Raw genomic sequence first — 57671 nt, 5'->3', positions numbered from 1 at the left:
CGTTTAAATGAAAATCATTATCTTCAAAAGAAAAGAATAGATCTGTAGTAGTGGTTTTGTTAATTCCAAAGTTTGATAAAGCGCACGCCAAAACGAAAAGGCTATTGTTTCTGTTGCCTTTAGCAAAAGGAAATTTCTTCACCCACCAACTAACGATTCTGTCTATGGTTTTACCTTCAGTTAGATTAGAATCAACTTTTATTGAACTAGCCTTACTAACTTTTAGCTTTAATTTTTTTCTAAATACTTTTGACTCTTCATTAATGTGTAAATTAGGGTCGTAGCTCTCGAAACATAGCCTATTAATATCTTTTGTCGCCTTATCGGGTTTTAGGTCTTTAAAAAGCTTTAAAATCGCTCTGTAATATTCCTGATACTCATTTTTATCTTTAACAATTGGAATTTTAACCAATGCTTTTAAACCATTACCAGAAGGGGAAATCCAATGAGAATAAATGTAATCGGAATTTATTAAATCCTCCTTTAATTTGTTGAGGTTAATGACCTTATCAAAGTCTAAGCAAGCAAATCCAGATCCAGAATTTAAAGTGCTTCTATCATTAAATAATCCTCCAAAAGTAACTCCTGGTAATTTCTGTTTTAACAGGTCTTTTGCCTGTTGGTCTTTAGATTGCCTAACCTTTTCAATAATATCTTTAGAAGAACCTGACTTGATGAGGTGCAAAGCTGATTCTACAGTTGCGGTAAGTGGAGTTTTAGCTCTACAATTTCTAAAATAAGAGATTTTACAGTTATCCATAGCCTAAAACATTTTGAGTTGATTAGACTTTGGAAACAACTCAGGATTGCCTGTATATTCATTTACATAAGGATATCCTGTAACGGTACATTTTCGCTTTCTGATAATCGCAATTCGCCCCTGTTCTATAAGATCATCAACATATCTACAAATGTTTTCTCTCATTACACCAGTATAAACATCAACTTCCTTCATAGTCATAGGTTTATCAATAAAAGCTTGATACACCTTTGCTAATTGTACTTTAAATTGCCTATCTTTATTTCTGTGAAAAGTTATTAGGCTTTGGGTATTGGTAGTACTCATAGCCTTATTTTTTTAGGATTAATGATTCAAAAAGCTCACTTCTCTTATAATATCTTCGCGAGGATATTCCGTAAGCTTTAACTTTACCTTTCTTAGTCCAATTCCATAATGTTGAACTATCAATTTTAAGAAATTCACATGTTTCTTCCCTAGTGAGAAGTTCATCATTTGCTTTCTTACTATTAATTAAGGTTATAACCTCTTTAAACTGGGATTCAAGTCCAGATTTAATTAATTCTACAATTTGCTCCGGTGTGGGTTGAATAATTGTCATTACTATAAGTTTTTAGATTACTTACAGCTAAAGTATTGGAGAAGTTTTGGTACTCTTAGGGAGTACCGTACTGTTTAAGTACTGTTTTTGAAAGAGGTTTTGTTAGGTTGAAAAACTGTCTATAACTTTGATATTGTTTTTTTGACAATATTCCTTAATCTTGGTTATTTTATTTTTGTTGGCAAAGATGTTTTTATCATTAGCGTATTCATTGAATGTTCCTAATATGTATTTTACTCCCTCTGGCAGATTAAATTCTTTGGCAATCTTTGGAGCACTATAAGATTCATTCATACCATTATGAGAGGTGTTATAATATTTTTCCATTTCCCCAGTTGCAAATAAAAGTCCTACTTTAAACCATATTTTTTCTATATCCTTATTCTCTATCTCTGGCGTCAAATCGTTCTCTTTTGGTATATTTATTAAAACCTTTTCCTGACATTCTTTAATTTTGTATTCAATGTTCAATACATGTCCATAAAATAAATGCCCTGTATACCTATATTTTGTTGCCCAATATAAGTTTATTGAATAATTGGTTCTTTTATTATCATCCATTGAACTAATGAACTCTTCATCTGAAAGTGGCGGATTTAATGTTCGCATTAAATAAATATCACCTTTTCTTTTATTATACTGCCCCTCAATATCTTCTTTAAATCTCTCAATTACTGCAATACATTTGCTAAAAAACTCCTCAGCATCATAATGATTAGCTTCAGCTTTTTTCTGCTCTCTTAAAAGATATTTATTGAAATGTTCATATTCATTTACATAACCATTTACTATTATATCTAAATAATCCATATTAAACTATTTCTTTGCTTTGATTAATTAATTAATTAAAAATATTTAGATATTTCCATTGCTAGATCCTTATTGCTTTTGCCTATGTACTGTAAAAATTGAGTTTCTGTAGAATGTCCGGTAATGTAGATTAAATAAGTAGTAGGTATTTTACCGTAGAAGTTAGTAGCAAAGGATCTTCTACCAATATGAGAGGATACTAATTCCCATTTCTCATAATCTTTAAACTCCTTTCTAAACTTACCGCTATCCTCCCCTACTTCTACAAGCTTGCTGCCATGAACTTTATTAAAGAGTTCAGCATCTTTACATAGATCCTTTATGTAATCATTATATTTTTGATCTGAAATAGCCCTTGGAAATTCTCCATTCCTTTTATTGAGTATCTCAATTACTTTCTCATGTAGTGGAACTGTCATAAGTTTACCTGTTTTCTTTTGTGTAAACTCTATTAAATGCTTTCCCTCTTCTACCCTTATCATTTCTTTAGTAAATCGCATAAAATCTGAAACCCGTTGCCCGACGTAACATGATATTAATAGCCAATCTCTCGCATTATCTAAATGATCTGGTAAGCTATTAGCTTTCTCAATTAAAGCTAGCTCATTGAAGCTTAAATAGGTCTTAGGAACTTTCTGTTTATCAACCTTTAATGTATCTAATTGTGGGTGTGTTTCAAGTCCTAAAAATCTGGCATGTTTACAAAAGGTCTTAATAAATACCACATCTCTCTGAATAGTATTTTGTGCGTAGTTTTCAGACTTTAGATAATCAACGAAATCATTTTTAAATTTATCATTTACCTCTTTAATTAAGATTAATTTGTTTCTGTATTCTTGAAACCTCATCAACTTATTTTTAATTACGTTGCATCTTTTAATAGAATTATCTTTTAATTCATGCTTTCTGTAGGTAATATAAAAATCTATGTACTCAACTAATGATTTAGGGATTGCCTTGTCTTTTGCCTTAGGATTGTAATAAAGATCCATTTGAAGATTTAACCATTCCTTAGATACATTTAAGGCATCTTCAGAATTAAAAGCACTTAGTATGTGATTTTCAATTTTAAGTAATTCCTGGTTTATCTCTAACTGTTTATTTGCGATAGAAATCTCTTTAGGCCTTTTTTGGTTGTGCTGTTTACTCCAATATTCTTTTGAAACTTCTAACTTAGTTTTAGATCCAAGAACAAAATCTTTATCACTTAGCCTGAATAATAATCTTAGGTTTAAATCTGCTTTATCTTTTGTGGATCTGTAAAGAAAGTTAATTGTTGCCATTGCAGTAAGTTAGATACAATACAAATATAATATTATTGTACGGTATCTGTACGGTAAATGACAAATTATAACAAACTAAATAAAACTAGATAAAACATTATATTTACTTTAATAATCTAATATATTTGCATTTAGGTATAACTTTGTACTAAAACAAAGGTCTTGTTAAAAGTGTTGTTTTGCGCCGTTGTGTTCCTGGCGCGATCACTTTTTATGATTTTTTAGAAATTAAAACCCTGTTAATCATTTGATTTTCAGGGTTTTAATTTTTTATGGTGTTTATTGATATCATTTGATATCAAACAAATCGGTTCACAAATCGGTCAACAACTAATTCAAGTTTAATTTGTTAACCGAGTTGTTAATGTTTATTTTTATTAAGGTTTGATTTTCGTCTTGAACAATAGTGTTTAATTAAAAAACATAAATTATGAAAGCGAAATTCACATTTTCAATTCTATTTTGGATCAATAGCTCTCGAGCTAAAGAAAATCTTGCTGATTTATTTGTAAGAATTACAGTAAATGGTAAAAGAGTAAACCTAAGTCTCAAAGAGAAAGTGCTTTGTGATCAATGGGATAGCCAAAAATCAAAAGTTAGAGGCAGTAACTCACAGGCACAACGAATCAATCATTATTTGGAAACTACTAGAAACGAAATTTTCCAAAGTTATGTAGAACTAAAGTCCTCAAGCAACATTATTACTGCCCAAGCAATAAAAGAGAGGTATTTAGGTGAAGATGTTGATTATCCTACCTTAAAGGAACTTATAGATTACCATAATGAACAAACTAAACATATATTGCATTATGATACTCAAAGGCATTATAAGACCAGCCAAAAGTATATTTTAGAGTATGTAAAAAAACAATACAAGTCTGATGATTATATTTTAAGAGATCTCAATTACGGATTTATAATTGGATTTGAAAATTTCCTTAGATCATATAAGCCTAGACATCCACAGTCTTCCATAGGTAACAATACCATAATGAAACATATTCAAAGGCTAAGAAAAATGGTTACCATGGCATTTCATATAGAATGGTTAGATAGGGATCCATTTGTAAAATTCAAAACTAAACTGATTAAAACAGATAGAGACTTTTTGTCCAAAGAAGAACTTAAAAAGATTGAGGAATTTTCTAGTCCTTTAGAAAGACTTAATCTCACTAAGGATCTTTTTATTTTTATCAGCTATACTGGAATTTCTTATGGAGATATTATGCAATTATCTAAACGGAATATCGTAAAAGGACAGGATCAAAACCTATGGATCTATACTAAAAGAAAAAAAACTTCTACTCATATAAAAATTCCTTTGCTTCAAAAAGCTTTAGAGATAGTAAAAAAATATGAAAATTTAGAATTCGAGCTTAATGGCAAACTACTTCCAAAATTATCTAATCAAAAAATGAATACCTACCTAAAGGAAATAAGTCAGTTGTGCGAAATAGATAAAAACCTCACATCTCATGTTGCAAGGCATACTTTTGCCACTACTATTACTCTTTCTAATGGTGTTCCAATAGAAACTGTATCTAAACTCCTTGGGCATACTAAAATGGCTACCACTCAAATTTATGCCAGAGTCATAGAAAAAAAAGTGAGTGATGACATGAATACATTAAGAGCTAAATTCCAAGAAGAAATAAATTAATCTCAATAAGGAATTTTCTTAAGTATATATTTTTAATTACGCATGTTAATCCAATTAAAAGTAAAGAATTAATTCTTTAAATTATATTAAATGAAAATCTAAGTGTAACAATTTTGGTTCGTAAGGCAACTAGCTTGGCGAAGGAACGAGAATTTTTCGGCTTTGTTGTTTGCTTATTGGTCTCTGAAATATAATTTCCATTCCACTAAGCCCTTCTATTCCCGCAAAAAGTCGGGAAGTGGCCAAACCCCTTTCTTATATTCAATTTGAAGTCTAGTCCGCTAAATCCTACTTCAAGGGGATAATCCGTTTCATAAGCCGTTCAGCACATTCCCCTACTTTCCGCGTAAAGCTCCATTCTGGGAAAAGAGCTTCACTACAAAAAGTCTTGGACATAATCCAAAAATCACACATTTCCATTTCGCTTCCCCGATAAAAAATCGAGACACTTCATTACAACTAGTAATTTTTAGATTAAGTGCGCCAGTACGGAATTCCATTTAATATTCTTTTTTCCTCTTCAAATTCCTTTAATACTTCCCATGTTTATTTAAACCCACTCCCCGACCTCCACTGTCTTTACCTTTTTTGTAATGCAAAATACCAAGATTTAGAAGTTAGTCCAGACTGCATAAAGCCGATCCCTGCGTTCCCTTTTTATAAGTCCTCCCTAATTCTAAATCCTGAAAATGTATAAGCATCAAAAAAGGTAACAGTGAAAAGTATAGAAATAATCTGAAATGAATCTTATTCAGATTATTGCAGTTCCTGTTTCTTTTTGAATTTTATCAATCCAATTAAATAATGAAATATATACTTTATCAGCTTTACTGCTTCTTAGCCTGAGTGGAATTTCTAAATCTGAATCAACGGGGGAAATTAAAAATGAATTAAATGAACCTCGTGCTTCAGCCAATATTAATCTACAGGAATTGTAAAAAAAAACACAACAGATTTGGACGGATAATATACTTTGAAAAATATTCCCAAAGGAACTTATACAGTAACAGTTAGATTGTTAGGTTATCAAACCAAAAAAGAAAAAATAGAATTTACTAACGACAGTATAGAAAATTATAGTACAACATTGAGGGAAGATTACGGTAGTCTGGTAGAGGTGGTATTCTCTGTAAGCTAGCTTTCTTCTTAATTCATCTATACTATCTGCAACTAAATAATCAGATTTAACATTATGCATTATAGCTGCATCCCTAAACCCCATAGCTCTAAGCTTTCAATGATGCAAACTATCAATTAAGTAGATCATTATAACGTTCTTGCAATTCTTTTGCTTTACGAGTAACTCCGTATTCTTAAATGAGGTTTCATAATCATCAATTATCACTTTATCACATTCTTTTCCTTCACATATTCTATCAAAAACAACAACAGGAGTACCTTTTTTTAATAACGACTCTATATGAGTATATTCATTTTTAAGTTCCGCTGCTTTAGATGGGCAAATTATAAGACCATCAATATAACCTAAACCCATTTTTTTAAGACTTTTTGTGTATTTATCTATAGATTCATTAGATAAAGAAGTAATCAATTTATAGCCCTTTTCATCTAAATGGTTTTCAATACTGGACATGACATTAGCTTAAAAGGGATTCATAATATTTGGAATGACAAGTCCTATAGTACTGGGTTAGCCTCCTTAAAACCTGCAGCAATACTATTTGGCATATAATTACATGCTTTAGCAAACTTCTGACCTCGTTTTTTGTAAGACAAGTTATTTCTAAACTATCAGAAAGCGATTTTGACACTGTCGAAATTGATAAATTCAATACCTTGGACATTTCAGATTATGTAGTTGTTGATTGTATTATAATCCATTTTTAGATTCATTTCTTAAATTTTGTTCCCATTTCCAAGAGGATCTAATCATATCATTAAGTTCTCTTTCTGCTGTCCATCCTAATTTTTCTTTAGCAAGATCTAGAAGCATATAATTGTGGAACATCACCATCTCTCCTATCTGTAATCTCATGATTGAGTTTCGAGTTTGTTACTTATTCAAAAGAATTGAATACATCTAGCACCGAGTTTCCAACAATAAGTACCCAAATTGAAAAACTCTAGTGGTTTTTCTTGTTCTTTTTAGGTAATCGTTTAACTGCAATTACATGTACTTTGGCCAAATCAACAAAATGAATAAAATCTCTTATTGCGGTGCCATCTTTTGTTGGATAATCATTACCATATACCATCAATTTCTCTCTGACTCCTGCAGCCGTTAGTGTAATATAAGGCATAAGATTATTAGGAATACCTTTTAGTAATTCCTCTGATGGATGAGCATTAATAGGATTAAAATATCTAAGAGAAATTGAAGAAAAGAAATTATTCGATTTTGTGAAATTATCCAAAATCTCCTCGGCAATTTTTTTAGTATTACCGTAAGGAGAAAATGGATGTTGAGGTTCATTATTTTCAGTAATAGGCAATACTTCTGGAGTTTAGTAAACTGTTGCTTAGAAGAGAAAATAAAATTATTTATCTCGTTATTACTTTGTTCTTTCAAAGAATTTAAAAGAGAATAAATATTGTTTTTGTAATATTTGTGTGGCTCTAGAGTCGACTCCCCTACTGCTTTATATGCTGCAAAATGATTAACGCCTTTTGGCAGCTTTGTGCAATGCAAAAACCTTATTAGTTTCTATCTCACATTTTAAATCAATATTTACAAAGGCAGGCGTCACGACTGTAATCTTATGAATTAATTCTATGCTTCTCTGTAGAATTTGATAAATCGTCCAAAATGATAACATCAAAATCATTCTCTATTAGTTCAATAACGGTATGAGATCCTATTTATCCACATCCGCCTTTAACTGTTATTTTAATTTTCATATATGTTCATTTTGTATTATTCACTAACCAAAGTGCAAAATTATAAGTCAGCAAACATATACTACTAGTACCTACCAGTTGTTTTTAATGAATTTTATTATACATTTGTTTTATGGGAATTGTAACGATTAAAGAATCATCCGGTACTCCTAAGTACAAACAAATTATAGCTTCCGTTGAAGAATCTATACTAAGTGGTGATTTAAAAAAGGGAGATAAATTACCTTCCCTTAATAGCATAAAAAACAAGCATTCGCTCTCAAGAGACACTGTGCTTATGGCTTTTAATGAATTAAAGGCAAGAGGAATAATCCATTCTATCGTAGGAAAAGGATATTATGTAATGAGTGAAGATATAGATATAATCCAAAAAGTATTTCTACTTTTTGATGAATTAAATTCCTTTAAAGAAGATCTATACAACTCCTTTGCAACTGGTATGGGAGTAAATGTACAGGTAGAAATCTTTTTTCATCATTTTAATTATGATGTGTTTAGTAAATTGATTCATGATAATGCTGGAGATTACAGTCATTATGTTATTATGCCAGCAAATATTAAAGGAACCGAAAAACTTCTTAGTAGGTTGCCAAAGGATAAAGTTTACATCCTAGACCAAACGCACCCAGAATTACTCAAATATCCTTCAGTTTATCAGAATTTTAGAAAAGATATTCACCAAGGACTTGAAGACGGGTTATCTCTTATAAAAAATTATCAAAAAATCATCCTATTATTTTCTGAAAAAAATCAGCCCAAAGGAATTCTTGAAGGTTTCAAATTGTTTTGCACTGCTAACCATATTCAAAATGAAGTGATAGATGCAATAGAGAATAGAGAATTAGTCAAAGGGGAAATCTATCTTATTCTAGATGATAAAAATTTAATCAAGGTTATTAAAAAAACAAAAGAGGGTAATTTAACTATAGCAAAAGATATTGGTATCATTTCTTATAATGATACGTTGCTGAAAGAAATCGTAGCTGATGGTATTACTACAATTTCCACTGATTTTAATCTTATGGGAAATCGATTAGCTAAGATGATCTTAAATAATGAATTTACGCAAGTTGAAAATCCTAGTAGTTTAATAATAAGAACCTCATTATAAAATATGTACAAATTAGTAAACGTACATGTAGAAGATTTAGAATACATTGTGTTAGAAAGTGCTGATAGTAATTCGAAAGCAAGGCTATGCCTTAACCAAGGCGGTCGATTAGATAAACTAGAGCTTAATGGTTATAGCATTCTCGCTAACATGCATCCATCCACCTATAAAGATAACTATGCTTCAGCAATACTCTTCCCTTTTGCAAATAGGATTAAAAATGGCGAATATGAATTTAATAATTTAAATTATAAACTAGACTGTAATGAGAAGGGAAAAGACAATGCTCTGCATGGACTTGTTTATAATAAAATGTTTGAATGTGTGGATCATTCTTTAAATGAAGGTTTCGGTTCTGTGACACTAAGTTATAAAGACGAAGGAAAGTCTTCAGGATTTCCTTTTAAATATAGGATGGAACTCACTTATAAATTAAGTATAAATAGAATTTGCCTTGCTATAAAAATTATAAACAAAGATGAAAATCCGTTTCCTTTTACTTTAGGTTGGCACCCTTATTTTGGAACTAAAGATTTAAACAATAGCAGTCTTTATTTTATTAGTAATACAGTGTTTCGCGTAGATAATCAGCAAATTCCAATCTATAAAACTGCTTTTAATGAGACTATGCCATTTAATCTTAAAGGAAAGACGCTTGATACTGGATATCAGCTTGAAGATAATCAAGTTGAATTGTTTACTCCAGAATATCAATTAAAAATAGAATCAACATCTAATGAAAATTATTTACAACTCTTTGTTCCGAGTTTATCTAATACTATAGCCATAGAGCCTATGACAGGTGCTGCAGATAGTTTTAATAATAAAACAGGGCTTCTAACCTTGAATCCGAATGCGACCTATAAAGTAGCATGGACTATTTCCATTGAAGATTCATCAATAACTAACAACTAAACATTAAACTATGCAATTCTTAATATTCATTGGGTTTACAGCTTTAGTAGCTATAATATCCTATTTAAAAACGAGAAGTACTGAGGAGTCATCTTCAGATGGTTACTTTCTGGGTGGTCGCAGTTTAACTGCTGGTGTAATTGCAGGTTCTATACTGCTTACAAACTTATCTACTGAACAGATTGTGGGGTTAAATGGCTCTGCATATACAAGTGGACTATCTGTAATGGTTTGGGAAACATTAGCTGCTCTTGCCATGGTAGTTACTGCAATGTTTCTATTACCACGATATTTAAAAGGCGGTCTAACAACAATTCCGGGTTTTTTAGCTAAACGTTTTGATATTACAACAAAAACATTGACATCTGTTTTGTTCCTCTCTGGTTATGTCGTTGTCTTACTTCCAGTGATTTTATACTCTGGATCTATAGCCATTAGTGGCATGTTCGATGTGCCTGAACTTTTAGGTGTTACTCATACCCAGTCCATCTGGATTTGTGTTTGGGGAATTGGAATTATTGGTTCAATATATGCGATTTTCGGAGGATTAAAAGCAGTAGCAGTATCAGATTCTATTAATGCTATAGGCTTATTGGTTGGTGGTATTTTAATACCAATTTTTGGACTAATGATGATTGGAGACGGAAATATTCTAGACGGTCTCAATACTTTAACCACCACAAATCCCGACAAGTTTAAATCTATGGGTGGGCCAACCGACCCTGTGCCTTTTTATACCATTTTTACAGGAATGATGTTAGTCCAGTTATTTTATTGGGGAACTAACCAGCAAATTATTCAAAGAGCGCTTGGAGCAAAAGATTTAAAGGAAGGGCAAAAAGGCTTATTATTAGCATCATTTATTAAGATATTAGGCCCAATAATTGTTGTTTTACCCGGTATTATCGCCTATCATATATTTGAGGGAAACTTAGAAAGCGCAGATAGCGCTTATCCTATGCTAGTAAAAAAAGTTTTACCGAGTGCTTGGATTGGTTTTTTTGCTGCCGTGTTATTTGGTGCTATTTTAAGTTCTTTTAATAGTGTCCTGAACAGCTCCGTTACACTGTTCGGTATGGATGTGTATAAACAGCATATCAACAAAGATGCAAGTGAAAAAAAGGTTGTAAAATATGGTAAAACTTTTGGTGTTATATTGGCTATTGCCGCTATGTTTATTGCGCCATTAATTGCCAATGCAGGAAGTTTATATGCATATCTACAAGAAATTAATGGTATTTACAGTATTCCTATATTAACAATTATAGTAATAGGATACACTACAAAACGTGTTCCTGCAATTGCAGCTAAAATAGGATTGATTTCTGGATGTTTATTATATATTCTTAGTCAATTTATACTTCAACCTTTTTTCATAAATAAAGCACTCGAAGAAGCTCAGGCCGCAGGGATTACTGACCAAGCTACATTGGCCCTTACAAAAGCACAAGCCTATCCTCATTTCTTAGATATTATGGCAATTCTATTTTTACTTAACATAGCGATAATGCTAATTATTGGAAAATTTAAACCAAGAGAAGAACCTTACATTCTAGAATATACTAAACAGGTAGATATTACTCCTTGGAAATATACTAAACAAGTTGGTATTGCTATCTGTGTTACTGTAATTGGTGTATATATATATTTTGCGTAATTATTATGAATAAAAAATTAATTAAAGAAGTAAAGAAAAGTTTTAAAGAACAATTTAAAACCAAACCTCTTATCGTATTTTCACCAGGTAGAATCAACCTCATTGGGGAGCATACCGATTATAATTATGGTTTTGCATTTCCTGCTGCCATTAATAAAGGTATTGTACTTGCTATAAGTAAGAATGGCTCACAAACAAGCAGCGTTTATGCCTTAAATAAGGAAGAACTATACAAGTTTGACACAGTAAAAATCGAGCCAATAGAAAATGGTGGATGGAGAAATTATATTCTGGGAGTTGTGGCCGAATTAAAATTGCTAGGCAAACCTGTTGGTGGCTTCAACAGTGTTTTTGCTGGTAATATCCCTGGTGGTGCTGGCTTGTCGTCTTCTGCTGCATTAGAAAACAGCTTCGTATTTGGTTTAAATGAATTGTTCGATCTAGAACTCTCCAAATATGAAATGATCAAAATTTCACAAAATGCGGAACACAATTATGCCGGAGTTAAATGTGGAATCATGGATCAATACGCTAGTATGTTTGGTGTTAAAAATAGTGCACTTCTTTTAGATTGCAGGACCATCGAATCCACACCATATAAAATAGATTTCAAGAAATATAAATTGATGCTAATCAACACCAATGTAAAGCACGATTTATCGGAAAGTGCTTATAATGACAGGCGCAAAGTATGTGAAAAAGTGTCTAACCTCTTACAAATAGATGCATTGAGAGATGCTACTAAAGATGATTTAGAGGCTATCAAAAATGACATTTGTGAAGAAGACTTTCAAAAAGCCTTATATATAATAAATGAAAACAATCGAGTCAAGTTATTTTCCAAAGCGATTAAAAAAAATGATCTCATGGTATTAGGGGATTTGTTATACCAATCTCATGAAGGCTTAAGTAACAACTACCAAGTTAGTTGTGCCGAATTGGACTTTCTGGTAGAAAGAGCTAAGGAAAATCCACATTTACTTGGCGCGAGAATGATGGGTGGAGGTTTTGGTGGTTGCACAATTAATTTAATACTTAAAGATGAGTTTAAAAACTTCAAAAAGGATGTTTTAAAAAAATTTAGAGCAGTGTTTGAAAAAGATTGTTCTTTCTATAGTGTAAAGTTATCTGATGGAACACAATTAATTGATTAATAAAAATCAATAAAACATAAGAAATGAATACAAATTTACAAGACTATTCACATAAGCGATTAAACATACTGACGGGAGAATGGGTTTTGGTTTCTCCTCATAGAGCAAAAAGACCATGGCAAGGACAGAATGAAGCTATTTCTAATGATCAACAACCAAAACACGATCCGAGTTGCTTCTTATGTGCCGGCAATATTAGAGTAAATGGTGAGCAAAATTCTGAATACGAAGATATTTTTGTATTTACTAACGATTTTGCTGCTTTACAAACCACTTCGCCAAAATTTAATATATCTGAAGGCTTATTTAAAGCTGAAAGTGAACAAGGGATTTGTAAAGTGATATGTTTTAGTCCAGATCACTCAAAGAGTCTAGCTGATATGGATGTGGAAGACATTGACAAAGTAGTGAAAACTTGGCAAAAAGAATATATAGATTTAGGATCTAATGAAATGATTAACTACGTCCAGATTTTTGAGAATAAAGGAGCTGTAATGGGCTGTAGCAATCCACACCCACATGGGCAGATATGGAGTCAATCCACACTTCCCAATGAGGTAGATAAAAAAGACCAACATCAACTAATCTATTATAGCAAAAACCATAGCAGTTTATTAGGAGATTATCTTAAACAAGAATTAGAAGCAGATGAACGTATTATCTATCAGAATGATAATTTTGTTGTGCTAACCCCATTTTGGGCGGTGTGGCCTTTTGAAACTATGATAGTTCCCAAGACAAAGTACACCAACATTACTGAAATTTCGAGGGAAGAGAGTCTGGCCTTTGCAGATGCTATTTCTAAGATCACCAAAGCTTACGATCTCTTGTTTGAGTGTTCATTCCCCTATTCCAGTGGAATTCATCAAGCCCCAACCAATAATATGCCTAATGAACATTGGCATTGGCACATGAGTTTTTATCCTCCATTACTAAGAAGTGCCACTGTAAAGAAATTTATGGTAGGTTATGAAATGTTTGGTTCACCGCAACGCGATATTACTGCTGAACAAGCTGCAAGCAAGTTAAAGGAATTGATATAAATATTATTTTTTTAAGGAGTATAGCACTGAACTGGAAAATCTTTTTGATACATTAAAAAAGCAATTTGGATCTATAGTGGGAAGGGCTCAACTTTTTTATATTTTTAAATTGCCGATTGAAATTAGACATGTTTTGGAAACCCACGTCATAGCCTATTTTTTCAATAGTTAATTCTTCTTTTATCAATAAGGAACAGGCATTTTCAATTCTCACTTCATTTAAAAACTGCACATAGGTCTTGCCAGTTCTTTCCTTAAAATAACGGCTAAATTGCGATTTACTTAAACTTGCCTTTTCTGCAATATTCTCAATGGTAATGGGTAAAGCGTAATTTATAAGAGTATAATTAATAACCTTATTCAGACGTTCGAAACCCTTTTCATTTAAAACCGGAGAAATTTCTGTGGAGTTTAGAAATACATACTTTTCATTAATTAGCTGACTCAATATTTTCAACAATTGAATCACCCTTAATTCATTTTTTGCAGACCGCATTTCTAACATCAGCTGTTTAACGTTAGATTTTAAATTTGCATTCACTTTAATTACCCGGTTTGCATCTAGCAATAAGTTTCTAATCTCTGTTAATTCCGGTATCTCAAAAAAAGATTTCCCAAAGCTGTTATAACTAAAAAAGATTGACAGCCCTTTAACTCCGGGAGAATCAACTCCATAGTATTTTTCTGAACTTTTAATTAAATGGGGAATATCCTGCCCGATAAAATATAAATCTCCTTCTTCAAATTGTACAGCATTTGTCCCTCCATAAAACAAACCGGAACCTCTTTCTATAAGGGTGATTTGAAATTCCGGATGGTAATGCAGTTTTCCATAAAAATGCCTCCCCGTTTCTTCCTGGACACGTATGGCCTTATTTTCAGTCTTAGGTATTTTAAAGAAGATAGGCTTCATTCTAAATAGTATTATTTGCTATATCCAAAAGGATCTTCAATATCCATTGCCGGCTCTGTAAACCAAACTGGTCCATCTTCTCCAAGATAAACGTGGTCCTCTAGGCGAACGCCAAATTCATCTTTAACACATATCATTGGCTCGATACTAAAACACATTCCCGCTTTAAGCTTAATAGGATTATCTTTTACTATAAATGGATGCTCATGAATCTCTATGCCAATCCCATGCCCCACTCTATGCGGCAGACCGGGTAATTGGTAGCCAGGTCCAAGATCGTTTTTCTCTAACAATTTCCGGGTTTCATCATCGATCATCCCACAAGCTTTATTTTCTTGTATTGCTGAAAATGCTGCAAATTGAGCATCTCGTTCTATCTCCCAGATATTTTGCTGTTTTTTAGTTGGTGTCCCTAGGAAATAGCAGCGTGTAATATCTGAAATGTACCCGTTAAATTCACAACCGGTATCCACCAAAATGATATCTCCATCTTCCAGATTTTTTGGATTTTTCACTCCATGGGGAAAGCTGGTATCCTTGCCAAAAAGAACAATACAAAAATAAGAACCTTTGTCCGCGCCCATTATTCGATGAGCTTTATCTATAAAAGTTACTACTTCTGCGGAAGAAATACCAACTCTCATAATACGGGCCGTAGCTTTTTGAACCTCCATGGTTATATTCATTGCATATTGAATATTCTCGATCTCGACTGAAGATTTATACATTCTGCATTGCATGAATAGATGCTCAGCTGAAACTTGTTTGGCGTTTTTTAGGAATTGAGTAAAACCAGAACTTATTCTAAAAGCGGCTGTATCATCTATCGCCAGCTTAAAATCTTTCTTAATTGCTATTTTATCTGAAATAACCTGGAATACATTTTCATGTTCCTTCCATGGAAGAATTTCCCCCTGTATCCCCATATATTCCAGAACAGTTCCTATCTCAAATTCCGGAACCACATAAATTAAAGTTTCGTCAGGAAAGAGAATGGCACCTACCAAACGTTCTGATGGTGACCACTTAGTTCCTGTAAAATAATAAAGATTTGGGCCTGCATTGATGTAAATCATTTCTACAGATTCCTGCTTCATAAGCCCACATAGCTTCTGTAACCTGCCTTTAAATTCATTTTCTACAATAGGTTCAGGAGCACCGTGCAAAGGTTTTAATTTCTGTAATTCCTTCTCTACAGAGCTTCCGCCAATTCCATTTTTATTCATAGTGTTATTTTAAAATTTTCGATCCGGACTAAAAGGATTAATATCCAATGATAATTTTGTTTCTGAAATTATTTCAGAAACAAGCTTGCCTGTTGCAGGTCCCAAACTCCAGCCCATCATTGCATGACCTGTGGCAAAAACCAGATTTTTCACAGTATTACTTCGTCCAATATATGGCAGGCCATCGGGGGAGCATGGACGTAATCCAGATTTCGCATTATTAATTACTTCAATATCGATCTTAAGATCTTTATAATAACTTTCGGCAGCATTAACTATGGCTTCTACACGTTTTTTGGATATACATTCATTAATGCCCGATAATTCCATGGTGCCGGCAAAGCGGGTAAATCCATTCATAGGAGTTACGGCTACTCTGGCTTCCACTAAAACAGCAGGAATACTAATTCCGGTTTCCTTTTTCACATTAAAGCTATAACCTTTACCTGCTTCCAATGGTATAGGGATCGCTAATTTTTTGGCAAGTTTCGATGTCCAGGTTCCCGCTGCAAGAATAACTTCTTCTACCAGGATTTCTCTTGTTTTTGTTTTAACTACCTCTATTCTACCATTGATTATTTTGAAATCTTCAACCTCTTCACTCACAATAAATTTCACTCCTTTCTTTTTCAAAAAAGCTATCATGTCCCTCATAAAATCATCTGGGGTCATATGCGCATCGGTGTCATAAAAGTAAGCGCCCATAACGTCAAAATCTACATTTGGCTCGATTGATTTAAGTTCTTCCCTACTTAGGTGTTTAACATTAAGCCCTTCCTTTAATGCGATCTCAGCCACCTTTCCTTCCTCATGCCCAGTTTCTTCCAACTTATAACACATTAAAATTCCCTTCCTGTCGAATTCAAAATCAAAATCGGCAGATCCTTGCATAGATTGATATAAATCTCTGCTAAAGAGGTTAATATTCTTAATGGCGGGAATCGCCTTATCAACCTTAGTTTGGTTCGCCGATTTTTTAAAATTCCAAGCCCAGTTTAAAAAATCTGAATTTAGCCTAGGTTTTACATAAAACGGACTGTTACTATTTAACATCCATTTCAAACCTTTGGTGATGATACCAGGTGAACTAAGCGGAATAAAATGACTAGGTGTAATATAACCCGCATTAATATAACTCGCTCCGGAAGTAAGGTCACCCTTATCTATTACTGTCACTTCATGACCCTCCTTTAAGAGATAATAGGCGATATTAAGTCCGATTATTCCCCCTCCAATGATAAGGCATTTTTTACCCATAATCTTTATTCATTTTTTAAATTACCTGAAACCCAAATGCATATGGGTCATCTTCATCTATTGTGATGGTATTACGTCCAAAAACTTTGGCCCATCCCTGAATACTTGGAATAATAGCAGGATACATTCCAATGGTCGTTTCATTCTCGATCCTTCCAATAAATTTAGAACCTATAAAACTTTCATGGATAAAATCTTCCCCCAGCTTTAGTTTTCCACGACTGTAAAGCTGTGCCATTCTCGCAGAAGTTCCGGTTCCGCATGGAGAACGATCTATAGCTTTATCGCCATAAAACACCGCATTTCTTCCACTGGATTTAGGATCTATAGGTTCTCCGGTCCAAAGCATATGACTAATATTCCTAATTGTTTCATCTTCCGGATGGATAAACTGATCTGGATATTTTTCAATTATTTTCTGTCTTAGGTATTGGCTAAAATGTACAATTTCTGAAGCTGTAAAATCCTGCAAACCTTTATAATTTTCCTGGGGATCTACTATAGCGTAATAATTTCCACCATATGCCACGTCAAATTTTAATTCACCAAGCCCTGGACAATCGATGCTTAGATCTTTCGCAGCTAAATAACTCTTTACATTTGTGAGCTTTACCCACTCTACTTTATTATCCTTTTGTTGGTATTCAATCTTCACCAATCCCGCCGGAGCTTCCATTCTAATCTTTCCCGGAGTTTTTGGTTTTATTAAGTCTTCTTCAATAGCAATGGTTATGGTTCCTATAGTACCATGACCACACATAGGAAGGCAGCCACTGGTTTCAATAAAAAGAATGGCAAAATCATTTTCAGGGTCATGAGGTGGATAGATCATACTACCACTCATCATATCATGTCCTTTAGGCTCAAACATCAAACCTTTTCGAATCCAGTCGTATTCTTTAATAAAATGCTGGCGCTTTTCACTCATATTAGCTCCTTTCAATGCAGGGAGCCCGGTTTTGATCAACCTAACCGGATTGCCACAGGTATGAGCATCAATACATTCAAAATTTTGATCGATCATTCGCATTCATTTATAAGTAACATTATGGAAGTAATTCTTGTGGAAAATCCTGAAAACTTACCGGTCTTAGCCATCTTTTGATCGCCGGAATACCTACAGATGTAAACCTGCTATCTGTGGATGCAGGATAAGGTCCACCGTGCGTCATTGCTGCTGAAACCTCAACTCCCGTTGGCATAGCATTGAAAATTATTCTTCCTGCTTTATGCTGAAGTAACTGAATTGTAGTTTTTAAATCCTTAAATTCTTCCTTCTCTGCAATAAGGCTAGCCGTAAGTTGTCCTTTTAAGTTATCTATGGTTTTATTTAATTCTTTAATATTATCACAAGTAACAAGCATTGTAAATGGTCCAAAGACTTCTTCCTGAAGCTTATCATTTTCAATGAAATTTTTAGAACTCACTTTTACGATAGAACCGGTAACACGATTTCCTTCCTCCTCATTAGATTCGCTAAGAACGGTGATATAAGGGCTACAACTAACAGTTTTTTTACCTTTTTCAAAAGCTTGCTTAATTCCTTTATTGAGCATGCATTGAGCATTAATTTGGGAACTTGAACCAACCAGTTCTTTTTCAAACTCTGAAAGTCCTTCGCTTCCTACAGTGAAAATAATTCCCGGACTCGTGCAAAATTGTCCTGCCCCAAGGTTAAAAGATCCGGCAAGTTGATGTGCAACCTCCTTACCTCTTTTTTGAAGTGTCGACGAACTAACAACCACAGGATTCACACTACCCATTTCAGCAAATACGGGGATAGGTTCTTCTCTTTTTGCTGCCAGGTCATATAATGCACGGCCTGCTTTTAAACTTCCGGTAAAACCAACACCCTTAATTCCGGGATGAGTTACCAGTAAAGTTCCAACTTCGTTGGTATTGCCATTTAAGTGTGAAAACACTCCTTCGGGCATTCCTGTCTTTTTTGCTGCATTAATTATAGCAGAAGCAACTAATTCTCCGGTCCCGGGATGAGAAGGATGAGCCTTCACCACCACCGGACTACCCGCTGCCAATGCACTTGCTGTATCACCTCCTGCCGTAGAAAATGCCAAAGGGAAATTACTAGCCCCAAAAACCGCTACCGGACCAATTGGAATGCTGGTACGGAGTATTCCAGGTTTGGGCAATGGAGACCTGTTAGGATCTGCCTTATCTTCAAAACTGTCTTTCCAATTCTCTGTTCTAATATACGTAGCAAAAGCTTTCAGTTGTCCTACGGTTCTTCCTCTTTCTCCATTTGCCCTTCCTTCCGGATAACCACTTTCCTGGCAGTATGTAGAAATCAATTCTTCCCCTAAGCCCAAAATTTCTTCAGCGATCGTATCCAGAAATCCCGCTCTTTCTTCTGCAGTTTTTGCCGAATATTCCAGAAAAGCATTTTTCGCCTTTTCCACAGCCTTGTTTATTTCACCTTCTGTAGCATTATGAAATTTATTGTTTTTCTTTTCGGTTTCTGGATTGATAGATTCAAATATGGAATTGCTTTCCGCAGATAGATCATATCCAACATAATTTTTCCCTGTCAACATATATCGATCGAATTTTAATTATACAGTTAAATGTGCTTCTACGTTTGGTCTTGTTGCCATGGCAGTATCAATGATTTTCTGAACTTTAGCCCGCTCGTCACCTATTAACGACAGTCTGGGAGCACGTACATTTTCGGTTCCAATTCCTGTTGCAACTTCAGCCAGTTTAATATTCTGAACCAATTTTGAGTTAATGTCTAGTTCTAAAACCGGAAGAAACCATCTATAAATCTTCAATGCTTCTTCAATTTGACCAGATTTTACCAGATTATAGATCGCCACAGTTTCCTTTGGAAATGCGCAAACCAGTCCGGCAACCCAACCATCGGCACCCATCAAAAGACTTTCCATGGCAAGAGTATCAACACCACTTAGAACCTTAAGCCTATTTCCAAATCGATTAATTATTCTGGTAACATTCGAAAGATCACGGGTAGATTCTTTTACCGCTTGAATGTTATCCTGTTTTAACAATTCTTCGAACATATCTAGACTGATCTGGATTTTATAATCTACAGGATTATTATAGACCATAATTGGAAGCGAAGTACTTTTGGCGGTTTCTTTGTAATATTCAACTGTTTCCCTATCATCTGCCAGATATCGCATTGGAGGGAGCATCATAAGTCCTGAAGCGCCATCCTCTTCTGCAATTTCTGCCGCTTTAATGGCTCCTTTAGTAGTTTGTTCTGCGATGTTCATTATCACGGGAACCCGATCCCCAACTAAATCTTTGGTGAATCTTGTAAGCTCACGCTTTTCCTCCTGGAGCAGAGTACTTGCCTCCCCTAATGTCCCTCCTAGAATAATCCCGTTAACACCGGCATCCAATTGGGCATCAATATTCTTTTTAAACATATCAAGGTCAAGTTTATCGTCTTGCGTAAACTTTGTGGTAACGGCTGGCATCACCCCTTCCCAAATAACTTTCATAAAACTAATTTTAAGATTATATGCAAATATTCAATCAAATAATGGCATATAATTCCTAAAATTACTTATATAATGATACTATTGTGCTGTTTATGAACTCTGTTTATTTTGTTGTGATTTATACGTTGATTCAAATATTTTATCTGCATTCGCAGCTTCAAAACCATCCCTACGGTGTTGTCTTTTAATTTCAGATTTAGGTAAAGCTGAAAATTGTGGCAATACCAAACGTTCGGCAAACTCCACATAACTCCCGGGTATTTCAAGCGCCTCTAAACCTTTAAATTCAGCCAAAACTTTCCCTGCTACAGAGCTGCTTTGTTTTAATAAACCATCGTGACTAACCTTAATTTCCCCGCCGGAATTATTCAATTTCATATCAATAGATTTTAAAAATAAATTGAAATCTTCCAGCTTATTATAAGCTTCAGGCAGGTCGTGAATACTAATCGTGAAATGATTTAAATAATACCTGTTATAAATTACCCATGCTGCATATTCGCTTTCTTCCTGTAAGCTTTCATAATCTGTCAAGCTTGGTAATTCCCATAAAGGAGAGGTGAAAAAGGAAGCTACCTCATCTGTATTATCAAAATTCAAATGCTCAACCGGATCTGATTTTATTTCTTCCGTATATTTTGAAATTATGGTCTGCGCAGTCTGGCTTAGATCTGTAACTCTTAACTCGCTAATAAAAATACGTGGATATTTTAGTTCTGGATGGGAATACCAATAGGCATTTAATTTTTTCTCAGGAAAAGAATAAAAATCGCGTTTTTCATAGCCAAAATGTAAAAATATCTTTTCCAAGGAAGCAATTCCAAGATTAGGAACTCCTAAGGTACGGAAGGCAATATGATCATTTTTGATGTCCTCTTCCTTAGAGATCATCCCTTTCTCAAGCATTCCCTGAATTACTTTATAAACATCGGTAACTCTTTCCTTATAAGGAACGATCAGGGAATTTAAAACTTTATCTAATTCTCTTTCTTTATGGAATTTCATATGACTAAAAATTGATTAAAAACAGCAAATTCGACTATATCAAGTCGAATTTGCTATCTGGCTAACTTATAATATTTTTCTAATTAATTTCAGTATTGGTTTGAATTTCTGATAGAGGCACCGGCAAATAAGCATGCTCCTGAGCACTGAATCCAGTCCTACCTGCTGCAGTCATGGCCGCATCCAACATCCCCCATCTTCTTAAGTCGAAAAATCGGGTGCTTTCCAAGGTAAGTTCCATCACTCTTTCATGTACCAATTGCTTAAATACTGCTTCTTTGGTGTTAAGGGCAACAGGAGGAACATTTCCATGTAACGTCCTTACTTCATTGATCAATTCTACTGCCATTTCCGAATTACCGTTTTCGTTTAAAGCTTCAGCATACATCAACAAAACATCGGCATATCTAAGTAAAGTTACATTAAGACCAATGTATCCATTTCCTTCTACCGGTTCCGGAAGCCATTTTCTAAAAAACGCAACATCATCTTTAGCATCGGGATCCCCGTAGGTAGCTTCAATTAAACTGTCCCAAGTACTTCCTTCCATTCTATTGGCAGTTGCATCATTAAAATATGGATCATCAAAATATAAGGAAGCATATAATCTATTATCATAAAGACCATCTTCTGCGATCATACCTTCTGCTTTCATTTCGTCTACTAATCGATCATCGGCTAAAATACCACCCCAGCCACCTATGGCCCAATCGGCTACGAAAGAGTGCAAACGGGTCGCATTCCAGGAAGTTGCGTCACCACTTTTAAACTGCAATTCAAAAATAGATTCTTTATTATTCTCGTTTTCACCATTAAACAAGCTTTTAAAATTATCTACTAATGCATATTGTCCGCTTTCTACAACTTTAGAAAAGGCAGCTGCTGCATTCTGATAATCGTCACCGCTACTGGAAGATACATCCCCTGCCTTGTACATATAGGCTTTACCTAAATATCCTAGCGCCGCACCTTTATTAGCTCGGCCGTAATCCTGAGGCTGCACTTCAAACTTTAATTTATCTGCTGCGGTTTGAAAATCCTGAAATACAAATGCCCATGCGTCAGATCTTGTGGACAATGCTTTATTTAAAGTTCCCGGAGTTACCGTATCATCTCTTAAAATAATTTGTTCGAACAAGGTTAGAAGTTTGAAATGATAATATCCACGTAGAAAATAAGCTTCACCTAAAATTTGTTCCTTTTCACTATTGGAGATTTGATCCTCGGTCATTGCCGAAACATTTTTTATCACCTGGTTAGAGAAATTAATCCCCTTATAATTTGTACTCCAAAGCACATCTAAAAAGATATGACCATTGGTATAATTAAAATTATAAATAGACATCCAGTGTGAATAATTGGTGGCGTCTGGACCAGGCAAAGCATAATCTGAACGGAAATACTCCACTACAGAACGACCTTCCTGCCAACCATCCCAGAAATTACTCCTTGCTTCCAATTCTGAATAAGCCGCAGTTAAACCAGATTGTGCATCTTCTGCATTACGCCAAAAGTTTGCTGATGTTAGTTGATCAGGCGATTGCTTATCTAAATATTCATCGTCGGAACAGCCTACGACCAATATAATGCTCAATAGAAAAATTGATTTGATTATATATTTTTTCATTTTGTATTTTTTTAGAAACTAATTTGAACTCCAGTTATCAGTGATTTGTATTTCGGGTATAGGTTAAGATCTATCCCTCTTGAAAGTACATTCCCTCCTACTTCCGGGTCTAGCCCTGAGTAATCTGTTATCGTAAAAAGGTTTTGGCCTGTTACAAATATTCTGGCACGCTCCACGAATGTATTTTTAAATACGTTAGAAGACAGCGTATACCCCAACTGTAGGGTTTTTAATCTTAAGTAATCCCCATCTTCTAAAAATCTTGTAGAAGCACGATTATTTCGGTTAGGATCATTTAAAACCGCTCGAGGCACAGCTGTATTAGTATTGGAAGGCGTCCAGGCATCTAAGGCAGCCGTTCTATAATTCCTTCCAGTATCAAGACTTAAAAGTCTGAAGTCATTTCCGTTATAAATTTTATTACCTCCTACCCCTTGGAAGAATATAGTAAGATCGAAATTTTTATACTCACCGGTTAAATTTAAACTGTATTCATATTTTGGAATTGCAGTTCCGGAATATACCTCATCATCTTCGCTTATAACTCCATCCCCATTTTGATCTACAAACCTTATATCGCCCGGTTCTGCATTTGGTTGAATAAGATTTCCATTAACACTATGATTTTGCACTTCCTGATCGTTTTGAAAAATCCCATCTGCTACAGGAAGGAAAAAAGCACCTGGCTCATAACCGATCTTAGTTTGGTTCACAAAATGATCTGAACCAAATAATAAACCAATCCCGTACAACACTTGATCCTCACTACTTAATTTAGTTACCTCACTATTAATAGTGGTAAAAGTTGCACCGGCGGAGTATTTAAATTCATTATCCCTGTTGCGGTAATTTGCTTCTATTTCGAAACCTTGATTTTTAAATTCTCCAACATTTACAACCGGGTTGTTGATCCCTGCAGATGGAGATACTTCTTTTGTTATCAATAAATCTTCGGTTGTACTGTTATAATAATTTACAGATCCCTGAAGCTTATTATTAAATGCCCCAAAGTCAAGTCCAAAATTGGCCGAAGTATTGGTTTCCCATTGCAAATCGTCATTCTGAAGATCACGTGCTATACTACCTAAATAGGAATTTTGCGGAGAACCAAAAACGTAACCTCCATCATCCTGACTTTTACCTTGTGAAATTAAGGCTACATAATCATAATACCCTAAAGCACTATCGTTTCCTGCCTGTCCCCAGCTATATCTAAGTTTCAAGAAATTAAATAATTCCTGATTTTCCATGAATTTTTCTTCTGTGATTTTCCAACCTAGCGCAAATGATGGAAAAACCCCGTATTGGCTATTTTTACCAAATCTGGAACTACCATCACGCCTTAAACTTGCCTGCACAAGGTATTTGTCATCTAAAGAATAATTAACTCTTCCAAACTGGGAAACCAAAGCGTATTCTGCATTAGAACCACTGGCAGAGTAGGTTCCATCGGCAAAAGCATCTAATGTATTAAATTCCGGATCTAGAATAATTGCCGGGACTTTATTCCCTTCATCATCAAGTTTATAACCTTCCGCCTGAGCGTAGGTGCTTTTAAATGGTTCTCTAATTCTTTGATAACCGGCTAACAATCCTACGACATGTTTACCAACCTCAAAATTATATCTTGCGGTGTATTCTTCATTCAACCTTCTAAATTCAGAATGAAATTCAGAAAGAAATGAAAATTCACGTTCAGCTATATCCTGTACATCTCTTACGCGAAATGGCTGATGAAAATTATAAGAATAATTTTGAAGATTCGATAAGCTGTAACCTGCGCCTAAATGAAAATTCTTAAATGCTTCAAAGTCGAAATTTACATTTCCCAGAAAATATTTCAGTTTAGTGTAACCCTTTAAAAAATGATCTTCCCCTACTGGGTTTCTATGATCTGGCAAATCTCCGGTTCTATATCCAAAACCTGACTCACGATTCTCATCAAATATTGGAATTAATGGCGAAATGAAATAGGTTTCCCTAATCGAAAATTTTTCATCTTCTTTATAAGTTTCACTATAATTCAAGTTCGTAGAAACTTTTAATTTTCCCTTTTCTAGATTAACTTGGGAATTAACTCCCTTTTTGGTAAAAGCAGAACCTATAAGTAAACCTTGTTCATCAGCATAGTTTCCGCTAATGCTGTAATTAATATTCTTTCCACCACCACTTATTCTAACACTATTGGTAGAAAGATATCCGGTACGATGGGTTTCATCTATCCAGTCGGTATCATATATAGACTGGTTTACCACATACTGCGGAAGATCTTCACCTGCATTCTCATACATTTGACGGTGAACAGAAATATATTCTTGGGCATTTAAAAGATTCATTTCTTCCCTTGGCGTGTTCACACTTAAAGTAGACTCAATTTCTATTGTTGGCAGACCTTCTTCCCCTTTCTTGGTAGTAATAATTACAACCCCATTGGCAGCTCTGGTTCCATAAATCGCACCTGAAGCAGCATCTTTAAGGATTTCCATACTCTCAATATTGTTGGTGTTTATAAAGTATGGATCGGCCTGAACACCGTCTACTATATAAAGCGGCTCATTGTTTCCAAAAGTTCCAATTCCACGAATAGAAATTTCTGGAGCAGACCCCGGACTTCCTGTAGAATTTGTTACTGTAACTCCAGAAACTCGTCCTTGCAAAGCATCTAATGGGTTTGTACTAACAACTTTATTAAGTTCTTCACTCTTAACAGAGCTAATAGCACCGGTTACATCACTCCTTTTTTGAGTGCCATACCCTACAACCACCACCTCATTTAGACTTTCCAGGTCATCTTCTAAAACGACGTCGATAACCTTTTGAGCTACCACTTGAATAGTTTTAGTTTGAAATCCTAAATATTGAAAGCTTAATTCTTCGCCTGTAGCTACTTCAATAGAGTATATCCCATCAAAATCTGTTTGTGTTCCTCTATTGGTTCCTTTTACCGAAATATTTACTGATAGCAAGGGCATTCCCTTGGAATCTGTAACTGTTCCTGTAACGGTTGATTGTTCCGAAATCGATTGAGTTACCTTAGTAAAAAAAACATCTTTCTCTTCCAGAAGAATAACCTTAGCTTCTGTAAACGTATATGTATAGTTAACTGAAGAAAGACAGCGATTTAATAAATCTTTTGCTGAAATGATCCCTGAGTTCAATTTAACACTGGGGGCATCCTTAAATAGATTGCTTGGATAAATAAAAGTATAATCTGTTTGCTCAGTTATAAGTTGAAAAGCTTCTTCAATACTTATACTAGCCGACTTATCGACTTTTATTTTCGCGTTTTGGGAGAACACCTTATCAGAATTTAATCCGAAACTGCTAATGCAAAAAAATAGGATAAAAACTCTCATAATAAAGATTAAAATTCCCTTCCGTAAAGGCAATAGTTTACCATTAAATTTAGATTTCATAAATTTGTATTTAGTTAATTATACAATGTTAATGGGAATGGGGATTTAAATTGTCCAGATATAAACCTCATTCCTTTTTCATTCCTGATACTGCATCACTTTGATTTTATTTCCGTTTAATTCAAATCGTGCTCTTTTAGTATTTTCAATAATGTCCAGTATATTTTCAAGATTTTGTTCTTTCTTAAACCTGCCATTAAATTTAATTTCTTCTAATTCCTTATTTTGAAAATCGGCTTCTACATTATACCATCTCGATAAAACCTCGAAAATGTCATGCAATGTTTCATCATTAAATAAAAACATTCCGTCTTTCCATGCGATATAGTTATAAGCGTTCACAGCTCTTATACCCACAAAATTATTATCCTTAATAATAGATTGTTGCCCGGGATTTAAAGTGACTTTCTTTTTTCCGTATAAAAGATCTATTTCACCTTCCACCAAGGTGGTCACAATTTTATCTTCACCGTAATTATTAACATTAAAGGAAGTTCCCACTACTTCTATATTCTGGTTGGCATTTTTAACAATGAATTTCTTATCTCCATTACTTATAGCAGAGGTTACTTCAAAAAACGCTTCCCCATATACAAGCTTAACTTCCCGGTTTTTACTTTCTCTAAAACTAGAAGGGAATTCAAGTTTAGATTTTGCATTCAGAGTAACCATAGTACCATCACTCAGTTCTACACTAAATTGTTTTCCGGCTGGAACTATAATGGTATTGGTGCCAATATTTTCTGGAACCTTATCTATTTTAAGTTTATTATTATTTGCCTGGTAATAATTACCTGCCACCACAGAATCTTTACTTCCAAAAGTAACTGAGTTTCCATTCTGGTCTTTAAAGACTATCCCATCTATCGATGTATCTACTTCTGGAACATCTACAACCCGATTTTCCTGTTGAAAGCGGTCATTTAGAAAAAAATAAAAAGGGAAGCTTAAGAATCCAATAACTAAGATCGCAGCAACTGTGTACTTCAGGTATGATGTGTTATTATTTATGGTTTGGGATTCAACTTTTTTCCAGGCAGAGGTAGTATTCACCTTAATACTATGATTAAGAGAATTATGCTTTTCCAATTTTTGGTAATATTGTTGATGATCCTGAGAAGAAAAATACCATTGCTGGAACTCCTTTTCCTCATTCGGATTTAAACCTTTTTTAATTCTTTTTATTAATAAACTATACTCCATTCTAAATAGGTATGATGCCCTTTTGTATTAAAGACAATTATTTTTATAAATAGGGTGACAAAATTTTTGGATTTATTTTATTCAGCTAAAAAAAAGAGAATAGAAACAATTAATAGTGCCGATTCAATTTTAAAATTGGCCCTCTTTAGCTGTGTTTTCACGGTATTGATGGAGATGTCCATTTCCTCGGCTATTTCTTTATAACTAAAATTATGCATTACTTTTAATTTAAAAATTTCTTGCATTTTCTCTGGTAAACAATTGAGGATCCCCTCAGCCTTTAATAGAAGTTGACCCCGCTCCAATTCGCTAAAAGTTTCCTCCTGGAAATCATTAGACAGAGATATGGAGATATCTATAAGGTAATTTGCATCGGTTACTTTTATCTTTTTAAGATGATTTAGACTACGGTTCCTCACCATAGTAAATAAATACGCCTGAAGAGATTTTTCGATTATCAGGCTATCTATATTTTCCCATAGATAAATAAATGCTTCTTGGACCAGATCTTCACTTACCTCCTGATTATAAGTGAATTTATAGGAATAGGATACCAAACGTGGGTAGAAAGACTCAAAAACTTTTTGAAAAGCCTTTTTATCATTTTTCTTTAATCTTTCAAGAATAAGATTTAATTCCACAGTTTTGAAATATTTAAACAAAACAAGATAATTTAAACGAGGTAGACAATCTTTTGAAATAATGATTTAACGTTTTCTTAAACTTTGTTCATATTACTGTAATTACAATCCAAACTTTATTAATAATCTATTTGGCATTTAGCTTTTTTTTGTACTTTGCACCCGTCCAGTAGCATTATTATTTTTTAAAACACGATTTTATTTCCCACTAGTTCATTTCTATTTAAGTAATCTATTCTGAATATATTCAGATAAACTTTTATAAAAATGAGAAAACATCTCCTGTTAAGCCTTCTTTATATTTTTGGTACTTCTTTGTATGCGCAAAAAAGTCCCGACCATTTATTCGAAAAAGAAATTTATAATTTATTAGATTATAAAGGCTCTCCAGAATCTGGAGAAGATAAATCCTTTCTTGCTTTTTCAGATAAAGGATCCTGGTTTGGATACTCCATGCCCATATCTTCAGCTCAAAATGGTTTTTCAGGTCCTTTCATAATGTCACAGGAAAATGGCGTTTGGCTTGGACCATCTCTCGTCGATATTCATTTAAAAGATTTTAATGGCGATGACGATAAGTTAGAGATCAAGGAACCCTTTGAAGGAGGGTTATCCGGATTAAAATTTCAGAAAGAATCAAAAAACTGGTTAATCTCTCATTCCATGTTTTTCGCATCTGCTAAAACTGCCGGTCTACAATTCGAATTCAAAAACCTTCAGAACAAACCGATAACTATACAGCCGGTTATCAATGGAAAAACCTTTCCCGGCACATTCACATTAGAAAAATCGGAAGGATTTATTAAAGTAAAAAGTGGAACAAATAAATTCTACGGCTTGCTTAAACTACCTAAAGAAGTTGATCTTTCCTCTGTAGTTTATTCTGACTCCTCTTATTCCGCAAACTTAAAACCTATTGAAATTGCTTCAGGTGAAACTTACCATCTGGTCTATTCCTTTTCATTTGCATCAGAATTCGACAAAAAGGAACTTGACTTTATAGATGCTTTTTCTAACAATTTTACTAACGAACTGGAGAAAGCTAAACAGGAAAAACTGACTTTAATCAAGGGTATTAATAATCAAATGCAGGATCAATGGCAGGATTCTACCTATTTTCAATTAGCTCAAAAATCCTTGCTCACACTTCAAAACAATTGGAGGGCTGCATCTGGAGGCTTAAAATATGATGGATTCTTCCCCAGCTATAACTACGAGTGGTTTTATGGTTTTTGGGCATGGGATAGTTGGAAACATGCGGTTGCCGCGGCCTATTATGATACAAATTTAGCCAAAGATCAAGTACTGGCCATGTACGATTATCAAACTGAAACAGGTTTTATACCAGATTGCGTTTACCGCGATAATCTAATTGAAGAAAACAATTATAGGAATACCAAACCCCCGCTCTCTGCCTGGGCAGCCTGGACAATATATCAGCAGGATGAGGATTTGGAATTTATTAAGAATATCTATCCCAAAATTAAGAAGCAACATGAATGGTGGTACCAATATCGAGATCATGATAAAGATGGTCTTTGCGAATACGGCTCGACAGATGGTACTTTATTGGCAGCAAAATGGGAAAGTGGAATGGACAATGCAGTGCGTTTTGACGATACAAAATTGTTGTCCAACTCCAAAAATGCCTTTTCGATGGATCAGGAAAGTGTGGATCTAAATTCCTACTTATATGCTGAAAAACTTTATTTGGAAAAATTGGCAAAAGCCCTGGAGATAAAAAATGATGAAGCCTTGTTCGCAAAGCAAGCTGAAAATTTAAAAAAACAAATTCGTCACCAATTCTATGACAAAGAAGATGGCTGGTTTTACGATACATCCATAGACGGGAAGTCGTTTATAAAAGTGAAGGGTAGTGAAGGGTGGATCCCACTGTGGGCAGGAGTCGCATCAAAAGAAGAAGCAAAAAATATTATGGAAACTATGATGGACAGTACTGCTTTTAACACCCAAGTACCTTTACAAACTTTAGATGCAAGTGTTATAAAATTTAAGCCGGATGGAGGCTATTGGCGGGGACCAACTTGGATAGATCAATCATATTTTGGAGTAAAAGGATTAAAAAATTATGGATTTAATAAAGAGGCCACCGAACTTACCAAAAAGTTGATTCACAATGCCGAAGGGGTAACCGAAAAAGGAAAAGCTATTCGCGAGAATTACAACCCAATAACAGGGGAAGGCTTGGAAGCATACAACTTTAGTTGGTCTGCTGCTCATTATTTACTACTTCTATTAAACGAATAACTATGAATAATTTAAAGCTCGATTTCAATCAGGAAACCATTATAGAAATAGCAGCAAAGCTTTATAATAAGACAGGGGTTATTAAGCCACTGCCGGGAGAACTGGATCTTAATTTTTTAATCAAGGCAGAAGAAGGGGATTATATCTTAAAAATAGCTTTTGAAGAAAAAAGTGAACCTGAATTCCTGAATTTTCAGAATAATATTCTAAATCATCTAGAAGGAGGTGATTCTGTGCTTTTGCTGCCCGCAACAATTGAAAGCACCAACGGAAAGTTAATTGAGGAACTGGAAATTGTAGGAAAAAAATTCTATGTGAGGCTATTAACCTGGCTTCCTGGAAAGCTATGGAGTGATGCCAAATTCCATACCACGGGCTTACTGAACGACCTGGGTAAAAAAGCCGGACATCTCACCAGCCTTTTAAATAATTTTGAAGATCCATATCCACAAAAACAAACATTAGACTGGGATATTTCAAAAACTTTCTGGACGAAAAAGCACCAAAACCTATTTAATTCCGATAGAAAAAAATATATAGAACACTTTTACAATGGCTTTGAAGCTATTGAACCTCAATTAGCCAAATGCCGTAAAAGTATAGTGCATAATGATATTAATGATAATAATATTATACTCCAAACTGAAACCGCCGGAGTATCCGGTCTTATAGATTTTGGAGATGCTACTTATACTGCCACTATTAACGATCTGGCTATTTGTATTACGTATGCCATTATGCAGAAAGAGCAAATTCTTGAAGCTGCATTAGAGATTATCAAGGGCTACCACGCTTCGTTTCCTCTTAAAGAGCCGGAATTGGAGCTTCTGTATTGGCTGGTAGGTGCCCGCTTGATCATTAGCCTTACTAAATCCCAACTTAATGCCCAATCTGAACCTGAAAATACCTACCACCAGGTAAGTACCGCTTCGGCCTGGGATTTAATAGAAAAATGGTACGATATAAATTCGAATCTGGCAGGCGCTTTATTTAAAGGTACTTGTGGATATAAGGAAAATGTAAAATTTTCATTATTCAAAAAACACTACGAATCTCTAAAATATCATTTCTCAGATCTTATTGTAACCAAAAAACCAACATCTTTTAAACGCTTGCCGCTGGATATTTCTTCAGATTCCATTAACAATTTCCAAGAAACTAAGACTAAAAGAGGAATGGCTAATAGAATTCAGAAGCTATGGTTAGAAAAAAATAAAAAAATCCTATTTGGAGGTTATAATGAAGTTCGACCGGAGTTAATAAACGAAGAGAATAAAGTAGCTACTTTGGAAGGAGATTTCTGGCGAAATGTATTATTAGGAATACAGTTTTGGCATTTTAAAAAATTTAAGGTGCGTGCCTTGATTCCGGGAAAAATAATTGAGCTGAATGAAATTGAGAAACTTCTTATAATTGAACATTCCTTTGAGAAGGATGAAAAGTTTTATTCCATTTACCGCAATCTTAATATAAAATCTTCTCTTAAAGTTGATCAGGAAATTGATAAAGGTACTTCGTTGGGAAACCATAAACCCAAAGAAAAAATTCCTTTTTTCTTTCAACTAAGTCTTCTACATCCACAAACATTACCAGCAGTGGCAAATTGTTTGGATAGAGAAAAAGAGGTGTTCAACCAAATTTTCCCTAATCCACTGTTTTTATTTAAAGGACTTAGAATACCGGAAAAAAGTTTGGACTCCAAAACCTTGATTTCGGAGCGTAAATCTTACTTGGGAAAAAGCCTGAGTTTAAGTTATGAGGAACCTTTAAAAATTGTGAGAGGAGATGGAGTTTATCTTATAGACGACAAGGGACGAAAATACCTGGATATGGTAAACAATGTAGCTCATGTTGGGCACGAGCATCCGGAAGTTGTGAAAGCCGGGAAAAAACAAATGGAAATGCTCAATACTAATTCCAGATACCTACACGACAATATCCTCCAATTTGCCAAAAAACTTTTGGCAACGTTCCCAAAAGAACTTTCGGTAGTCCATTTTGTGAATTCAGGCAGTGAAGCCAATGAACTTGCTATTAGAATGGCGAAATCCCATACTGGTCAGAAAGATTTTATTGCGGTAGAAGTTGGATATCATGGAAACACCAATGCCTGTATAGATATAAGCTCTTATAAATTTGATGGAAAGGGAGGGAAAGGCGCGCCAGAACATACCCAAATAGTTCCTTTACCAGATAGATTCAGGGGGAAGTACCGAGGGGATAATAGTGGCCCGAAATACGCGTCTCATATACAGGAAGCAATTAAAGAAATTCATGATAAAAACAGGAAACCGGCAGCTTTTATATGCGAAAGTATCATTAGCTGTGGCGGGCAGATAGAATTGCCAAAAGATTACCTAAAATTAGCATACGAATATACACGGGAAGCCGGTGGAATATGTATTGCCGACGAAGTACAGGTAGGATGTGGTAGACTGGGCAGCCATTTTTGGGGTTTTATGGAGCATGATGTAATACCGGATATAGTTACCATAGGGAAACCTCTTGGAAATGGCCATCCATTAGCAGCTGTGGTTTGCACCCAGGAGATCGCATATACTTTTGCCAACGGCATGGAGTATTTTAACACATTTGGAGGAAACCCTGTTTCCTGTGCAATTGGTAATAAAGTCCTAGAAGTAATAGAGAAAGAGAAATTACAGCAAAACTCACTCGAAAATGGAAATTATTTAAAGGAACAGCTTAAAGTTCTTCAAAATGAATTCCCTGTTATTGGTGATGTTAGAGGCCAAGGATTGTTTCTGGGCTTTGAACTTAACGATAAAGACAAAAATCCCCTGCCTCATGCAGCCGACTTGTTGGTGAACTTGATGAAGGATAGAGGGATATTAATGAGTACCGACGGGCCAGATCACAACGTGCTGAAATTAAAACCTCCAATTACTATAGACAAAAACCAGCTCGATTATTTTATCCATCACCTTAGGATCGTATTTCAAACAGGTGATATCAATACTTCCAACATTTAATATTATTTGAAATAATGAAACATCAATTATATATCTTTTTGTCCATTCTGCTTATATGCACAAACAATTTTGCTCAGGATAAAAAACCATACGAAGACCATAGGATTTTCCAAATCAATAAACTTGCCCCAAGAGCTGATTTTTTCGCTTTTGAGAATGAGGATTTAGCCAAAAAAAACAAAATAGAAATTTCTGAAAGGTTTATTTCACTTAACGGAGAATGGGATTTTAAATGGGTAAAATCTCTAAACGACCGTCCGGAAAATTATTTCGCGCCTGAAATCAATCCTGAAGGATGGGGTAAAATAAAGGTGCCGGGAAATTGGGAAACCCAAGGATATGGGCATCCTATCTATTTGGATGAGCGTTATCCTTTTGATGAAACCTGGCCGAATGTTCCTTATGAATATAATCCAGTAGGCTACTACCGGAAAGTCATTGAAATTTCATCAGACTTTATTAAAAATAATCAGGTACTGCTCCATTTTGCAGGTGCTAAAGCTATGGAAGTTTACCTGAACGGAGAATTCGTAGGATATTCTGAAGGTTCCAAAACCCCGGCAGAGTTTGATATTACCAAACTTATAAAAAATGGTAAAAACCTACTGGCAATGCAAATGGTTCGGTGGAGTGACGCCAGTTATTTGGAAAGTCAGGATATGCTTAGGATGAGTGGGATAGAACGGGAAGTGTACCTTTATAGTATTCCTAAAGTTCAGGTTCAGGATTTTGGTATTAAAGCAGCGCTGGTAAACAACTATGAGGATAATGCCTTTGAAGGGAATTTCTTTATCAAAAATACTTCAGAAAAAAATCAGAAAGCAAAACTTTGGATAAGACTCAAGGATCCAAAGGGGGAAATTGTCTATTCAGCTTCAGAAGAAATTCTTATCAAAAAAAATGATTCCTTAGAGAAAACCTTTTTTGAAGAACTTAAAAATATAGAAAAATGGTCGGCAGAAATTCCGAATCTCTATTCGTTGGAAATTGGATTGCAACCAAATAAAAGTATTTCCTCCTCCTATGTTTCCAAAAAAATCGGTTTCCGTAGTGTAGAAATAAAAGAAAATCAATTACTGGTTAACGGAAAACCTATTTACATTAAAGGAGTAGATAGACATGAAACCGACCCTTTTACCGGTCACGTTGTAAGCCGTGAAAGTATGGAAAAGGATATCCGGTTAATGAAGGAAAACAACATTAATGCGGTAAGGAGCAGCCATTACCCCAACGATCCTTACTGGTATGACCTGTGCGATGAATATGGACTATATGTAATAGATGAAGCCAATATAGAAAGTCATCCCCTGGCGATCGATGAAAAAACACAAATAGGAAACGAGGAAAGTTGGATCCCGGCACATTTGGAGAGAACAAAAAGAATGTTTTACAGAGACAGGAATCACCCTTCTATAATAATCTGGTCTTTGGGGAATGAAGCCGGTCACGGTAAGGTATTCGAAACAACTTATAAATGGCTAAAAGACCATGACTCCAGACCTGTACAGTATGAACCGGCCAAAACCGATTATTATACAGATATTTATTGCCCAATGTACCCTTCTGCTTCACATTTGGAGGACTATGCGAAAAATGATCCCGAAAAACCGGCAATAATGATTGAATATGCCCATGCAATGGGAAATTCCGTTGGGAATTTACAGGATTACTGGGACATTATAGAGAAATATGAGGTGCTTCAGGGTGGATTTATTTGGGATTGGGTAGATCAGTCTTTGGAATATAAATACCCCGATGGAAAACCCTATTTAGCGTATGGATATGATTTTCATCCGGATTTACCCACAGACGGGAACTTTTTGAATAACGGCTTGGTGGATCCCTATCGCAACCCACATCCACATCTTAATGAAGTGAAAAAAGTGTATCAGCCCGTTGATTTTATTTTAAATGAAGCAGAGAATGAAGTGAGCGTTTCTAATAAGTATTTTTTCGAAAAATTGGATGCCAATTATATTACTTATGAAATTATCAAAGATGGACTTGTAACAAAAGTGGATACCATAAAGGATTTTTCAATTGAGCCTCAGGAAAAACAGACTTTTAAACTGCCTTATACTTTAATACCATCCAATAATGGGGATTTTGTAATACGATTTACATTGTTCACAAATTCCAAAGATCAATTGATCCCGGCGAATCATGAAATTGGTTTTAAGGAGTTTCCATTGAATTATTCCACAACGCCTGAAAATAAAACTTTGACTGCGGGTAAGATGAATATTTCTACCGGAGACAAGACTATTAATTTAGAAAATGGGCGATCTAAGATTGAAATCGATCAAAATACCGGCGAAATAAGATCCTGGATGTTTGGAGAAAATTTGATCACTACCCAGCCTATAAAACCAAATTTTTGGAGAGCTCCAACAGATAATGACTTGGGGAATAATATGCAGGAATGGGCCAAGCCCTGGAAAACAGCAACCGACTCCAAAACAGTTCAACTAATTAAAAAACCGGTAAAGACAGAGAATGGAATTTCCTATTCTGTAAAATATCTGCCAAAAAATGCCATTGCTGAAATAGAAATAGAGTATCTCCTTAATAACGATGGAGGGTTACAGGTAGATTATCATTTAAAAAATGTAAAAGAAGATGCGCCCTTGATCCCCAGAATTGGGATGTACATGATCTTACCCCGGGAGTTTAACAACTTTAAATGGTTTGGATTGGGACCTCACGAAACCTACGCAGATCGAAAGCATAGTGGAAAAACAGGTGTTTGGACCCTGCCTGTAGAGGAAACGTTTCACAGGTATCCAAGACCTCAGGAAACGGGTAACAGAACAGATGTAAGATGGATGAGTTTAAATACTACCGATTTTGAGCTAAAAATTTCCGGGCGAGATAATTTGCTCAATGCCAGTGTATGGCCTTTTGATATCGACCAGCTTGAATACAGCCCTGGCAAGCATGGAGCAGCTTCTGCCTCCGGTTTGGTTCCTGTAAGTTCCAAACATGGAGCAGACATTGAGATCCTGGATTTTGTTAGGTTGAATATAGATTATAAGCAAATGGGGGTTGGAGGAGATACCTCCTGGGGAAGACCGGTGCATGAGGAATATACCCTTGCCCCAAAATCCTATTCGTACAGTTTCATTATTGAACCTTGAATAAAATAAAGAATAGGTTATCTGGTTAGTTATCCTAGAGAGAATTAATAATTATGTAGAGAAAACTAATGAAAATCATTTTACCAAAATTACTATTTCTAGTTGATTAACTAACCACAAAATAACCGTTGATGACTTTAATGACTCGTCTGGAATAAAAGGCTACATAATTCTAAACAGTTATGTATGTAGATGACAGAGTAACCAGACGTTACAGTGAACCATTCAAATTAAAAATTTTATCAGAACTTAGTTCTGGAAAGCATTCTAAGTATGAACTAGGTAAATTCTATGGGATTGCTCCCTCAACCATCAATGAATGGATAAGGAAGTATGAGCGTAAAGACCTAATGAACACAAGGGTTATAGTAGATACAAAAGATGAAATAATACGGATCAAAGCGCTCCACAAAGAGATTGAGCAGCTTAAAAAATTGGTTCAAAAAAAGGATATGGACCAACTGGTCGATGATGCATATTTAGAAGTGGCTGCACAAAAACTAGGCTATAAAAGCGTCTTGGAACTTAAAAAAATACTAGATATCAAGCCTTAATCATAGTAAAGGAAAAAGCTAAGGGATTTGCTTCGTTATCAAAAATATGTGATTGCTTTGAACTAAAGCGCGATGCTTACTATAATTACAAAAGCAGAGCTGATAAGCGAAAAGTGATTGAACAAAACTTATAATTGCTATCGTTAAGAAACGACGCAAATCCCTTCCTAGAGAAGGTGTGCGCAAACTTATGAAATCCTTAAACCAGGATTTTGAAAAACAACAGTTAAAAGTAGGTAGAGACACATTATTCAATGTTCTAAGAGAACATAAAATGTTGACATTAAGAAAGAAGTACAGTGCTAGAACAACCAATTCGTATCACAGGTTATATAAGTATAATAGTAGTATAAAGGATCTAAAAGTGAACAGGCCTAATCAAGTATGGGTATCGGACATAACGTATATCAGAACCGTAAAAGGATTCTGTTATCTAGCACTCATTACAGATATGTATTCCAGAAAAATTGTGGGTTATGACCTTAGTGATAGCCTAGAGCTTAAAGGATGCGTGAGAGCGCTCAATAAAGCGATTTACCAAGCCAAAGACATCAAAGGGCTCATACACCATTCAGACAGAGGGATACAGTACTGAAGCAATGTGTATACACAAATCCTTAAAAGAAAAAAGATAGCTATTAGTATGACTGAAGAAAATCACTCTTACGAAAATGCAATGGCAGAACGTGTAAATGGAATCCTGAAAGATGAATTCTACCACGATCAGGTCTTTACAAATAAGGATCACGCTAAAAAAGCTGCGAAAAATGCAATTAAATTATATAATGAAATAAGATTACATTTATCTTTAGACTATCAAACACCAAATATGGTATATAAATTAACAGCTTAAAATCAATTTTAACCTGAAGCCATATTCCAGGACAAGACAATTTTTAAAGCCTAAATTAAATTACATAATTGATCTCCCTATACACAGATTAGAAAATATTGTCGATGGCGTACATTTAGCCTCAAAGCTCTGAATTCTTACGACAATTGAGTTTTACTTCATAATAAAAATATCATTTACAAGAAATGACAAGTGGCTATTAGCTAGCATGTAACATTTGAATCGAACTACTTAATCTGAATTATATGATTTATTTATTTGAGGAGTTTTTTTTGATTTAATGATCATAAAGAAAAAATAAGATATCAATAGGAATAAGACTTCACAGAAATTTGGAGTTTTCTTTGTTTGTATCAGATACGCATCTAATATAGAATACCTCGATTTTGAAGAAGTAAATTTTCCTAAGAAAGATGTCCTATTTTCATAACCCATTCCCAATCTCCATCTTTGAACTTAAGTCCGCTTTAAATTCAACTTAAAAGATAAATACAGTTTCATAACCGTTAAGCACATTCCCCTGCATTTCGTAAAAACTACATTTCGGGAAAAGAGCTTCTCCACACAGGTCTTGGACACAATCAAAAATTACACATTTCCATTTCGTTATCCCGATAAAAAATCGAGACACTTCATTACAACTAGTAATTTTTGGATTAAGTCCGCCAGTACGGAATTCCATTTAATATTCTTTTTTCCTCTTCAAATTCCTTTAATACTTCCCATGTTTATTTAAACCCACTCCCCGACCTAAACTGTCTTTACCTTTTTTATAATGCAAAATACCAAAATTTAGAAGTTAGTCCAGACTGCATAAAGCCGGTCCCTGCGTTCCCTTTTTATAAGTCCTCCCTAATTCTAAATCTTGAAAATGTATAAGCATCAAAAAAGGTAACAGTGAAGGCTCTACGGAAAGTAAATTTTAAAACAGAAATCATGAAATCGTATCAAATCCATAAAACTGAAGCGAAAAAAGAGTTTAAAAATCAAAAAAGGAAAACGCTCAGGATACAATAAGTAATTTTTTAAACCTACCTGTGGGTAATAGCAGGAACAATAACAATTCATCTAAATTTTTCAATCATGAGTACACTTAGAAACAAAGTTCAGTTAATCGGAAATGTGGGGAATGCCCCTGAAATCAAGAACCTTGAAAGCGGTAAAAAAGTAGCCAGCTTTTCAATCGCCACCAACGAATTTTACAAAGATTCAAAAGGCGAAAAAGTACAGGACACCCAATGGCACAATATTATAGCCTGGGGAAAAATCGCAGATATCGTTGAAGGTTATGTAGGCAAAGGAAAGGAAATTGCCCTAGAAGGCAAATTGAACTCCCGCTCCTATGAAACCAGCGAAGGCGAAAAGAGGTATGTTACCGAAGTAATAGTAAGTGAAATCTTGTTACTGGGTAGCAAGAATGGAAATAACACTAGCGAATAGTGCTATAAAAATAAAGAGGGCGTTCCGATCAAAGATGCGCCCTCTTTTTAATATTAACCCTTTTTAATAAAGATCAATATGAAAACTAAAGTTAATGAAATTTCGATAAAATATCAGGGAAATTTTAAAATGAAGCAGGCTCCCAAAATTACTTCTTCAAACAGTGCAGTAGAACTATTATTTGAGTCTTGGGATAAAGACCGCATAGGTTTACAGGAATGCTTTAAGGTAATGCTTTTAAACAATTCCAATAAGGTAAAAGGAATTTTTGAAGTTTCCTCTGGAGGAATCACAGGTACGCTTGTGGATGTGCGAATACTATTTGCAGTAATATTAAAATCACTTACCACATCTATAATTTTAGCCCATAACCATCCCTCGGGAAATTTAAAACCTAGCGAAGCAGATAAACAATTGACTAATAAAATTAAAAATGCAGGTGAATTTTTAGATATAAAATTATTGGATCATCTCATTATTATTCCAGATGGGGATTACTTCTCTTTTGCTGATGAAGGGATTTTATAACGAAAAATAAGATTTTTAAACGGGTGATGAATTTCATTACCCGTTTTTTTTTGTTACAGAATTCTCAACTATTTATTCTAATTCCTGCAGTTAATTTTAAAGATCTTGCTTATTAATCATAAAAAATATGTTTGATTTTTCAATTAAGAAAAAGGCTATTAAATTCTATTTAATAGTTGAAATTTTTGTCCCTACGGGACGAAAAGGAATAGCAAGAGGGTAACACGCAGAGCGATGTTAAGTTATTCCTTTTCGATTCAAATAATTGATTATCAGTGTTTTATAATAATATTAAAATTTGAAAATTTAGAGATTTACAGTAAATGCCCTTGGAACCCCAGTAAAATGGCGAAAATTTACTGTACGTGAATAATTAAAAGGTGAATTATGAATGGATATACCAATATCACAATCAAGAAAAAAACTGCTGAAAGGTTCAGAGAATTTTCAAAAATGCATTTTAATACCAATACTGAAGCTTTGTCAGGAATGTTGGATTTTTTCTATTTCAATGAGATTTCTCCCAAGGAAAATTTTGGACCTACAGGAAGACGTATAGAAAACAGTTTGAAGAAAAGAATAAATGCAGTGATCGCAATTATGAAGGATGTCGAAAAGAATAAAGCTAATCCTACTTTGGCAATTCTGGAATCACTTATAGAAGCTACAGATCCTAAAAATAAAAACTTACATCAGAAAAAAAGGGATTATGAGGAAGATGACACTCACCCCGATTTTTATAAATAACTCACTATGTATATCACAATCACAGCCCAGAAACTGGGAGCAAATTATTCGCAAAGTGTCACAGACTATGTGGATTATCTAGAAAAAGAAAACCAGCTTCCCGACATTGGAAGTGATCACGAATTTTTCTTCAATCAGAAGGAGGATGATATTTCTCCAGAAGTCGTAGTAAAAGAAATAGATGCTAATACAACCAAGCTAAAAAAAATTGAACCGAAATTTTATTCCATTACTGTAAATCCTTCACAGTACGAATTGAAAAAACTTCAAAACAGCACGGAAGCTTTAAAACAATATACCAGGGAAATCATGAAAGATTATGCTTCCTGCTTTAACCGGGAAATCAATGGCCGGCCTGTTGATGTAAGTGATATTAAATATTTTGCAAAGATCGAGCACCAGAGGGCATTTAAAGGAACTGATATACAAGTGAGGGAAAACCAAGTTTATGCCACAAAAATACTTCATTTAAAGAATGAGATCCAAAAAATAAACAGGGGAGTAATAGAAGGAAGTATTAGAAAGATAGAAGGTGAAATTAAAAGTTTGGAGGCAAATGCTCCTCATCAGCAAAACGGAAAACGGATCACACAGGGAATGCTCAAGGAAGGAAACCAAAGCCATATACATATTATAGTGAGCCGTAAAGATGTTTCTAATTCCTTCAGTTTATCTCCTGGGAGCAAATACAAAGCCTCTGAAGTTGAAATGAATGGTAAAACGGTGAAAAGAGGATTTAACCGGGATGACTTTTTTCAGAAAGCAGAAAAAACATTTGATAAAAACTTTCAGTACGAACGCAATTTCGTAGAAACATATCAAGCACGGAAAGACTTTATTAAAAGTCCAAAAATATATTTTTCTGCTATTATGGGGCTTCCCGCTTCAGAAAAAGCTCTGGCCATAAAGATGCTTCGGGAAACGGGAATGCCGATTCTTCCTGTGATACCATTTTCCCAAGCGCAACTAACAGTGAAACTTATTAAATCCATTCAGAAAGGAATTCATGCAGCCTTAAGATCTGGGTCAATTGGGATTTAAATTCAATTACTATGGAAACTAATGTCATTAATATTATAATTTGTATTGCAACCGGCAGTGCTATTTTTTATAGGATATATAAAATAGCAGTCCATCCATTTCCTATTAATTTACTCTTTTGCGGTTTTCTGTTTTGGGCTATACTACCCACCAATCCATCTCTGGAAGAAATAGCTACTATATTTCTCTATTTAGGATGTCCTCTTATTTTGAGTAATACTGTCCTCTATGTATTTATACCTAAGAAAGAGCTATCAAATATTGAGACTAAATACCAGGTGCAATTTAAAGCAGAAAATGGCAAATTTAAGATTGGCAATATTAAGCGAGGTGTTTCCATTATTGGGGCTGCAGGGAGTGGAAAAACAGAAAGTGTAGTTTATAATCTTCTGGAGCATTTTAGCAAATATTCTTTCTGCGGGCTTATACACGATTATAAAGATTATGAGATTACCGAAATAGCCTATCCCCTATTCAGGAACCCCAATTTGCCGTTTTATATCCTTTCCTTTGATAAGATCATTCATAGGGTAAATCCTATTGCCCCGAGATATATGGAGAATGAAGAAGATATAAATGAGGTGTCAAGGGTTCTTATAGAGAACCTACTGGAACAAAAAGAAGCTGGTGCCACCGGAGTAGGCAAATTTTTTAATGATGCCGCGCAGGGATTAATCTCTGGACTTATTTGGAAACTGAAAGTTTCTTTTCCGGAATATTGTACGCTCCCTCACCTGATTGCCATTTACCAATATCTAGACACTGATGAACTAATAGATTTCTTGAAATCCAACCAGACTTCACGGGCTTTTGCAGATGCTTTTATTAGCGGAAAAGATTCCGAAAGACAAACTGCCGGGGTAAAGAGCACACTTTCTACTGCGCTGATGAAGATTAGTAGTAAACGTATTTTTATGGCATTAGCAGCAGATGATATTCCCCTGAATATTAATAACCCAGAAAACCCAGCTGTGATCTCCTTAGTAAATAACCCGAAATACGATTCCGCATATTCCCCTGTCATTGCCACGGTAATACATACTATTGTAAAGCAAATGAGCGTGCGGCATTCCAAATCATCTTTTCTTCTAATTGAAGAAGCTCCAACAATTAGATTATTAAATATGCACCGCATCCCAGCCACGCTTAGGAGTTATGATATAGCCACTATATATGTTATGCAAGATAAGATTCAGAACGATATGATGTACGGTGACAAAGCCAGTAAGGCAATTTTAAGCAACCTGTCCTATCAGTTCTTCGGAAAAGTTAACGATCCTGATACAGCTAGGTACTATGAACGGTTTTTTGAAATTATAAAAGATGAAACAAAAACGGTGATGCGTGGGACAGGTTTGGATTTTGACACTAGAATATCCACCGGAGAAAAAGAGATTTCTAAGGTTAGGGCAAATGTTTTTTTTAGTTTGAAACAAGGAGAATTCATTACTTATGCCGACGGAAAAGATAAAAAGGTTCAGTTTAAACATCAGAAAATTGAACGGGCACTCCCTGAAATGAACAATTTTTTTTCAGAGGAAGAAGTCAATGAAAACTATAAAAAGATATACAGGGAAGTTCGTTCCATTTGTAAAAGTAAAAAAGTAAAAAAGGAGGGGGCTTGATAGCTTTCACCCTCGCGTCGTTTAAATAAGTTCCCGAAGAACTGTGATATATTATAGATTAACATCTTATATATGTGACTTTCCTACAATAGCATCATAAATTGTAGTGTCTTGAATATAAATAAAACTAAAGATATCATTATTTAAAAATTGTTTCTATGTTAAGACCATAAAGTGCTGTCCTGTCAGCTGCTTTTGTCGCTTCATTAAATATATGCTCAGTACTTTTAATTCAGCTATATAAATTTTAACCTGTTAGAACAAGTTCATTAAATATCTAATCGTAGCTTCAATAAATTTTCTATCACCACAAATTGATTTTTATTGAGCTAAATCGCCACAAAGTTTTACTTTTAGTAATACCGTTCCTGGTAAATATGCTAAAGGAATTGATGACTTTGTAAGTATATTAATACTGTTTATTTTGGCTCCATTTTTTAATAAGATTTTTGTTGCATTCGTTATAAGTTTTTCCATTTCTTCCTTTTCATCATTTTGCAACGTATTGATAATAATTTCTTCTTCACTACTGATTTGAGCTATACAAGCCCCAAAAGCATTAGCAACTTCCAGATGTAAGGGAAACAGTACTTTTGAAGCTCCAGCTATTTCTTTAGGCAAAAGAAAAGCACCACCACCACAAGCAATAACAGGGATATCTTTAGATTCTGTTTTTAACTTATCAACCAATTTTTCAATTTCTAATTGAATACATTTTTTCACTTGTTTTAATGCTTGTAAATAAGAAATTGTAACAATTTCGCTTATTTTTTCTTTGATATTTTCTTTTAGAAATGAACCTTCTATTTCTAATTGCCCTTCCGCAATAAAAAAATCAGTGAGTGTTAATATATCTCCTCCAAAGGCAATTGATTTTTCTTTTAGACGATACCCAACTGAATCTGGACCAAGTGTACAGATTCCTTCATTAAATCTAACAATAGTTCCTCCGCCTATACCAACAGATACCACATCGGGCATTCTAAAATTAGTAAATACACCTCCAATTTGCGCTGCTTGTGTACTTTCCCTAGGAAAAAAATTAACCAATACTCCTCCATCCGAAGTGGTGCCACCAACATCGATAACAATTCCATTTTCTGTTTTTGACAATGAGCCAGCCCCACGAATGCTATTGGTTGGTCCGGAAGATATTGTTAAAACAGGGAAATTTTGAACTTGTTCTAGAGACATTAGGGTTCCATCATTTTGTCCAATAAATAATTGAGATGATAGCCCAAGCTGGTCAACAGTTTCTTTAAAAGCTTTCACCATTTTAGTAGCGACGCCTTGTAGTGAGGCATTAAGAATGCAAGCATTTTCTCTTTCTAACAAACCCAATCCACCAATTTGATAGGAGCAGCTTACTTTAACAGTATCTCCTAAAATTTCTTTAGACCAAGCTGCAACTTGTAATTCCTGATCGGGATTAATTTTTGAGAATATTCCCGTAACTGCAAGTGATTCTATTTTACCTTTCATTTGAAGTAAACATTTCTTTACTTCAACTTCATCTAATGGACTTATATTTCTTCCATCATATTCATAACCTCCATGAACCATATAACAATGTTCTCCTAAAAGAATTTTAAGATCTTCTGGAAAATCTGACAATGTTGGTATTGCACCGCTTGCCGGTAAACCTATACGGATTGCACCTATTTTATTGAGATTTTTCCTTTCTACCAACGCGTTAGTACAATGTGTTGTACCCAACATTATATATTTGATAGCCTCCGAGGGAACTGCAGCCTGTTGAAGCACTTCTTTAATAGCTTTTTTAATCCCACTGCTGACATCCTGTGTAGTAGTTTGTTTGGTTTTAGCTATTATGTGATTCTCTTGAGTTATTAATACAGCATCTGTATTTGTACCCCCAACATCAACTCCAATTTTATAAAACATAATCTTTTATTTAATCATTTAATATTTCAACAGGAACAAATTTTTCTGTGTATCCAAATTTTTCTGGCCCCCCTAGTTCAATTCCTTCCGGCGTTCGCCATTGTTCATCTGCTTTCATGCCTAAAACAATAACTCGCGTACCATATTGAATGGTCTCAGCAGTAATGGGGTGAGCATTTTCAGCATCAATTAGAACAATTAAATCAGGAGTAATAGCAACCGGTTTACCATTTTTTTTAGCCATTAAAAATTCATTTTGAAAATCAAGCTCCATTGTGGAACCACTGTCTTCCCCTAAGCCCATAATTTCACAGAGACCTTTATTCCACCTTCCTTCTGTTTTAATAGTTATATTAGATATTTTCCCGGAAAAAAGCTGAATAGCATCTGCTTTTTCAATTAATGAGTCAATTGGATTCTTTTGATGTTTTTTAGCATTTAAAATAGCTTCTCCTAATACCTGAGCATATGAAATTATACCATGAACTGCAGCTTTCTTAACTTGAGCGCCACTCATTGGATAACAACCAATAGCACAACTTCCACCCATTTGAATAGTAGTTGCACCTACTAGTGTTTCTCCCCAAACGTTATTTATGGTATCATAAACGTTTTTATTACCCTTTTCATCCGCTTGAGTAATAGGCGACACAGAAATTCCGTGCAGAGTGAATGTTACCATCTCTAAGCGAGGGAAAGCTCTTCCCATACCATCAGCATCAACTATTGGAATTTGTTTTTTTGCGGCTACGGCTAAAGGAATTACGCCATTAAGTCCGCCAGCTTCAGCAGGCATTACAGCATCTATTTTTCTTCCCAGATAACTTTCCATCATTTCAAAAGCGCTATAAAATTCATTTCCAGAGAACAATTTTTCAACTAGGATCATGGGAGCGCCAAAAGCAGCAATTGGCACAACCAACGCATCATCATCTAATTCCTCAGCTTTTATTAGGCTTACATCCCCATAATCTTCAATAGACTTTTTAGCTAATAATTTTCCTATATAAGGATCACCACCACCTCCAGTTCCTAAAATAGTAGAACCTAAAGAAATATATTCAAGATCTTTTACGGTTATTTTTTTCATTTTATTTTTTTAAAAGTTTAATCTCTCATTGAGGATTTTAACCCGCCTGTACAGGTTCCCCTCCTCAGAAGCTATCGGGATGCCTCTAATTTTTTGAGGTGTTTTCCAATTCATACTCCGAGGGCCTATTTGTAAGGTTCGGGCGATCTTGCTCCAGGATTTTTGATATAAACAATTTCTGTAATAAATAATAGACCGCCGCAGCTCCTAATATTCCGAGAATATATTTAATTTCGGAGCTCATAATTAGCATCACCGCAACTCCAAAACCCCAAGAGATAACACCTTTAAAATTAAATTTTTTCTCAGTTTCCGAATAGGTTTTGGATATAAAATAATCGGATATAATTACGCCTGCAATGGGAGTAATTGTTATTGTAATAAGGCTTATAAAATCTATAAAATGATTTATAATACCCAGTGCTGCAAGTGTAATACCAGCCATCCCAGCTACAAGGGTGACTTTTGATCGATATGATTCATTAAGATTTAACAAATTAGTAAATGCCAAACCCGAAGAATAAATATTCATCACATTAGATGTCCAGGTAGCTAATATTAAAATAGTTAAAGCGAAAAAGGGAAAACCCAATGACGAAAAGATCTCAACAATATCATAAGTGTTTTGAGTTATGGCCAAGATTGCTCCAATTGCGAGCAATAAGGTTGCAGATGGGATAATTCCAAAAATTGAGCCTAAAATAGCATCCTTTTTAGAAGCAGCAAACCGATTATAATCGGGAGAAATCACGCCCCCAACAGAAATAAATCCGATGGTTAGACCAATAGCTTTTAGTAAGGAAATACTTTCTTTTGGTTTGTAATTGCTTATTTCCAAGAAGCTATGGTTTTGAAATGTAATAACAAGACCATAAATGAGCAGTAAAACTATCGCCGGAACCGCTATATAATTTAGCCATTTCAGATATTTAAATCCGAAAACGGCAGTAAGAACCATTATAATTCCCCAAAATACCGAAGAAATCCAGGAAGGAATATCAACATCTGTGCTTTCTAAGATTATTTTTGAAAAAGAAGCGCCGGCTATATTGCTTTGTATTCCAAACCATGCCAATGTGGACATTCCTATGATGAGTCCTACAATTATATTTGCTCCGGTTTTACCAAAACTGCTTGAGGCTAATGAAACCGTAGATTTTCTTTTTTCTACAGAGGCAATACTTAATAATGCCATAAAAAACACTACAAAGCTAAATCCAACCAGCCCTGCTAAAAGAGAAGTGTAAAAACTTAAAGAAGCTATAAGCGTACTTCCAATTAATAATGCTGGAACACTTACAATGCCGCCAAACCAAATTCCAGCGAGGCTAAACCATTTTGTATTGTTTTCGTTATTTTGCATACTATTTTTTTTGCTGATTATCTGGTTACTAAGAACCATCATACGTCAATTTCACTTCCATTAACGTAATTTAAGGTAATTAGTTTACGCTCACATTTCGACAGGCTCAATGTGACAATTAAAATCTTCAATTACCATTTCTGTGCTCTTAAGAAACGCTATTTATTTATCTTACAAAGCACATAAATAATTTTAGTGTCTTCCAAAATATTACCTGCTTGTGCTTCTAAAGCTTTAATATGCACCACATCACCAGAATTTAAATATCCTTTTATACTACCATCTTCATTAAGCATTTCAATTTTTCCTTGTTGAATTATGGATAGTTCCAGTTGCTCATGTTTTGAGAAGCCTTTTTCAGGAATACGAGTTCCTTTTTGCAAGAATACCGTTCCAAATTCAATATCTAAGCCTTCCTCTTTTATCTTAAAAAGTTGTTTGTTGTAATTTTCCATCGGTGATGGAAAAACGATTTTCTTTATTTCCATTATTTTATAATAATACGATTCCCAAATTTATATTCATCGTGGAACAATCCAAAACAATTTAATTCACTTTCTTTTGGGGCTTCACAACTCCATTTTCTTGAAGGTTTCCACCCGCATTGTTTACTTAAAAGAGCTGCTTGTTCCGCTTGTTTTAATGCGGCTAGTGATGGGTCTATAACCGGAACCTTCAATTTTTCCTGTATCTTTTTGTAAAATTAAACTCTAATGTACAGCCAAGTATTATGGACTCGGCATGATCTTCCTCAATAGCTAATTTAGCGGCATTCATTAATTTGCTTTCTGTTTCTAAGTGATCTTTTTGAAATTCAGAAACAGACATACCAACATTTCTAAATGATGATAAAAAATCACTGTAACCATATTCATTAACGGAAGCATGCATCTCATGCTCCCATTTTTTTTGACCAATTATTACTGAAAACCTATTCGAAAGTTTTAATGCAATTTCAATTGAAGATTGGCACGGACCTATAACAACCATACCACCTGAAATTTCTCTGGCATCTATTAAAAAAGGGTCGTAAAAACAACCGATGATCAAAGCATCAAAACCTTCTTTTGATGCTTGTCTAGTTGCCTTTATCAAGTCGGTTGCCATTAACATATTAAAAGTTCTGTATTCTAGGTTATCCATTAAACCAACTGAAGATGTAAATGAAGTAACATGAACCTCTGTATTTGGAAATTTATTTTCCTTGATCATTTCAGCAAAAAAGGAATCGTATTGGCTAAAACCAATAGGATTTAAATACATAACTTTTATTTGATCGGTCATTTTTTAAAGGTTTACCTTATAAAATTCTTTTGCCTCTTTTTTCGAGATATATCCGTTTTTTACATCTAGTAAAATCTGCTCTTTAGAGCGATTTTCAGGTTTTCCATAACCTCCACCTGTAGCGGTAACACATCGTACAATATCTCCTTTTTCTAAATAAATATTTGTACCTAAACTATGGCGTTCTTTTTCGCCATTTTTTCGAAGAATTTTAAAGTAATTATAGGAACCGTCTTTACCACCATTCATTCCCCATGTTTTGGTTTCTGCTCCTAAAAAAGCAGCTGTTAAATACGCGCCATCAGATAAGATCTTATAGTCAACATATTGACCATTTCCTCCTTGGAACTCTCCATAACCTCCACCTTCATTGTGAAATGCATACTGTTCCACTTGAATACCATAACGCATTTCTCTAATTTCAACTGGAATGTTGTAAGATTCGCCACTTCCACATGAAAGTTGACCTCTATTACCATCGTGAGTATTGGAAGCTCCCCAACCTCCTGCTAAAGGTTCTGCCTGTATATAAAATTGATTTGTGTCTGGATGTATTCCCGAAATAAATGTAGCACAAACCGAACGTAAATGTCCTGCGGGTAATTTATCAGGCACCAATGGCGCTAATATTTTCCATATAAGATCCATTGCGGTAATCATGGTTTCATAATAAATGGATACCGCTGCAGGAGATTCTGCACTCACAATAGTTCCCGGTTTGCATAGCACTTCCATAGGCCTAAAAGCTCCACCATTTGCTTCCGTTTGAGGTGTGGTAATAGCTTTAAAAATAGTACGACAACCCGTGACCAATCCATTAAACGATAAGTTTACGGCACCTTTAACTTGAGGATGAGAACCATTAAAGTCTACAATAAACGAGGTATCTGTAATTGAAATTTTTGCTTTAAGAGCAAATGGGCCTTCATCAAAACCGTTATCCTCTATCGCAGAAACCCCTTCATATATTCCATTGGGTATAGTTTCTAGTGCTTCCAAACTCATGCGTTCACCGTAATCTAAAAATAAAACACCAGATTTTTTATAAGTTTCCAACCCATATTTTTCAACAATACTTACAATTCTTTTTGCACCTACTTCAGCAGCTGCAATCCCAGCAAATAAATCTCCCAATGTACTGTCTGGCAAGCGTACATTTACTTTAATCATATCTACAATGGCCTGATTGAGTTCCCCTTTACTTTTTATTTTTATAAATGGAAAATGCATTCCTTCTTGAAAAATTTCAGTAGCTACTGTGGAAACAGATCCTGGGAAAGTTCCACCTAACTCTGTCCAATGCGCTTTGTTTACGGTAAAAGCAATTAATTCTCCTTTGTAAAATACGGGATAAATAACAGAAACATCCGAGAGATGTGTTCCTCCGCCAGCATAAGGAGTATTTGCAATAACAACATCACCTTCTTGAAGTGAAAATTCTCCTGAATATTTTTCTAGAGTGCTTCCTACAACAGAATCTAATGATGCTAAGAATGCAGTTATCCCATTTCCTTGGGCTAATAACTCACCTTTGTTGTTAGTGATTCCTACTGCATAATCTAAGGATTCATATATAATTGGGCTCATGCTGGTGCGCTGTAATGTTTCAAACATTTCATCACCGGCTGCAATTAATGCATCTTGTATAATTTCTAATGTGAATTTTTCCATTTTACTTCAATGTTATTATTAGATTTCCATAAATATCAACTGTCAATTTTTGAACTGGAGTCACTAGGGTAGTAGTTGCATTTTCGGCGATAACAGCAGGTCCATAGATAAGCATTTCAGGCTCCAGTAATTCCCTATTGTAATAGGCTGTTTTATGCTTTCCTAGATCGTCAAAATCTACTTCCTGGTACCCGATGATTGCTTCATCTAAATGTTTTCCTGTAACTACCAATTTTGGAAAACCAGGTTTATCTACTTCAACTTCAGCCACTAAATGGAAATTAACTAATTCTACTTGAGCATCTAGATCAAATGAATACTGTTTTTTGTGTGCTTTATGAAAATTATTTATAATTTCATCTAATTGCGTGTCTTTAGAAAAATTTGGCAATTCAACTTTTACATAATGTTCTTGTCCTGCATAACGCAAATCTGTATAATACGTGAACTTGATTAGGTTTTCTTTAAAACCATCTGTTTTATATTTTTCTATTGCATCAGCTTGCATCTCTAAAAATATATTTTGAATGGTATCTTTATTTTTATCGATTAAAGCAACAACATTGGTTCTAATTAGATCTCTTCTTAGATCTGACATTAACATTCCAAAAGCTGAAAACACTCCAGCATTATAAGGAACAATTAATTCAGTAACCTGAAGTTCTCTGGCCAGATCTGCACCGTGCATTCCACCGCCGCCGCCTATTACAACCATAGAAAAATCTCTAGGATCGTGACCTTTATTAATTGAAATTAATTTTAAAGCATTTGTCATATTGGCATTTGCCACCCTAATAATTCCTTTGGCAATTTCTTCTTTAGACGCCTTTAATGTTGTGCAAAGTGACTTTGAAGCTTCTTCAATACTATTATAATCAGGTTTTAATTCTCCACCTAAAAAGTAATCTGGGTGAATACGCCCCAAAATAATATTAGCATCTGTTGTAGTTAAGTTTTCTCCTCCTCTTCCATAAGCAGCAGGTCCAGGCTTGGCGCCGGCACTTTTTGGTCCTACGTGCATTTTTCCTCCAGCATCAACCCAGGCAATACTTCCACCTCCATTACCAATTTCAACAATATCAATTACGGGAGTTTGAATTGGGTATCCCGCTTTTGTTTTTGAATGGTCAATTTTGTAATTAGTTGTAATTTTCACCTGCCCATTTTCTACTAAAGCACACTTAGCAGTGGTGCCTCCAATATCCAAAACAATTAAATTTTTCCTGTTAATTACCTTACCTAAAGCAATTGCGCCAAAAACGCCACTTGCAGGTCCTGATTCTACCATGGTAATAGGATTTGCTTTTACATCATTTATGGTTGTAATTCCACCATTGGACTGCATGATGTAAGGCAAATTCTTAAGGCCATTAAATTGCAATTTTTCTTCTAATTTGTTCAAATAATTTTTGGCTATTGGCAATACATAACTGGATAAAACCGTAGTGCTTGTGCGTTCATATTCACGCCATTCTCTGGTTACTTCATGAGATGCAATTATTTCAATAAAAGGAAGTAAATGTTTTATTTTTTGAATCAGAAGTATTTCATGTTCAGGATTTTTGTAGGCATGTAATAAACAAATGGCCAAAGCTTCCACTTTTTCTTCTTTGCATAATTGAACTATTTCTTCCAGATTATCTGTATTTAATTCTGTAACGATTTCGCCTTTGTAATTCATTCGTTCTTCAATCTCAAAACGCAAATACCTTGGAACAAAGGGAGGTTGTTTCACAAAGTTGAAATTAAATAAGTCAGGACGATTGCATCTGGCAATTTCTAACACATCTCTAAAACCTTTAGTGGTAATTAGTGCAGTCTTAGCGCCTTTTCTTTCTGTTAGCGCATTAATAACTACCGTTGTACCGTGTGCGAAGAAATCGACTTCACTTAAATTAAGATTGCTTTTTGCAATAGCATTTAAAATTCCTTTTTCAAAATTTAATGGTGTAGTGTCAGTTTTAGAAACTTTTACACCTATTGGTTTGCCGGACTCTTTGTTAAATTCAAGACATACTAGGTCTGTGAAAGTTCCACCAATATCTGTTGCGACTCTCATAATATTTTATTTATTGATTAAGGTTTAAGAATGTCACTAATAAAATTAATGGCATAATATTATTTGAAATTTAAATCCAGAACCTCCGGGCAAACCCGCCCGAATGGGCAGGCCTACGAGGTAGGAAATAAAATACTCTTAAAACTTGAGGCAAGGCCTCGGAATTAAACCCTTAGTAAGGGATTAAAATGATTTCAGATAAATATAAAAACTCAGTTTTTCTATATTTAGAATCATTGTTATCAGGTTCTATGAGGGAAGTGATCTCCAATTTTAACCGGACAATATTGTTTTTAGAACTTATAACTAAGGTCTACGCCAAAAGTAGCAGGCTGCCCTTTCCATGTTAGATCTCCACTTCCATTAGAAAAGTTTTGTCCAAAATATTCTGTTATGTATTCTTGATCTAAAATATTATTCCCAAATACATTGATAGACAAATCACTAAATGTTAATCCTAGTCTGGCATTTAACAAGTTATATGAAGAGGAAACTGCTTCATTATCTTCATGCCAATAAATCTTTCCAGTTCCTTTTAAAGAAACATTTCCATTAAAAACTACTTTCTCTGTAAGATCAAAATTAGACTCTAATGCTACATTAAAACTGTTTTGCGGAATTAGAGGTGTGTTTTTATCATCTACACTAAAAGTTTCATTAGTACCTACACTATAAGTTGAAGTTCCTTCAACAATAATAGATTTACTAAGCCCATAGCTGGCAAGAATATCTAAGTAGTTTGATGTTCTTAACTTAAGATCTAATTCAAGCCCATATGATTTACTTTTTGGAAAATTAAAGTTACCAATCAAGATATTACCTTGTCCACCATCTATTAATAAAGCATATTGTTGTTGGTTTTCAAAATCTATATAATAAGTGGCAAGGTTAAAAATTATACGATCATTCCATAAACTATTTTTTATTCCAATTTCATAATTGTCAGTTATTTCAGCCTCATAATCTTTATTAAAACGCACCGTATTGTCTTGATTAAATCCACCACTTCTATACCCTCTTCCATAATTTGCATAAATTAGTGTATTCTCTGTTGCTTGTAAAGACAAAGACAATTTTGGTTGTAATTGAGAGTCTGTTTTACTAGAGTTAGTACCAAGAGTTCTATTATCTTGTTTTATATTATCATTATCATATCTAAGTCCGGCAGAAACTGTAAACTTATCTGTTACCTTATAATCTATAAATCCAAATGCTGCTATAGTTGAATAGGTATTTGTAAAGTCTGAAGTTGCAAAATCAGATTGTGTTCCGGTAGGTGCAAATGGAGGAGCGAAAAAACCAAAATCTGCAGTTGCCTCTGTATATAATAATTTTTCTGTGTTTTGATAGAAAGTTCCTAAATCCCAGGAAATTTTACTATTCGATTTATTTGTGGAACTTAATTTGATTTCTTGATTAAAAGTTTCTGAATCACTATCTTGATTCTGTCTAAGAATATCATTAGATGAAAAATCTAAATCTCCTACATGATTTCTATCACTTTTATTATAGGTAGTAGAAGAGGTTAGTTCGGTTTTTTCGAAATTAAAATCCAATTTTAAATTTCCATAAGAACCTTTTAAAGTAGATTTTCCAAATTGATCTGCAACAATTGCCTGATTATCAAAGTCATCTGGAGCAAAATTTGGAGATGTAATCCCACTTGCGTAATATACAGCACCACCTTCTGTGTCCATTATTTGACCAGTAAGAGTAGCTGACATGTTATTGGATAAACTTGCTTTTAATTGCCCTCTAAGTGTTAGATCCTCAATATAATCTACTGGCTTATTTAAAAATTCGTTATCTATAACTCCGTCTCCTTTTTTATATGAACCTGATACTCGATAGAACAACTTATCTTTAACAATTGGTCCAGTTGAAGAAAGTTGTGATTTAAATAAATTTCCACTAGCATAACCCACTGCTACTTTATTACTAAACTTATTTGTTGGCTGGTTGGTTACAATATTGATTGCGCCTGCTATGGCGTTTTTGCCATATAAAGCTCCCTGAGGCCCTTTTACTATTTCAATTAATGCGAGATCAAATAATTCTTGATTAAGCAAATTTGCGTCTGGTAAAGTTACCCCGTCTATTACAAAAGCTACTGGAGATTCTCCATTTCTAATATGGGAGATTCCTCTTACAGTAATAAAGTTATTACCTACCCCTTGGGAGGTGGTAAAATTAACATTAGGGATTTGATCAGCAAAAGTATCAACATTCGTAATTCCTTTTGTTTCAATTTCCTTGGATGTTAAAGTAACTACAGATTCTGGTGTAGTTTGAACAGACTCTGCTCTACGCCTTGCCTGGCCGATAACTCCAGAAAATCCTTGTACTGTAACCTCGCTAAGTTGTTGTGAATCTGCTTCTAGAGTAATTTGATAATTTGTTGCTGAAGTAAGTTGAATTTCTTTAGTAGAATAACCTAAAAAAGTGATAATCAATGTAGTTGCCTCTTCTGAAACTGATAATTCAAAGTTTCCATTAAAATTTGTAACAGTTCCTTGATTTGATCCCTTTACACTAACAGTTGCTCCCGGTAAAGGGTAATCAATTGATTTAACATTCCCATTAACAGTTTTCTGTCCTAGCATGATTGCAGGAATAAGTAACAATACAAGAGTAAATTTTTTGATCATTTTATACGGTATTAGTTAATATTTTAGAAATATAGGAAGATGTATTCCTGTTATACTTATTTCCAAATACTAAATTGTATTTTTATAATTCCAATTTCAAAATTGAGAAAATAATGGAAAATGATAAATTGTTGATTTCTGAACAACTATCTCTTACAAAACATTGCTTTGATAAATTAGTAATAGCAATTATCAATAAGTTCAAGGCAAAATACAATACAAAGACCATTAACGATTCTCAGTTATTCGGATTTGGAAGTTATAATGAGATCAAACCAAATTTAAAAAGTGAATTTGAGGAATTAAGCATTGGATATGTAAACGGAAAGTATTTATATAACAAAAATCGAGAATTAAAACAGGGCAGTCCTATAATTAAATTGAATAGAGAGTATAAGCAATTATTTTTCAGCTATTTAGGATATGATAGTGTAGAATCATTTTTGGAGAATGAAGTACTTGATAAATTAGAATTGGAAAAGCAGTTTTCTTTAATTCAAGCTTCACACTCTAATGAAGACTATTATTATTGTGCATATTACTTTGGGGAAGATCAAAAGATGACCAAGGGAAAATTAATTATATACAACAATTGGAGTAATGTAGAATTAAGGTTTGTTTATTTTGATGAAAAAGACGTTAAGTCTGAATATATTTTCTACGGTGTTATTAAAATAAGTGAAGATTTTATGTTTATTCACACTAAATATATTGCAAATAACACTAAAAAGGAAGGCGCTAATTTTACTTTTTTTATTGGAAAATCAACCCCAGCCGAACGAAATTATTTAATTGGTACTTATTCAGGTTTTGATAAATATAATAGAGCGATAGCCGGAAAAATGATTCTCGAGAAGTTTGCTGATAAAAAAGCTATGGAAAGTGAATTTGCTACCCGTTATGTAGATCCCTTACTTACACAAGAATTGAGAAGAGAGAGAATTATAGTTGAAAGTCATGTTCCAAACCATTCTTCCAAAATCTCTAATAAAAGCCCTTATGCATCATTATTTTCTAAATTATCAGGAAATTATTATTTTTCATTTTATGATAACGGTGAGAAGAAGCTATATTCTTTAGAGCTTTCTATTGATCCACATAATTATAAGATCTTGAGTAATAATCTCAATTTAATAATTGAAAACGATATTGTAAAATTAATTAATCGAGGGCAAAATGTATATTTAGATTTTGAAGTTAATGGTGTATCATATTTGCAGAAGATTAGTATGTATATTAAAATGTATTATTTAATGAATTTTGAAAATGAAGTATTTGGAGTATATAGCGGTATTGATTTAAATAATAATCCAATTAATGGAAAAGTGAAAATTGAAATTAGAGAGTAATATATTGACTCTTCATTATGCTTCTTAAAATTAAACAAATGGTACGCATATTCGAAGACACTCCAGGGTTTTTAAATTGAATATAATTATTGAGGGTTTCATATTCGCTATATTGACAACTTTCTGGACCAGGGCTATCTTTTCTGATTTTAAAAGTTCTAGGTTGCGTAGTAAATTCCTCTTTGTCCCAACTCATTTTTATAACTTAAATCTGTAAAGTCATTGAAAGGAACCAAGATTTTTAAAAATCATTAAGACTATAGGAACTCGTCAAATCTGGATCGCAACAACTTGAAAATCCCAGGAATGTGGATAGAATTATTCCTCTATGTTTGATTGTCATTTTTATAATTTTTGGTAACAGACTTGGTCAAGGAAATTAGCTTGGAGTAGAGACACGTTCTTGTCGGCTTTATTGTTTTGTTACCTAGTCTCTAAAAAATCGCCTTAAATTCTTGTGTGAGCTATTTGCTGGGAACCCTAGTTATGGGCTGACTTAACCTTCTAGGTTTAT

The 57671-nt window shown here is 34.4% G+C and carries 46 protein-coding genes and 1 pseudogene (1 of these 47 only partly in view); 19 read left to right on the top strand and 28 right to left on the bottom strand.

Annotation, left to right across the window (positions count from 1 at the left end):
* The 5 genes from I130_RS01170 to I130_RS01150 form a co-directional block, all read right to left on the bottom strand.
* Nucleotides 1-760 carry the 5' portion of a BT4734/BF3469 family protein gene (locus tag I130_RS01170; RefSeq protein ID WP_034917823.1) on the bottom strand. Its footprint begins 68 nt before the window's first position, so only the first 760 of its 828 coding nucleotides appear in the window; its start codon is at nt 758-760; its stop codon lies off the left edge, out of view.
* A gap of 3 nt (nt 761-763) precedes the next feature.
* Nucleotides 764-1066: a hypothetical protein gene (locus I130_RS01165; RefSeq protein ID WP_034917821.1), complete on the bottom strand. Its 303-nt coding sequence runs from the start codon at nt 1064-1066 to the stop codon at nt 764-766.
* 4 nt (nt 1067-1070) lie between these two features.
* Nucleotides 1071-1340: a helix-turn-helix domain-containing protein gene (locus tag I130_RS01160; RefSeq protein ID WP_034917817.1), complete on the bottom strand. Its 270-nt coding sequence runs from the start codon at nt 1338-1340 to the stop codon at nt 1071-1073.
* Between the two features lie 102 nt (nt 1341-1442).
* Nucleotides 1443-2150, bottom strand: a complete 708-nt coding sequence (locus I130_RS01155; protein WP_034917815.1) for a hypothetical protein — start codon at nt 2148-2150, stop codon at nt 1443-1445.
* A 35-nt stretch (nt 2151-2185) separates the two neighbouring features.
* The gene (locus I130_RS01150; protein WP_034917812.1) at nt 2186-3433 is read right to left on the bottom strand and encodes a phage integrase SAM-like domain-containing protein; all 1248 of its coding nucleotides are present in this window, start codon (nt 3431-3433) and stop codon (nt 2186-2188) included.
* A gap of 430 nt (nt 3434-3863) precedes the next feature.
* Here I130_RS01150 and I130_RS01145 point away from each other — a divergent pair, with 430 nt between their 5' ends.
* Entirely contained in the window at nt 3864-5093 is a 1230-nt protein-coding gene (locus tag I130_RS01145) for a site-specific integrase (RefSeq protein WP_034917809.1), read from the top strand.
* 335 nt (nt 5094-5428) lie between these two features.
* On the opposite strand, the gene I130_RS16575 is transcribed toward I130_RS01145, so the two are convergent.
* Nucleotides 5429-5593, bottom strand: a complete 165-nt coding sequence (locus tag I130_RS16575; RefSeq protein ID WP_157480466.1) for a hypothetical protein — start codon at nt 5591-5593, stop codon at nt 5429-5431.
* A gap of 473 nt (nt 5594-6066) precedes the next feature.
* Here I130_RS16575 and I130_RS16400 point away from each other — a divergent pair, with 473 nt between their 5' ends.
* On the top strand, nt 6067-6231 hold the full coding sequence (locus tag I130_RS16400) for a carboxypeptidase-like regulatory domain-containing protein (RefSeq protein WP_083932843.1): 165 nt from the start codon (nt 6067-6069) through the stop codon (nt 6229-6231).
* A gap of 96 nt (nt 6232-6327) precedes the next feature.
* Here I130_RS16400 and I130_RS16160 read toward each other — a convergent pair whose 3' ends face one another.
* The gene (locus I130_RS16160; RefSeq protein ID WP_051119577.1) at nt 6328-6687 is read right to left on the bottom strand and encodes a LacI family transcriptional regulator; all 360 of its coding nucleotides are present in this window, start codon (nt 6685-6687) and stop codon (nt 6328-6330) included.
* Between the two features lie 237 nt (nt 6688-6924).
* A pseudogene (gene galE, locus I130_RS01135) lies at nt 6925-7913 on the bottom strand (UDP-glucose 4-epimerase GalE).
* A 151-nt stretch (nt 7914-8064) separates the two neighbouring features.
* Between galE and I130_RS01130 the strand changes: the two are divergent.
* The 5 genes from I130_RS01130 to I130_RS01110 are packed head-to-tail and all read left to right on the top strand — an operon-like array spanning nt 8065 to nt 13832.
* Nucleotides 8065-9063: a GntR family transcriptional regulator gene (locus I130_RS01130; protein ID WP_034917807.1), complete on the top strand. Its 999-nt coding sequence runs from the start codon at nt 8065-8067 to the stop codon at nt 9061-9063.
* Nucleotides 9064-9066: 3 nt separating this feature from the next.
* A complete protein-coding gene (locus tag I130_RS01125; RefSeq protein WP_034917804.1) occupies nt 9067-9978 on the top strand; it encodes an aldose 1-epimerase in 912 nt (303 codons plus the stop codon).
* Between the two features lie 10 nt (nt 9979-9988).
* Nucleotides 9989-11635, top strand: a complete 1647-nt coding sequence (locus I130_RS01120) for a solute:sodium symporter family transporter (protein WP_034917802.1) — start codon at nt 9989-9991, stop codon at nt 11633-11635.
* A 5-nt stretch (nt 11636-11640) separates the two neighbouring features.
* Nucleotides 11641-12789 (top strand): galactokinase, encoded by a 1149-nt coding sequence (gene galK / locus I130_RS01115; protein ID WP_034917799.1) that lies wholly within the window; start codon nt 11641-11643, stop codon nt 12787-12789.
* A 23-nt stretch (nt 12790-12812) separates the two neighbouring features.
* The gene (locus I130_RS01110) at nt 12813-13832 is read left to right on the top strand and encodes a UDP-glucose--hexose-1-phosphate uridylyltransferase (protein ID WP_034917796.1); all 1020 of its coding nucleotides are present in this window, start codon (nt 12813-12815) and stop codon (nt 13830-13832) included.
* Between the two features lie 52 nt (nt 13833-13884).
* On the opposite strand, the gene I130_RS01105 is transcribed toward I130_RS01110, so the two are convergent.
* The 11 genes from I130_RS01105 to I130_RS01055 all read right to left on the bottom strand — a co-directional run bounded on the left by I130_RS01105 (nt 13885) and on the right by I130_RS01055 (nt 28626).
* A complete protein-coding gene (locus I130_RS01105; protein WP_034917793.1) occupies nt 13885-14745 on the bottom strand; it encodes an AraC family transcriptional regulator in 861 nt (286 codons plus the stop codon).
* 11 nt (nt 14746-14756) lie between these two features.
* Nucleotides 14757-15971 (bottom strand): M24 family metallopeptidase, encoded by a 1215-nt coding sequence (locus tag I130_RS01100; protein ID WP_034917790.1) that lies wholly within the window; start codon nt 15969-15971, stop codon nt 14757-14759.
* Nucleotides 15972-15980: 9 nt separating this feature from the next.
* Nucleotides 15981-17228, bottom strand: a complete 1248-nt coding sequence (locus tag I130_RS01095) for an NAD(P)/FAD-dependent oxidoreductase (RefSeq protein ID WP_034917787.1) — start codon at nt 17226-17228, stop codon at nt 15981-15983.
* A gap of 16 nt (nt 17229-17244) precedes the next feature.
* Nucleotides 17245-18252, bottom strand: coding sequence for a 4-hydroxyproline epimerase (locus I130_RS01090; RefSeq protein ID WP_034917947.1), 1008 nt, complete (start codon nt 18250-18252; stop codon nt 17245-17247).
* 22 nt (nt 18253-18274) lie between these two features.
* Nucleotides 18275-19780 carry an aldehyde dehydrogenase (NADP(+)) gene (locus I130_RS01085; RefSeq protein ID WP_034917785.1) on the bottom strand — a complete coding sequence of 502 codons (1506 nt, stop codon included), beginning with the start codon at nt 19778-19780 and terminating at the stop codon, nt 18275-18277.
* Between the two features lie 18 nt (nt 19781-19798).
* A complete protein-coding gene (locus tag I130_RS01080) occupies nt 19799-20713 on the bottom strand; it encodes a dihydrodipicolinate synthase family protein (protein WP_034917783.1) in 915 nt (304 codons plus the stop codon).
* A gap of 90 nt (nt 20714-20803) precedes the next feature.
* Entirely contained in the window at nt 20804-21718 is a 915-nt protein-coding gene (locus I130_RS01075; protein ID WP_034917780.1) for a DUF1338 domain-containing protein, read from the bottom strand.
* A 79-nt stretch (nt 21719-21797) separates the two neighbouring features.
* On the bottom strand, nt 21798-23345 hold the full coding sequence (locus I130_RS01070) for a RagB/SusD family nutrient uptake outer membrane protein (RefSeq protein ID WP_034917776.1): 1548 nt from the start codon (nt 23343-23345) through the stop codon (nt 21798-21800).
* An 11-nt stretch (nt 23346-23356) separates the two neighbouring features.
* Nucleotides 23357-26761: a SusC/RagA family TonB-linked outer membrane protein gene (locus I130_RS01065; protein ID WP_034917773.1), complete on the bottom strand. Its 3405-nt coding sequence runs from the start codon at nt 26759-26761 to the stop codon at nt 23357-23359.
* Nucleotides 26762-26839: 78 nt separating this feature from the next.
* Entirely contained in the window at nt 26840-27964 is a 1125-nt protein-coding gene (locus I130_RS01060) for a FecR family protein (protein WP_034917770.1), read from the bottom strand.
* Nucleotides 27965-28041: 77 nt separating this feature from the next.
* Nucleotides 28042-28626, bottom strand: a complete 585-nt coding sequence (locus I130_RS01055) for an RNA polymerase sigma factor (protein ID WP_034917767.1) — start codon at nt 28624-28626, stop codon at nt 28042-28044.
* Between the two features lie 246 nt (nt 28627-28872).
* Between I130_RS01055 and I130_RS01050 the strand changes: the two genes are divergently transcribed.
* The 6 genes from I130_RS01050 (at nt 28873) to I130_RS16565 (ending at nt 38407) form a co-directional block, all read left to right on the top strand.
* Nucleotides 28873-30873, top strand: coding sequence for an MGH1-like glycoside hydrolase domain-containing protein (locus tag I130_RS01050; protein WP_034917764.1), 2001 nt, complete (start codon nt 28873-28875; stop codon nt 30871-30873).
* Between the two features lie 2 nt (nt 30874-30875).
* Nucleotides 30876-33863: an aminotransferase class III-fold pyridoxal phosphate-dependent enzyme gene (locus I130_RS01045; protein ID WP_034917761.1), complete on the top strand. Its 2988-nt coding sequence runs from the start codon at nt 30876-30878 to the stop codon at nt 33861-33863.
* Nucleotides 33864-33877: 14 nt separating this feature from the next.
* Complete coding sequence (locus I130_RS01040) at nt 33878-37000, top strand: glycoside hydrolase family 2 TIM barrel-domain containing protein (RefSeq protein ID WP_034917758.1); 3123 nt, start codon at nt 33878-33880, stop codon at nt 36998-37000.
* Nucleotides 37001-37182: 182 nt separating this feature from the next.
* On the top strand, nt 37183-37554 hold the full coding sequence (locus I130_RS01035; RefSeq protein ID WP_034917755.1) for a transposase: 372 nt from the start codon (nt 37183-37185) through the stop codon (nt 37552-37554).
* A gap of 190 nt (nt 37555-37744) precedes the next feature.
* On the top strand, nt 37745-38149 hold the full coding sequence (locus I130_RS16570; RefSeq protein WP_034917752.1) for a DDE-type integrase/transposase/recombinase: 405 nt from the start codon (nt 37745-37747) through the stop codon (nt 38147-38149).
* Nucleotides 38150-38155: 6 nt separating this feature from the next.
* Complete coding sequence (locus I130_RS16565) at nt 38156-38407, top strand: integrase core domain-containing protein (RefSeq protein WP_262489266.1); 252 nt, start codon at nt 38156-38158, stop codon at nt 38405-38407.
* Between the two features lie 478 nt (nt 38408-38885).
* Here the strand turns inward: I130_RS16565 and I130_RS01020 are convergent, their stop codons facing one another.
* On the bottom strand, nt 38886-39089 hold the full coding sequence (locus I130_RS01020) for a hypothetical protein (protein WP_034917748.1): 204 nt from the start codon (nt 39087-39089) through the stop codon (nt 38886-38888).
* A gap of 401 nt (nt 39090-39490) precedes the next feature.
* Between I130_RS01020 and I130_RS01015 the strand changes: the two genes are divergently transcribed.
* The 5 genes from I130_RS01015 (at nt 39491) to I130_RS00995 (ending at nt 43788) form a co-directional block, all read left to right on the top strand.
* A complete protein-coding gene (locus I130_RS01015; RefSeq protein ID WP_034917744.1) occupies nt 39491-39847 on the top strand; it encodes a single-stranded DNA-binding protein in 357 nt (118 codons plus the stop codon).
* Between the two features lie 78 nt (nt 39848-39925).
* Entirely contained in the window at nt 39926-40375 is a 450-nt protein-coding gene (locus tag I130_RS01010) for a RadC family protein (protein WP_034917741.1), read from the top strand.
* Between the two features lie 387 nt (nt 40376-40762).
* Nucleotides 40763-41122, top strand: coding sequence for a BfmA/BtgA family mobilization protein (locus I130_RS01005; protein WP_198012027.1), 360 nt, complete (start codon nt 40763-40765; stop codon nt 41120-41122).
* A gap of 6 nt (nt 41123-41128) precedes the next feature.
* Nucleotides 41129-42163, top strand: a complete 1035-nt coding sequence (gene mobB, locus I130_RS01000; protein WP_034917737.1) for a MobB family relaxase — start codon at nt 41129-41131, stop codon at nt 42161-42163.
* A gap of 11 nt (nt 42164-42174) precedes the next feature.
* Nucleotides 42175-43788, top strand: a complete 1614-nt coding sequence (locus I130_RS00995) for a type IV secretory system conjugative DNA transfer family protein (protein ID WP_034917733.1) — start codon at nt 42175-42177, stop codon at nt 43786-43788.
* A 321-nt stretch (nt 43789-44109) separates the two neighbouring features.
* On the opposite strand, the gene I130_RS00990 is transcribed toward I130_RS00995, so the two are convergent.
* The 8 genes from I130_RS00990 to I130_RS00955 form a co-directional block, all read right to left on the bottom strand.
* Nucleotides 44110-45693 (bottom strand): hydantoinase/oxoprolinase N-terminal domain-containing protein, encoded by a 1584-nt coding sequence (locus I130_RS00990; RefSeq protein ID WP_034917730.1) that lies wholly within the window; start codon nt 45691-45693, stop codon nt 44110-44112.
* Between the two features lie 10 nt (nt 45694-45703).
* Nucleotides 45704-46783, bottom strand: a complete 1080-nt coding sequence (locus I130_RS00985) for a DUF917 domain-containing protein (protein ID WP_034917725.1) — start codon at nt 46781-46783, stop codon at nt 45704-45706.
* A gap of 85 nt (nt 46784-46868) precedes the next feature.
* Nucleotides 46869-48146 (bottom strand): cytosine permease, encoded by a 1278-nt coding sequence (locus tag I130_RS00980; RefSeq protein ID WP_198012026.1) that lies wholly within the window; start codon nt 48144-48146, stop codon nt 46869-46871.
* A gap of 158 nt (nt 48147-48304) precedes the next feature.
* The gene (locus tag I130_RS00975) at nt 48305-48634 is read right to left on the bottom strand and encodes a hypothetical protein (protein WP_034917723.1); all 330 of its coding nucleotides are present in this window, start codon (nt 48632-48634) and stop codon (nt 48305-48307) included.
* Nucleotides 48635-48821: 187 nt separating this feature from the next.
* Nucleotides 48822-49430 (bottom strand): aspartate/glutamate racemase family protein, encoded by a 609-nt coding sequence (locus tag I130_RS00970; protein ID WP_198012025.1) that lies wholly within the window; start codon nt 49428-49430, stop codon nt 48822-48824.
* 3 nt (nt 49431-49433) lie between these two features.
* A complete protein-coding gene (locus I130_RS00965; RefSeq protein WP_034917721.1) occupies nt 49434-51101 on the bottom strand; it encodes a hydantoinase B/oxoprolinase family protein in 1668 nt (555 codons plus the stop codon).
* A gap of 1 nt (nt 51102) precedes the next feature.
* Nucleotides 51103-53160 carry a hydantoinase/oxoprolinase family protein gene (locus tag I130_RS00960; RefSeq protein ID WP_034917718.1) on the bottom strand — a complete coding sequence of 686 codons (2058 nt, stop codon included), beginning with the start codon at nt 53158-53160 and terminating at the stop codon, nt 51103-51105.
* A gap of 293 nt (nt 53161-53453) precedes the next feature.
* The gene (locus I130_RS00955; RefSeq protein ID WP_034917715.1) at nt 53454-55808 is read right to left on the bottom strand and encodes a TonB-dependent receptor; all 2355 of its coding nucleotides are present in this window, start codon (nt 55806-55808) and stop codon (nt 53454-53456) included.
* Nucleotides 55809-55921: 113 nt separating this feature from the next.
* On the opposite strand from I130_RS00955, the gene I130_RS00950 reads away from it, so the two are divergent.
* On the top strand, nt 55922-57157 hold the full coding sequence (locus I130_RS00950; RefSeq protein WP_034917710.1) for a hypothetical protein: 1236 nt from the start codon (nt 55922-55924) through the stop codon (nt 57155-57157).
* Nucleotides 57158-57671: the final 514 nt, after the last annotated feature.

This window comes from Gillisia sp. CAL575 (assembly GCF_000403785.1).
Lineage (GTDB): Bacteria > Bacteroidota > Bacteroidia > Flavobacteriales > Flavobacteriaceae > Gillisia.
The sequence above is the reverse complement of the archived record's forward strand: the minus strand, read 5'-3'. Positions and strand labels throughout refer to the sequence as shown.

Bases quoted from the DNA above. Each gene is read 5' to 3' on its own strand.
- I130_RS00990 (WP_034917730.1), bottom strand. From the start codon at position 45,693: ATGTTTTATAAAATTGGAGTTGATGTTGGGGGTACAAATACAGATGCT.
- mobB (WP_034917737.1), top strand. From the start codon at position 41,129: ATGTATATCACAATCACAGCCCAGAAACTGGGAGCAAATTATTCGCAA.
- I130_RS16160 (WP_051119577.1), bottom strand. From the start codon at position 6,687: ATGTCCAGTATTGAAAACCATTTAGATGAAAAGGGCTATAAATTGATT.
- I130_RS01145 (WP_034917809.1), top strand. From the start codon at position 3,864: ATGAAAGCGAAATTCACATTTTCAATTCTATTTTGGATCAATAGCTCT.
- I130_RS01035 (WP_034917755.1), top strand. From the start codon at position 37,183: ATGTATGTAGATGACAGAGTAACCAGACGTTACAGTGAACCATTCAAA.
- I130_RS01040 (WP_034917758.1), top strand. From the start codon at position 33,878: ATGAAACATCAATTATATATCTTTTTGTCCATTCTGCTTATATGCACA.
- I130_RS00995 (WP_034917733.1), top strand. From the start codon at position 42,175: ATGGAAACTAATGTCATTAATATTATAATTTGTATTGCAACCGGCAGT.
- I130_RS01050 (WP_034917764.1), top strand. From the start codon at position 28,873: ATGAGAAAACATCTCCTGTTAAGCCTTCTTTATATTTTTGGTACTTCT.
- I130_RS01005 (WP_198012027.1), top strand. From the start codon at position 40,763: ATGAATGGATATACCAATATCACAATCAAGAAAAAAACTGCTGAAAGG.
- I130_RS01015 (WP_034917744.1), top strand. From the start codon at position 39,491: ATGAGTACACTTAGAAACAAAGTTCAGTTAATCGGAAATGTGGGGAAT.
- I130_RS01010 (WP_034917741.1), top strand. From the start codon at position 39,926: ATGAAAACTAAAGTTAATGAAATTTCGATAAAATATCAGGGAAATTTT.
- I130_RS01095 (WP_034917787.1), bottom strand. From the start codon at position 17,228: ATGGGTAAAAAATGCCTTATCATTGGAGGGGGAATAATCGGACTTAAT.
- I130_RS01080 (WP_034917783.1), bottom strand. From the start codon at position 20,713: ATGAAAGTTATTTGGGAAGGGGTGATGCCAGCCGTTACCACAAAGTTT.
- I130_RS00965 (WP_034917721.1), bottom strand. From the start codon at position 51,101: ATGGAAAAATTCACATTAGAAATTATACAAGATGCATTAATTGCAGCC.
- I130_RS01060 (WP_034917770.1), bottom strand. From the start codon at position 27,964: ATGGAGTATAGTTTATTAATAAAAAGAATTAAAAAAGGTTTAAATCCG.
- I130_RS01150 (WP_034917812.1), bottom strand. From the start codon at position 3,433: ATGGCAACAATTAACTTTCTTTACAGATCCACAAAAGATAAAGCAGAT.
- I130_RS00955 (WP_034917715.1), bottom strand. From the start codon at position 55,808: ATGATCAAAAAATTTACTCTTGTATTGTTACTTATTCCTGCAATCATG.
- I130_RS01165 (WP_034917821.1), bottom strand. From the start codon at position 1,066: ATGAGTACTACCAATACCCAAAGCCTAATAACTTTTCACAGAAATAAA.
- I130_RS01120 (WP_034917802.1), top strand. From the start codon at position 9,989: ATGCAATTCTTAATATTCATTGGGTTTACAGCTTTAGTAGCTATAATA.
- I130_RS00975 (WP_034917723.1), bottom strand. From the start codon at position 48,634: ATGGAAATAAAGAAAATCGTTTTTCCATCACCGATGGAAAATTACAAC.
- I130_RS01045 (WP_034917761.1), top strand. From the start codon at position 30,876: ATGAATAATTTAAAGCTCGATTTCAATCAGGAAACCATTATAGAAATA.
- I130_RS00980 (WP_198012026.1), bottom strand. From the start codon at position 48,146: ATGCAAAATAACGAAAACAATACAAAATGGTTTAGCCTCGCTGGAATT.
- I130_RS01020 (WP_034917748.1), bottom strand. From the start codon at position 39,089: ATGGAATTCCGTACTGGCGGACTTAATCCAAAAATTACTAGTTGTAAT.
- I130_RS01110 (WP_034917796.1), top strand. From the start codon at position 12,813: ATGAATACAAATTTACAAGACTATTCACATAAGCGATTAAACATACTG.
- I130_RS00960 (WP_034917718.1), bottom strand. From the start codon at position 53,160: ATGAGAGTCGCAACAGATATTGGTGGAACTTTCACAGACCTAGTATGT.
- I130_RS00970 (WP_198012025.1), bottom strand. From the start codon at position 49,430: ATGACCGATCAAATAAAAGTTATGTATTTAAATCCTATTGGTTTTAGC.
- I130_RS01090 (WP_034917947.1), bottom strand. From the start codon at position 18,252: ATGATCGATCAAAATTTTGAATGTATTGATGCTCATACCTGTGGCAAT.
- I130_RS00985 (WP_034917725.1), bottom strand. From the start codon at position 46,783: ATGAAAAAAATAACCGTAAAAGATCTTGAATATATTTCTTTAGGTTCT.
- galK (WP_034917799.1), top strand. From the start codon at position 11,641: ATGAATAAAAAATTAATTAAAGAAGTAAAGAAAAGTTTTAAAGAACAA.
- I130_RS00950 (WP_034917710.1), top strand. From the start codon at position 55,922: ATGGAAAATGATAAATTGTTGATTTCTGAACAACTATCTCTTACAAAA.
- I130_RS16575 (WP_157480466.1), bottom strand. From the start codon at position 5,593: ATGGAATTCCGTACTGGCGCACTTAATCTAAAAATTACTAGTTGTAAT.
- I130_RS01125 (WP_034917804.1), top strand. From the start codon at position 9,067: ATGTACAAATTAGTAAACGTACATGTAGAAGATTTAGAATACATTGTG.
- I130_RS01070 (WP_034917776.1), bottom strand. From the start codon at position 23,345: ATGAAAAAATATATAATCAAATCAATTTTTCTATTGAGCATTATATTG.
- I130_RS01065 (WP_034917773.1), bottom strand. From the start codon at position 26,761: ATGAAATCTAAATTTAATGGTAAACTATTGCCTTTACGGAAGGGAATT.
- I130_RS01075 (WP_034917780.1), bottom strand. From the start codon at position 21,718: ATGAAATTCCATAAAGAAAGAGAATTAGATAAAGTTTTAAATTCCCTG.
- I130_RS01105 (WP_034917793.1), bottom strand. From the start codon at position 14,745: ATGAAGCCTATCTTCTTTAAAATACCTAAGACTGAAAATAAGGCCATA.
- I130_RS01100 (WP_034917790.1), bottom strand. From the start codon at position 15,971: ATGAATAAAAATGGAATTGGCGGAAGCTCTGTAGAGAAGGAATTACAG.
- I130_RS01130 (WP_034917807.1), top strand. From the start codon at position 8,065: ATGGGAATTGTAACGATTAAAGAATCATCCGGTACTCCTAAGTACAAA.
- I130_RS16570 (WP_034917752.1), top strand. From the start codon at position 37,745: ATGAAATCCTTAAACCAGGATTTTGAAAAACAACAGTTAAAAGTAGGT.
- I130_RS01160 (WP_034917817.1), bottom strand. From the start codon at position 1,340: ATGACAATTATTCAACCCACACCGGAGCAAATTGTAGAATTAATTAAA.
- I130_RS01085 (WP_034917785.1), bottom strand. From the start codon at position 19,780: ATGTTGACAGGGAAAAATTATGTTGGATATGATCTATCTGCGGAAAGC.
- I130_RS01155 (WP_034917815.1), bottom strand. From the start codon at position 2,150: ATGGATTATTTAGATATAATAGTAAATGGTTATGTAAATGAATATGAA.